General features: G+C 60.3%; 48 protein-coding genes, 1 tRNA gene, 2 rRNA genes, 1 other RNA gene and 1 riboswitch (2 of these 53 cut by a window edge). Of the genes, 18 read left to right on the forward strand and 34 right to left on the reverse strand.

Going from position 1 to position 56,591, the window contains the following annotated elements; translation table 11 throughout:
- The 3 genes from ACZ1HH_RS00695 to ACZ1HH_RS00705 all read left to right on the forward strand — a co-directional run.
- Positions 1 to 2,550 (forward strand): 23S ribosomal RNA (locus ACZ1HH_RS00695) (it extends 283 nt beyond the left edge of the window).
- A gap of 153 nt (positions 2,551 to 2,703) precedes the next feature.
- Positions 2,704 to 2,818: ribosomal RNA gene (gene rrf / locus ACZ1HH_RS00700) — 5S ribosomal RNA — on the forward strand.
- A gap of 51 nt (positions 2,819 to 2,869) precedes the next feature.
- A tRNA-Met gene (locus ACZ1HH_RS00705) sits at positions 2,870 to 2,946 on the forward strand.
- Positions 2,947 to 3,028: 82 nt separating this feature from the next.
- Here the strand turns inward: ACZ1HH_RS00705 and ACZ1HH_RS00710 are convergent.
- The 8 genes from ACZ1HH_RS00710 to ACZ1HH_RS00745 all read right to left on the reverse strand — a co-directional run bounded on the left by ACZ1HH_RS00710 (position 3,029) and on the right by ACZ1HH_RS00745 (position 8,949).
- Positions 3,029 to 3,415, reverse strand: a complete 387-nt coding sequence (locus ACZ1HH_RS00710) for a response regulator (protein ID WP_472637043.1) — start codon at positions 3,413 to 3,415, stop codon at positions 3,029 to 3,031.
- Entirely contained in the window at positions 3,406 to 4,575 is a 1,170-nt protein-coding gene (locus ACZ1HH_RS00715; RefSeq protein ID WP_472637044.1) for a sensor histidine kinase, read from the reverse strand. Before ACZ1HH_RS00715 ends, ACZ1HH_RS00710 begins: the two co-directional genes overlap by 10 nt.
- Positions 4,576 to 4,577: 2 nt before the next feature.
- Positions 4,578 to 5,222 (reverse strand): PP2C family serine/threonine-protein phosphatase, encoded by a 645-nt coding sequence (locus ACZ1HH_RS00720; protein ID WP_472637045.1) that lies wholly within the window; start codon positions 5,220 to 5,222, stop codon positions 4,578 to 4,580.
- Positions 5,207 to 5,629, reverse strand: coding sequence for an anti-sigma regulatory factor (locus ACZ1HH_RS00725; protein WP_011537507.1), 423 nt, complete (start codon positions 5,627 to 5,629; stop codon positions 5,207 to 5,209). Before ACZ1HH_RS00725 ends, ACZ1HH_RS00720 begins: the two co-directional genes overlap by 16 nt.
- The gene (locus ACZ1HH_RS00730) at positions 5,626 to 5,982 is read right to left on the reverse strand and encodes an STAS domain-containing protein (RefSeq protein WP_011537508.1); all 357 of its coding nucleotides are present in this window, start codon (positions 5,980 to 5,982) and stop codon (positions 5,626 to 5,628) included. Before ACZ1HH_RS00730 ends, ACZ1HH_RS00725 begins: the two co-directional genes overlap by 4 nt.
- 2 nt (positions 5,983 to 5,984) lie before the next feature.
- Positions 5,985 to 6,881 (reverse strand): protoglobin domain-containing protein, encoded by an 897-nt coding sequence (locus ACZ1HH_RS00735; protein WP_472637046.1) that lies wholly within the window; start codon positions 6,879 to 6,881, stop codon positions 5,985 to 5,987.
- Positions 6,882 to 7,112: 231 nt separating this feature from the next.
- Positions 7,113 to 8,537, reverse strand: a complete 1,425-nt coding sequence (locus tag ACZ1HH_RS00740; RefSeq protein WP_472637047.1) for a DUF6880 family protein — start codon at positions 8,535 to 8,537, stop codon at positions 7,113 to 7,115.
- A gap of 100 nt (positions 8,538 to 8,637) precedes the next feature.
- Positions 8,638 to 8,949 carry an ETC complex I subunit gene (locus ACZ1HH_RS00745; protein WP_011537511.1) on the reverse strand — a complete coding sequence of 104 codons (312 nt, stop codon included), beginning with the start codon at positions 8,947 to 8,949 and terminating at the stop codon, positions 8,638 to 8,640.
- Positions 8,950 to 9,145: 196 nt separating this feature from the next.
- On the opposite strand from ACZ1HH_RS00745, the gene uvrB reads away from it, so the two are divergent.
- Positions 9,146 to 11,338, forward strand: a complete 2,193-nt coding sequence (gene uvrB / locus ACZ1HH_RS00750; protein WP_011537512.1) for an excinuclease ABC subunit UvrB — start codon at positions 9,146 to 9,148, stop codon at positions 11,336 to 11,338.
- A gap of 21 nt (positions 11,339 to 11,359) precedes the next feature.
- Here the strand turns inward: uvrB and dgt are convergent, their stop codons facing one another.
- Both dgt and ACZ1HH_RS00760 read right to left on the reverse strand, forming a co-directional pair.
- Positions 11,360 to 12,727, reverse strand: a complete 1,368-nt coding sequence (gene dgt / locus ACZ1HH_RS00755) for a dGTP triphosphohydrolase (RefSeq protein WP_472637048.1) — start codon at positions 12,725 to 12,727, stop codon at positions 11,360 to 11,362.
- Between the two features lie 75 nt (positions 12,728 to 12,802).
- Positions 12,803 to 13,843 (reverse strand): NAD(P)/FAD-dependent oxidoreductase, encoded by a 1,041-nt coding sequence (locus ACZ1HH_RS00760; RefSeq protein WP_472637049.1) that lies wholly within the window; start codon positions 13,841 to 13,843, stop codon positions 12,803 to 12,805.
- 58 nt (positions 13,844 to 13,901) lie between these two features.
- Here ACZ1HH_RS00760 and mnmC2 point away from each other — a divergent pair, with 58 nt between their 5' ends.
- Positions 13,902 to 14,585 carry a tRNA (5-methylaminomethyl-2-thiouridine)(34)-methyltransferase MnmC2 gene (gene mnmC2 / locus ACZ1HH_RS00765; protein WP_472637050.1) on the forward strand — a complete coding sequence of 228 codons (684 nt, stop codon included), beginning with the start codon at positions 13,902 to 13,904 and terminating at the stop codon, positions 14,583 to 14,585.
- Between the two features lie 3 nt (positions 14,586 to 14,588).
- A complete protein-coding gene (locus ACZ1HH_RS00770) occupies positions 14,589 to 15,476 on the forward strand; it encodes a DMT family transporter (protein WP_472637051.1) in 888 nt (295 codons plus the stop codon).
- Here the strand turns inward: ACZ1HH_RS00770 and ACZ1HH_RS00775 are convergent.
- On the reverse strand, positions 15,432 to 17,399 hold the full coding sequence (locus ACZ1HH_RS00775; RefSeq protein WP_472637052.1) for a lytic transglycosylase domain-containing protein: 1,968 nt from the start codon (positions 17,397 to 17,399) through the stop codon (positions 15,432 to 15,434). The genes ACZ1HH_RS00770 and ACZ1HH_RS00775 overlap by 45 nt on opposite strands.
- Before the next feature lie 138 nt (positions 17,400 to 17,537).
- Between ACZ1HH_RS00775 and dapA the strand changes: the two genes are divergently transcribed.
- Positions 17,538 to 18,410, forward strand: a complete 873-nt coding sequence (gene dapA, locus ACZ1HH_RS00780; RefSeq protein WP_472637334.1) for a 4-hydroxy-tetrahydrodipicolinate synthase — start codon at positions 17,538 to 17,540, stop codon at positions 18,408 to 18,410.
- A gap of 100 nt (positions 18,411 to 18,510) precedes the next feature.
- Here dapA and ACZ1HH_RS00785 read toward each other — a convergent pair whose 3' ends face one another.
- The 6 genes from ACZ1HH_RS00785 to pdxR form a co-directional block, all read right to left on the reverse strand.
- Positions 18,511 to 19,389, reverse strand: coding sequence for a sigma-70 family RNA polymerase sigma factor (locus ACZ1HH_RS00785; RefSeq protein WP_011537519.1), 879 nt, complete (start codon positions 19,387 to 19,389; stop codon positions 18,511 to 18,513).
- On the reverse strand, positions 19,386 to 19,847 hold the full coding sequence (locus ACZ1HH_RS00790; protein ID WP_011537520.1) for a carboxymuconolactone decarboxylase family protein: 462 nt from the start codon (positions 19,845 to 19,847) through the stop codon (positions 19,386 to 19,388). The genes ACZ1HH_RS00785 and ACZ1HH_RS00790 overlap by 4 nt, the downstream gene beginning before the upstream one ends.
- 94 nt (positions 19,848 to 19,941) lie before the next feature.
- The gene (locus ACZ1HH_RS00795) at positions 19,942 to 20,979 is read right to left on the reverse strand and encodes a YeiH family protein (RefSeq protein ID WP_472637053.1); all 1,038 of its coding nucleotides are present in this window, start codon (positions 20,977 to 20,979) and stop codon (positions 19,942 to 19,944) included.
- Positions 20,980 to 21,153: 174 nt separating this feature from the next.
- A complete protein-coding gene (locus ACZ1HH_RS00800) occupies positions 21,154 to 21,906 on the reverse strand; it encodes a TSUP family transporter (protein WP_487320439.1) in 753 nt (250 codons plus the stop codon).
- A gap of 11 nt (positions 21,907 to 21,917) precedes the next feature.
- Positions 21,918 to 23,696: a sulfoacetaldehyde acetyltransferase gene (xsc, locus tag ACZ1HH_RS00805; RefSeq protein ID WP_472637055.1), complete on the reverse strand. Its 1,779-nt coding sequence runs from the start codon at positions 23,694 to 23,696 to the stop codon at positions 21,918 to 21,920.
- A gap of 157 nt (positions 23,697 to 23,853) precedes the next feature.
- A complete protein-coding gene (gene pdxR, locus ACZ1HH_RS00810) occupies positions 23,854 to 25,320 on the reverse strand; it encodes a MocR-like pyridoxine biosynthesis transcription factor PdxR (protein ID WP_416367747.1) in 1,467 nt (488 codons plus the stop codon).
- 141 nt (positions 25,321 to 25,461) lie between these two features.
- On the opposite strand from pdxR, the gene ACZ1HH_RS00815 reads away from it, so the two are divergent.
- Complete coding sequence (locus ACZ1HH_RS00815) at positions 25,462 to 25,785, forward strand: ArsR/SmtB family transcription factor (protein ID WP_472637056.1); 324 nt, start codon at positions 25,462 to 25,464, stop codon at positions 25,783 to 25,785.
- On the forward strand, positions 25,778 to 26,809 hold the full coding sequence (locus tag ACZ1HH_RS00820; protein ID WP_487320331.1) for a permease: 1,032 nt from the start codon (positions 25,778 to 25,780) through the stop codon (positions 26,807 to 26,809). Before ACZ1HH_RS00815 ends, ACZ1HH_RS00820 begins: the two co-directional genes overlap by 8 nt.
- A gap of 325 nt (positions 26,810 to 27,134) precedes the next feature.
- Here the strand turns inward: ACZ1HH_RS00820 and ACZ1HH_RS00825 are convergent, their stop codons facing one another.
- Complete coding sequence (locus ACZ1HH_RS00825) at positions 27,135 to 28,535, reverse strand: aminotransferase family protein (RefSeq protein ID WP_472637057.1); 1,401 nt, start codon at positions 28,533 to 28,535, stop codon at positions 27,135 to 27,137.
- 284 nt (positions 28,536 to 28,819) lie between these two features.
- On the opposite strand from ACZ1HH_RS00825, the gene ACZ1HH_RS00830 reads away from it, so the two are divergent.
- The 3 genes from ACZ1HH_RS00830 to ltaE all read left to right on the forward strand — a co-directional run bounded on the left by ACZ1HH_RS00830 (position 28,820) and on the right by ltaE (position 32,154).
- The gene (locus ACZ1HH_RS00830; RefSeq protein ID WP_472637058.1) at positions 28,820 to 29,632 is read left to right on the forward strand and encodes a beta-keto acid cleavage family enzyme; all 813 of its coding nucleotides are present in this window, start codon (positions 28,820 to 28,822) and stop codon (positions 29,630 to 29,632) included.
- Positions 29,629 to 30,957: an aspartate aminotransferase family protein gene (locus ACZ1HH_RS00835; protein ID WP_472637059.1), complete on the forward strand. Its 1,329-nt coding sequence runs from the start codon at positions 29,629 to 29,631 to the stop codon at positions 30,955 to 30,957. The genes ACZ1HH_RS00830 and ACZ1HH_RS00835 overlap by 4 nt, the downstream gene beginning before the upstream one ends.
- Before the next feature lie 147 nt (positions 30,958 to 31,104).
- Entirely contained in the window at positions 31,105 to 32,154 is a 1,050-nt protein-coding gene (gene ltaE / locus ACZ1HH_RS00840; protein ID WP_472637060.1) for a low-specificity L-threonine aldolase, read from the forward strand.
- A gap of 94 nt (positions 32,155 to 32,248) precedes the next feature.
- On the opposite strand, the gene ACZ1HH_RS00845 is transcribed toward ltaE, so the two are convergent.
- The 4 genes from ACZ1HH_RS00845 to ACZ1HH_RS00860 form a co-directional block, all read right to left on the reverse strand.
- Positions 32,249 to 33,010 carry an isocitrate lyase/PEP mutase family protein gene (locus ACZ1HH_RS00845; RefSeq protein WP_472637061.1) on the reverse strand — a complete coding sequence of 254 codons (762 nt, stop codon included), beginning with the start codon at positions 33,008 to 33,010 and terminating at the stop codon, positions 32,249 to 32,251.
- Between the two features lie 195 nt (positions 33,011 to 33,205).
- The gene (recR, locus tag ACZ1HH_RS00850; protein WP_011537532.1) at positions 33,206 to 33,805 is read right to left on the reverse strand and encodes a recombination mediator RecR; all 600 of its coding nucleotides are present in this window, start codon (positions 33,803 to 33,805) and stop codon (positions 33,206 to 33,208) included.
- A 144-nt stretch (positions 33,806 to 33,949) separates the two neighbouring features.
- Positions 33,950 to 34,294, reverse strand: a complete 345-nt coding sequence (locus ACZ1HH_RS00855) for a YbaB/EbfC family nucleoid-associated protein (RefSeq protein ID WP_011537533.1) — start codon at positions 34,292 to 34,294, stop codon at positions 33,950 to 33,952.
- Between the two features lie 98 nt (positions 34,295 to 34,392).
- Positions 34,393 to 36,219 (reverse strand): DNA polymerase III subunit gamma/tau, encoded by a 1,827-nt coding sequence (locus tag ACZ1HH_RS00860; RefSeq protein ID WP_472637062.1) that lies wholly within the window; start codon positions 36,217 to 36,219, stop codon positions 34,393 to 34,395.
- A 223-nt stretch (positions 36,220 to 36,442) separates the two neighbouring features.
- Between ACZ1HH_RS00860 and ACZ1HH_RS00865 the strand changes: the two genes are divergently transcribed.
- Positions 36,443 to 36,982: a protein-tyrosine phosphatase family protein gene (locus ACZ1HH_RS00865; protein WP_011537535.1), complete on the forward strand. Its 540-nt coding sequence runs from the start codon at positions 36,443 to 36,445 to the stop codon at positions 36,980 to 36,982.
- Between the two features lie 10 nt (positions 36,983 to 36,992).
- Here the strand turns inward: ACZ1HH_RS00865 and ACZ1HH_RS00870 are convergent, their stop codons facing one another.
- From ACZ1HH_RS00870 to ACZ1HH_RS00880, 3 genes are all read right to left on the reverse strand, one after another.
- Positions 36,993 to 37,439 carry a hypothetical protein gene (locus ACZ1HH_RS00870; protein WP_254658848.1) on the reverse strand — a complete coding sequence of 149 codons (447 nt, stop codon included), beginning with the start codon at positions 37,437 to 37,439 and terminating at the stop codon, positions 36,993 to 36,995.
- Positions 37,440 to 37,563: 124 nt separating this feature from the next.
- A riboswitch (cobalamin riboswitch) is annotated at positions 37,564 to 37,797 on the reverse strand.
- A gap of 160 nt (positions 37,798 to 37,957) precedes the next feature.
- Positions 37,958 to 38,056, reverse strand: an RNA gene (gene ffs / locus ACZ1HH_RS00875) — signal recognition particle sRNA small type.
- A 70-nt stretch (positions 38,057 to 38,126) separates the two neighbouring features.
- On the reverse strand, positions 38,127 to 40,025 hold the full coding sequence (locus ACZ1HH_RS00880; RefSeq protein WP_011537537.1) for a 5'-nucleotidase C-terminal domain-containing protein: 1,899 nt from the start codon (positions 40,023 to 40,025) through the stop codon (positions 38,127 to 38,129).
- A 260-nt stretch (positions 40,026 to 40,285) separates the two neighbouring features.
- Between ACZ1HH_RS00880 and nudC the strand changes: the two genes are divergently transcribed.
- The 3 genes from nudC (at position 40,286) to ACZ1HH_RS00895 (ending at position 44,054) form a co-directional block, all read left to right on the forward strand.
- Positions 40,286 to 41,269 carry an NAD(+) diphosphatase gene (gene nudC, locus ACZ1HH_RS00885; protein ID WP_487320332.1) on the forward strand — a complete coding sequence of 328 codons (984 nt, stop codon included), beginning with the start codon at positions 40,286 to 40,288 and terminating at the stop codon, positions 41,267 to 41,269.
- An 85-nt stretch (positions 41,270 to 41,354) separates the two neighbouring features.
- Positions 41,355 to 41,822 carry an SRPBCC family protein gene (locus ACZ1HH_RS00890; RefSeq protein ID WP_011537539.1) on the forward strand — a complete coding sequence of 156 codons (468 nt, stop codon included), beginning with the start codon at positions 41,355 to 41,357 and terminating at the stop codon, positions 41,820 to 41,822.
- Between the two features lie 174 nt (positions 41,823 to 41,996).
- Positions 41,997 to 44,054 carry a putative bifunctional diguanylate cyclase/phosphodiesterase gene (locus ACZ1HH_RS00895; RefSeq protein ID WP_011537540.1) on the forward strand — a complete coding sequence of 686 codons (2,058 nt, stop codon included), beginning with the start codon at positions 41,997 to 41,999 and terminating at the stop codon, positions 44,052 to 44,054.
- Between the two features lie 12 nt (positions 44,055 to 44,066).
- On the opposite strand, the gene ACZ1HH_RS00900 is transcribed toward ACZ1HH_RS00895, so the two are convergent.
- The 8 genes from ACZ1HH_RS00900 to fabA all read right to left on the reverse strand — a co-directional run bounded on the left by ACZ1HH_RS00900 (position 44,067) and on the right by fabA (position 53,530).
- Positions 44,067 to 47,447 carry an error-prone DNA polymerase gene (locus tag ACZ1HH_RS00900; RefSeq protein ID WP_472637063.1) on the reverse strand — a complete coding sequence of 1,127 codons (3,381 nt, stop codon included), beginning with the start codon at positions 47,445 to 47,447 and terminating at the stop codon, positions 44,067 to 44,069.
- Positions 47,447 to 48,925, reverse strand: coding sequence for a Y-family DNA polymerase (locus ACZ1HH_RS00905; protein WP_487320333.1), 1,479 nt, complete (start codon positions 48,923 to 48,925; stop codon positions 47,447 to 47,449). Before ACZ1HH_RS00905 ends, ACZ1HH_RS00900 begins: the two co-directional genes overlap by 1 nt.
- The gene (locus tag ACZ1HH_RS00910) at positions 48,867 to 49,454 is read right to left on the reverse strand and encodes an ImuA family protein (protein ID WP_487320334.1); all 588 of its coding nucleotides are present in this window, start codon (positions 49,452 to 49,454) and stop codon (positions 48,867 to 48,869) included. The genes ACZ1HH_RS00905 and ACZ1HH_RS00910 overlap by 59 nt, the downstream gene beginning before the upstream one ends.
- 74 nt (positions 49,455 to 49,528) lie before the next feature.
- The gene (locus ACZ1HH_RS00915) at positions 49,529 to 50,140 is read right to left on the reverse strand and encodes a TetR/AcrR family transcriptional regulator (RefSeq protein ID WP_416367761.1); all 612 of its coding nucleotides are present in this window, start codon (positions 50,138 to 50,140) and stop codon (positions 49,529 to 49,531) included.
- Complete coding sequence (locus tag ACZ1HH_RS00920; protein ID WP_011537547.1) at positions 50,137 to 50,769, reverse strand: HD domain-containing protein; 633 nt, start codon at positions 50,767 to 50,769, stop codon at positions 50,137 to 50,139. Before ACZ1HH_RS00920 ends, ACZ1HH_RS00915 begins: the two co-directional genes overlap by 4 nt.
- Before the next feature lie 139 nt (positions 50,770 to 50,908).
- The gene (locus tag ACZ1HH_RS00925; RefSeq protein WP_416367763.1) at positions 50,909 to 51,703 is read right to left on the reverse strand and encodes an enoyl-ACP reductase FabI; all 795 of its coding nucleotides are present in this window, start codon (positions 51,701 to 51,703) and stop codon (positions 50,909 to 50,911) included.
- A 5-nt stretch (positions 51,704 to 51,708) separates the two neighbouring features.
- Positions 51,709 to 52,938, reverse strand: a complete 1,230-nt coding sequence (gene fabB, locus ACZ1HH_RS00930; RefSeq protein ID WP_416367764.1) for a beta-ketoacyl-ACP synthase I — start codon at positions 52,936 to 52,938, stop codon at positions 51,709 to 51,711.
- Between the two features lie 82 nt (positions 52,939 to 53,020).
- Complete coding sequence (fabA, locus tag ACZ1HH_RS00935; protein WP_011537550.1) at positions 53,021 to 53,530, reverse strand: bifunctional 3-hydroxydecanoyl-ACP dehydratase/trans-2-decenoyl-ACP isomerase; 510 nt, start codon at positions 53,528 to 53,530, stop codon at positions 53,021 to 53,023.
- 227 nt (positions 53,531 to 53,757) lie between these two features.
- Here fabA and irrA point away from each other — a divergent pair, with 227 nt between their 5' ends.
- A complete protein-coding gene (gene irrA, locus ACZ1HH_RS00940) occupies positions 53,758 to 54,186 on the forward strand; it encodes an iron response transcriptional regulator IrrA (protein ID WP_011537551.1) in 429 nt (142 codons plus the stop codon).
- A 147-nt stretch (positions 54,187 to 54,333) separates the two neighbouring features.
- Here irrA and ACZ1HH_RS00945 read toward each other — a convergent pair whose 3' ends face one another.
- Positions 54,334 to 55,203: a glycosyltransferase family protein gene (locus ACZ1HH_RS00945; protein WP_472637064.1), complete on the reverse strand. Its 870-nt coding sequence runs from the start codon at positions 55,201 to 55,203 to the stop codon at positions 54,334 to 54,336.
- A gap of 164 nt (positions 55,204 to 55,367) precedes the next feature.
- Between ACZ1HH_RS00945 and miaB the strand changes: the two genes are divergently transcribed.
- Positions 55,368 to 56,591 carry the 5' portion of a tRNA (N6-isopentenyl adenosine(37)-C2)-methylthiotransferase MiaB gene (gene miaB, locus ACZ1HH_RS00950; RefSeq protein WP_472637065.1) on the forward strand. It continues 99 nt past the right edge of the window, so only the first 1,224 of its 1,323 coding nucleotides appear in the window; its start codon is at positions 55,368 to 55,370; its stop codon lies beyond the right edge, outside the window.

The raw sequence follows: 56,591 nt of genomic DNA on the forward strand, positions 1-56,591 counted from the left end.
AGTAGCGGCGAGCGAACGGGAACCAGCCGAGCCTGATGAGTGACTAGAATGTGTTGGGAAGCACAGCCATAGCGGGTGACAGCCCCGTATAGGAAGCTCTGAGGGACGTATTAAGTAGGGCGGGACACGTGAAATCCTGTCTGAAGATCGGAGGACCACCTCCGAAGGCTAAGTACTCCTTACTGACCGATAGCGAACCAGTACCGTGAGGGAAAGGTGAAAAGCACCCCGACGAGGGGAGTGAAACAGTACCTGAAACCGAACGCCTACAATCAGTTGGAGGCTCCTTGCGAGCTGACAGCGTACCTTTTGTATAATGGGTCATCGACTTGGTCTTACGAGCAAGCTTAAGCCGTTAGGTGTAGGCGCAGCGAAAGCGAGTCTTAATAGGGCGCATGAGTTCGTGGGATCAGACCCGAAACCGAGTGATCTAGGCATGACCAGGATGAAGGTGCGGTAACACGCACTGGAGGTCCGAACCCACACCTGTTGAAAAAGGTCGGGATGAGTTGTGCCTAGGGGTGAAAGGCCAATCAAACTCGGAGATAGCTGGTTCTCTGCGAAATCTATTTAGGTAGAGCGTCATCCGAATACCCCGGGGGGTAGAGCACTGGATGGGTAATGGGGCCCCACAGGCTTACTGATCCTAACCAAACTCCGAATACCCGGGAGTACTAGATGGCAGACACACTGCGGATGCTAACGTCCGTAGTGGAGAGGGAAACAACCCTGACCTCCGGCTAAGGCCCCTAATTCATGGCTAAGTGGGAAAGCAGGTGGGATGTCCAAAACAACCAGGAGGTTGGCTTAGAAGCAGCCATCCTTTAAAGATAGCGTAACAGCTCACTGGTCTAAATAAGACGTCCTGCGGCGAAGATGTAACGGGGCTCAAGCCATGAGCCGAAGCCGAGGATGCACATAGTGCATGGTAGCAGAGCGTAGTGTGACATAGAACAGCTCCTCCTTAGACCCCTCGGGGTCATTGGAGGAACAGTTCTTTCGATGAAGCGGGCGCGTGAGCGATCCCGTGGAGAGATCACTAGCGAGAATGATGACATGAGTAGCGACAAAGAGTGTGAGAGACACTCTCGCCGAAAGTCCAAGGGTTCCTGCTTAAAGCTAATCTGAGCAGGGTAAGCCGGCCCCTAAGCCGAGGCCGAAAGGCGTAGGCGATGGGAACCAGGTTAATATTCCTGGGCCAGGAGGATGTGACGGATCATGAAGGTTGTTCGCCCTTATCGGATTGGGCGGGCCGCTGATTGGTCCCTGGAAATAGCCCTCCATCAGACCGTACCCTAAACCGACACAGGTGGACTGGTAGAGAATACCAAGGCGCTTGAGAGAACGATGTTGAAGGAACTCGGCAAAATACCTCCGTAAGTTCGCGAGAAGGAGGCCCGGGTCCTACGCAAGTGGAATCCGGGGGCACAAACCAGGGGGTGGCGACTGTTTATTAAAAACACAGGGCTCTGCGAAGTCGCAAGACGACGTATAGGGTCTGACGCCTGCCCGGTGCCTGAAGGTTAAAAGGAGGGGTGAGAGCTCCGAATTGAAGCCCAGGTAAACGGCGGCCGTAACTATAACGGTCCTAAGGTAGCGAAATTCCTTGTCGGGTAAGTTCCGACCTGCACGAATGGCGTAACGACTTCCCCGCTGTCTCCAACATCGACTCAGCGAAATTGAATTGCCTGTCAAGATGCAGGCTTCCCGCGGTTAGACGGAAAGACCCCGTGCACCTTTACTACAGCTTCGCACTGGCATCAGGATTGTGATGTGCAGGATAGGTGGTAGGCATCGAAGCAGGAACGCTAGTTCCTGTGGAGCCATCCTTGAGATACCACCCTTCGCACTCTTGATGTCTAACCGCGGTCCCTTACCGGGATCCGGGACCCTGCGTGGCGGGTAGTTTGACTGGGGCGGTCGCCTCCTAAAGCGTAACGGAGGCGCGCGAAGGTGGGCTCAGAGCGGTCGGAAATCGCTCGTTGAGTGCAATGGCAAAAGCCTGCCTGACTGCGAGACTGACAAGTCGAGCAGAGACGAAAGTCGGCCATAGTGATCCGGTGGTCCCGAGTGGAAGGGCCATCGCTCAACGGATAAAAGGTACGCCGGGGATAACAGGCTGATACTGCCCAAGAGTCCATATCGACGGCAGTGTTTGGCACCTCGATGTCGGCTCATCTCATCCTGGGGCTGGAGCAGGTCCCAAGGGTACGGCTGTTCGCCGTTTAAAGAGGTACGTGAGCTGGGTTTAGAACGTCGTGAGACAGTTCGGTCCCTATCTGCCGTGGGTGTAGGATACTTGAGAGGAGTTGCCCCTAGTACGAGAGGACCGGGGTGAACGATCCACTGGTGGACCTGTTATCGTGCCAACGGTAGTGCAGGGTAGCTATGATCGGAAAGGATAACCGCTGAAGGCATCTAAGCGGGAAGCCCCCCTCAAAACAAGGTATCCCTGAGGGCCGTGGAAGACCACCACGTCAATAGGCCGGAGATGTAAGCGCAGCAATGCGTTCAGTTGACCGGTACTAATCGCCCGATTGGCTTGATCTGATCCAGTAAAAGACAGCCAAAAACCAAAAAGCAAAAACAAAACTTGGACAACCCGTTGACCCTCATAAAAGGGTCAACACGTTGATCTCCTGAAAAAAAGGACGATCAATACGTTGATACCCTGAGCAAAAACTCAGTTGGGTTCTTATTCGGTTTGGTGGCCAAAGCACAAGCGAAACACCCGGTCCCTTCCCGAACCCGGAAGTTAAGCGCTGTTGCGCCGATGGTACTGCATCTTAAGGTGTGGGAGAGTAGGGCACCGCCAAACCTAATAAGAACCCAAATAAATCCTCTCTAAACAAAAAAACAAAACAAACAACGCGGGATGGAGCAGCCAGGTAGCTCGTCAGGCTCATAACCTGAAGGTCGTAGGTTCAAATCCTACTCCCGCAACCAAATCAAAACAAATATCATCACGTCAAAGCCGCCCAACGGGCGGCTTCTCGCGTTCAAAAAACCGAAAAACAACGCACAATGGTCACGAGAGCTCGGAAACAAGTTGGTCCAGCATATCTCGTCCCAAGGGCTTCGACAGAAACCAGCCGACAGACGCAAATGACTCAGCCTTGCGTGCATCCGCGGGATTGCTTGACGTCGTCAAAAGAGCAACTTTTACTGGCGGTTGCGCCTGGCTCAACTTCTCATCGACAATCTCCAGGAACTCAAAGCCGTTCATTCGGGGCATGTTGATGTCCAGAAGAATAAGCTCCGGTAGCCTGTCACACCGCTCAAGCTCCTCAATCGCCGACTCGGCATAAGAGTAGAGTTCGAGCGAATTGACCTTGCCAGAGCGCTCGACCACACGCTGCAGCATCTTGCGGTCCAACATGTCGTCGTCGATTGCATAGATCTTGGTTAATGCCATGTATCAACCTCCTCGCTTTCGAGAGAGAAGCTGAATATAGTCCCTTGCCCCTCGACGGATTCGACTTCGATGTCACTGTTATGATTATTTGCCACGCGTTTACATAATGCTAACCCAATGCCGGATCCTTCAAAATCGCTGTAAGTGTGAAGCCTTGTGAACAGGTTAAAAATCCGGGCATGGCAGTCTGGTGGCATGCCGATGCCGTTGTCGGCAATCGAAATCAAAACCCGGCCAGTCTCTGCGGTGGGTCCCGCTGAGATCTCGACCCTTAAGGGGCGAGAGGCATCGCGGTAGGTCAGTGCGTTTGATAGGAAATTTCGCAGCATGATAGCCAGTTGAAACGCGCTTCCGCGCACGACCGGGAGATGGGAGCATGAGATATCGGCTTGTGCTTCGTCGATCGCGTGGCGCATATCAGACAGGGCGTCGTGGCACAGTTGGTTCATGTCGACCAATTCCCGTTCAAGCGTGTCTCCAACGACTTGCGAGTATTGCAATACATCATCGATCAGACGCTTCATGCGCTCTGCTGTCAGCGATGCATCCGATACGAGGTCTGCGCATTCGGATTCGCTGTCTGGTGGCAGTTCCTCTCGGATAGCATCGAGAAGCATGCCTATCGTGTTGATCGGAGATTTGAGGTCATGAGACAGCGCGTAGGAAAACTCTGATGTTTCCTTGTTGGTCTGGAGGAGCAAGCGATTGGACTGCTCCAGCTCCTCCGCCCTCTCTCGCAACTCTGCGGTGCGTTGGCGAACTTGAATGTCGAGGTCGCTGCGTTGTCGAGACAGCTCAAAGGTGGCGGCGCGCAGATCTTCCTCTATGCGCCGTCGCTCCGTGACTTCTTCTTTGAGGCGCGCAACATTGTTTTGGTACCCATGGATGGCCATATCAAACACTGAGACCCCTTCGAGATAAAAGTCCAATGCGCGTTCATAAAGGTTGCTCCCCGGACCGGATTGCTCGAGAAGCTTGAAAAATGCTGCATGATGGAGACACCCAAAATCTGCGAGGGACATGCTGGCAGCAAGACCTTCCCGGGCAAAGGCATATGCTTCGATCAAAGCCTCCTCGGAGCCGGTGTTGCAATATGTCACAAAGGCGGTTTCGTATTGTTCGGCCCAGGCCTCTGTGACCTCACTCTCGAGCATCGACATTGTCATGTCCCCTCCTGTGTCCAGGAGAAGGTCGCCAACGTCCGATCATCATTGTCACGGCCGAAGTCATTGAAGCAGCTATCGGCAAACTCACGCGGGGCTTGGTCATTGGGGTGTCTTTCACGAAAACTGCGAGAAACGCCATCCGTACAAAGTGCGAGCATGGACGTGGGCGGCCATGCATGTTGTTGCGGTGTGATTCCGGTGAAATAGTGACCGAGAGTGCCACCCCGCTGCATCATGCTGATCGTACGACTGCTGGTGGGTTCAGTGGGATAGATACAGCCCTCAATGTCGCCGACAGCAGCCCATTCCAGAAAACCCTGGCCCAAGAAAAACTTGACCAGGCCCAGAGCAGCGCCGCGCGTACTGGTAAGCTGCGTGTGACAAGTTTCAAACAATGACGGCAAATCCATGTCATCCGACGCGGCAAGGATCCGGAGGCATGCGCTGGAGGCGTCATGCGCCAACTGACCACTCCCAACGCCATCGGCCAACGCAAAGAGCAGCGTGTCCTCGTCGCGTTTCAACAGGTAGCCGTCCCCATTCAATGCGCCATCGGTTTTGGTGGCCTGCGCGATGCACCAATGCAAAGACGCAGCCCTGGTCGTGGCATGAATCACGCCATCGGTCAGATGCGAAGCCATTTTACCGCCGTCACCGTAACACCGTCTCCGGGCGCGGATTGCAGCTGAAATTCGTCGACAATCCGCTTTGTCCCCGGCAAGCCCAAGCCGAGACTATTACCCGTAGAAAAGCCATCAATCATGGCGGACTCTATGTCCGCAATACCCGGTCCCTCGTCATGAGCCACAACCTGAATGCCCACGTACCCTGGCTTTTGAAGTTTTCCGAGCTCGATCCCTCCCTTTCCGGCATAGTTTACGATGTTGCGCGCCAACTCGGATATCGCGGTGGCGATGAGCGCCTGATCGGGGCGCGAAAACCCCATCTCAGCCGCCATCTTGCGCCCATTGCTGCGCGCGGTGACCACGTCGCGATCATCCTCGATCTCCAACTGAACCAGGTCAGTTTCGGTGAGAATGGCGTTCATGGTCTGGCTTTCAGAAGTTCGATGCCATGGTCGAGATCAAGTGCTGTTGGCACGCCTTCCAGCGACAGGCCCAGGAGAACCATGGCCATGGCCACTTCGGGCTGAATGCCAACAATGACCATTTGGGCTCCTCTCAAGCGGACCGCTGCCGCGATTTCGGACAGTGTTCTTGTTCCAAAGCTATCGAGGACGTCAAGCAAGCTGACATCGACGATAACGTTTCGCGCCTTCTTGGCGGCGACCTCATCCAGAATACGGGCCTGCAGATCAAGGATCTCACTATCTGACAACTCCTCCTGGATCGAGGCGATGAGCAACTCTCCTTGACTGAGGATCGGGACACGCAATGCCATCTTTAGCCGTCCAAAAGCGCTTCTGCCGTTTCGATCCCACGCTGAAGGTCGCCGGCTGGGTTCAGGGTTTCACCGGTGACGCCGAGCTTCACGAGGGATTGAGCGACATCCGAACTTATGCCCGTCAGGACAGAATGTGCGCCCATCAGGCGGGCAGCGCCCATGGATTGAATCAGGTGGTTTGCAACAGCGCTGTCGACGGCGGGGACGCCCGTTATGTCAAGCACCACCGCGCGAGCGCCGACCTTGCTGATTTCGTCCAGCATGCGAGACGTCAGTAGTCTGGCACGGTGGCTGTCGAGGGTACCGACGACCGGCACCAGAAGAAGGCCCTCGCGCATCTTGAGCACCGGTACCGGCAGTTCGCTGATTTCCCGTTCCCGATCCTCAATGGTCTGTTCCCGAGCCTTGGCAAAGGCCTCAATTGTCAAAGACTTGTGGCACGCTGCAATCCTGTGAAGCGACAAAAAGATCTCAATCGCTTCATCTTTGTTTTTTGCTTCCCTTTTTACGATGTCACAAATTCTATCGTAAAAATAGGAATAAGCGCCCATGTAAAAACTTGGGGAAACGCCAAATCGCTCGTTGAAAATGCCAGCATTCTTTCGCGTTTGGAAATAATCTTCGCCCAATCCGGCGTCCACAAGCTCAAGGAAGTGCCTTTTTTGCTCTTCTTTTATGAGCTCAAGGCTGTTTTTGTCCTGTATTTTCGACGCCGAATGATCAAAGCCGCCAGCGCGTTCATAAAAGTCGTTGATAATCTCATCAATATTATCGCGCACGAGAGGTTCGAGCGCAGATACGCGGGTGCGATCTTCAGCCGATACATCAAACCAGCCAAATGCATCATTCATTCCAGTGGTGTCTTCGGAAATCGTGGACGAAATAATCTGTGACATACAGCGACCTCATATCGTTGCCCCAATATTATGAAGTGTTCCTTATATTTGAGTAAACGACTCTTGAGGATGCTATTCAATCAATAGTTGTTTGATGCAGCGTGGATTTTCTGAATGAGCTTTTGGAGAGACTGTTTTTAAATGGCAGACTGTACCGCGATGACACTGCCCTGACGCATGCGGCGGGCAGTGGGGCGCGGCATGCATAACCTTCTATGAGGCTGGGCGTATCTAACTCAGCCGCCCCCAAAAGCCCGATTTGCGCGCATGTGCTTTTTGCAAGTCGCGCAGATACGCGCCATGGGGCGGGTGGCCCCTGTAATCTGAAATCTGGGCGTCCTCCGTTTCACAGGCGGTCAGTTGACGCGCCGCATGGCGATAGCGCGCAGTGCGCGCCTCGGTGAGCGTGTCATCAATCATCGCGCGCCACAGAAGCACCGCCGGCAGGGGGAACTCCGCACGAAGCGCTTCGGCAAGCGGCGCAAGGCACGTAAAGGTCTCGCCATCGATCTCAGGATGGCGTGCCAGGATCAGTTCTGAGGCCAAGCTGAGATCGGGGGCATCAAGGCAATAGCCCAGGGCGACTTCGATGGGAGCAAAGGTGAGTACATGTTGACGTGCCTGCTCTGCGGCTTCGATGTCGTCAAAATCTGGCAGGCGCTTCAGGTATTGCCGCAACGCGCGGGGGCAGAGCCGTCTCTCGAACCGGGCCCAAAGGGCAGACCTCAGATCCTCCTGCCGCCCCAGCGCCTCAAGGCAGGCAAAATGCGCGTCGTCCAGATCCGCTTTGTCGTGCCAGAGATCCCCATTTGGCAAAGCCTGTTCGATGAGAGCCAGTGCTTCCTCCGCACGCCCCGCATCGAGCAATCGCGCGCTTGCTTCGGGTGCGATCGCATCATGCGTGAGCTCCTCGGGTGCATAATGCGAGAGCCAGGCGTCCACATCGCCTCTCAGGTCAGCAATATCCAGCAAAAGCATCTCGCTGGCACGGTCGCGCGCGTTGCGCGCGCGGTCTTCGCGCTGTTGCGGATCGGTGATATAATCAAACAACAAGAGATCCGCGTCCGACAGAGGGGCTTCTCGTGCGCGCTCGGCGAGGGTCTCCAACCGCGCCAGTCCACTTCCTCCCAAAGCTTCTGCAAGCGCCTCTACGGTTGTATCAAACACGCCGTATGAATCTGTTGAGACAGCCTCGAAAATATCATCAGCCAAGGCAACAGGGTCACGGGTAAGCGACGACGAGAGACGCGTGACTGCCGCCATTGCCTCCTGCATGACGTTGGCAATCACGCCCTGACTATCGTCGGTGCGATCAAGGATATCATTCGCCAAGTGTAGCTGCGCCCAAAGAAGATCAAACGCGAGGTCCGGCGCGTGCGGTGCAATCCTGGCTTCGATCAGTTGGGTGTGGTTCGCAAGTTCCTTGGCGAGGGTCTTTTGTGTCTTGCGCGAGATAAAACTGCGCGCCCGCCGGATCGAGGCAAAGCGTTTGCGCACATCGGCGGCAACCGTTTCGGGACCTTGATTGGCGGCGAGGGCCATCCGCACGCGCCTCTGCCGCGCTGCGTCTCCTTTGACGCTCTCTAGCAGAAGATCTGCGAGCGTCTCGGCTCCCAGTGCTACAAGGTTGTTTTTATTCAACGCTTTGCCAGCCATATGGACCCCACCTCCAGATATGGAAAAAGCGCCCGTGGGGCGCTTTGTTGTTTGGATCTGACGGCACATCAAGAATGAGCGTGCTCTGTCTATGAGGGACTTAGTGCGTCCAAGGGCCGCGTCTATTGGTGGCGAAGTTTTCTCCGTAACCACCTGCCCGCAGATTGGGCTTGCGGGTCTTGGGCTCGTGTACTTCGACTTCGATGCCGTGGTCATCGGCGTATTCCAGTGCCTCTTCCTTGGTATCGAATTTGAGACGCACCTGGCTCTGGGTGTCGGAGGACGACGTCCAGCCCATCAGCGGATCAACCTCGCGCGCATCCGCAGGGGCGTATTCCAGCACCCATTTCCGCGTCTTGGCCATACCAGAGGTCATGGCGTTTCGAGCTGGCCGGTAAATCCGCGCACGCATGGCTGTCTCCTCAAGAAGATTCCTTTGCATCTATATGCGACGGATGATGGGGCGCGGCAAGGTCGCAAATATCGCTCATTCAACAGAGGTTGTATGTCGGCCACCCTGCCGGGAGGAGCGGGGATGTTTGACTTGTCCCTTGAAGTGGAACAAAAACGGACCAAACTCTGTCTGCGTGCCCGACAAGGAGTCGCCGATGCCTTACGCTCATTCCGACAAGACCCTGCCGATGATGGCCGATCGCGCCCCGGAGCGGCGCGAGAAGCTTGAAGGTGGGAAGAAATTCGTCATGCAGACGGCCTTTTCTCCGGCAGGCGACCAGCCCACCGCAATTGCCGAATTGAGCCAGGGTGTGCTCGATGGAGAACGCGATCAGGTGCTGCTTGGGGCGACTGGCACCGGCAAGACCTTCACCATGGCCAAGGTGATTGAGGAAACCCAGCGCCCCGCCATCATCCTTGCGCCCAACAAAACGCTGGCAGCGCAGCTTTACGGTGAGTTCAAAGGGTTCTTTCCTGACAACGCGGTCGAGTATTTCGTCTCATTCTACGATTACTATCAGCCCGAGGCCTATGTGCCACGTTCGGACACCTACATCGAGAAAGAAAGCCAGATCAACGAGCAGATCGACCGGATGCGCCATTCGGCCACGCGGGCCCTGCTGGAGCGCGACGATGTTATCATCATCGCCTCGGTGTCCTGTATCTACGGTATCGGTTCGGTGGAGACCTATTCCGCGATGACGCAGGATCTGATTGTCGGGCAGGACTATGACCAGCGCCAGATCATGGCGGATCTGGTGGCGCAGCAGTACAAACGCAACGATCAGGCGTTTCAACGTGGCGCGTTCCGGGTGCGCGGCGACACGCTGGAGATTTTCCCCGCTCACCTTGAGGACCGGGCTTGGAAGCTGTCGTTTTTTGGCGAGGAACTGGAATCGATCACCGAGTTTGACCCGCTCACCGGCGAGCGTACCGGGAGCTTTGAGAAAATCCGCGTCTACGCGAATTCGCACTATGTGACGCCAAAGCCGACGCTCAATCAGGCGGTGATTTCGATCAAGAATGAGCTGCGCCAGCGGCTCGACAATCTGGTGAGCGAAGGCAAGCTTCTGGAAGCGCAGCGGCTGGAGCAGAGGACCAATTTCGACATCGAGATGCTGGAGGCCACCGGGCATTGCAATGGGATCGAGAACTACTCGCGCTATCTGACGGGACGCGCGCCGGGAGAGCCACCGCCAACCCTGTTTGAATTCATCCCCGACAACGCCATCGTGTTTGCGGACGAGAGCCACGTCTCCGTGCCGCAGATTGGCGGCATGTACAAAGGCGACCACCGCCGCAAGATGACGCTGGCGGAACATGGTTTCCGTTTGCCGTCCTGCATGGACAACCGGCCTTTGAAGTTCGAAGAATGGGACGCGATGCGCCCGCAGTCGGTCTTTGTATCGGCCACGCCTGCGGCATGGGAAATGGAGCAATCCGGCGGCGTGTTTGCGGAGCAAGTCATCCGACCAACCGGCCTACTCGATCCAGAGGTCGAGATCCGTCCGGTGGGGATGCAGGTGGATGACCTCCTCGATGAAATCCGCGATGTCACCGCGCGGGGATACCGGACGCTGGCCACAGTTTTGACCAAACGCATGGCAGAAGATCTCACAGAGTATCTGCACGAACAGGGTATCAAGGTGCGCTATATGCACTCGGATATCGACACCATCGAGCGCATCGAGATCCTGCGCGATCTCCGACTTGGGGCCTTTGACGTTCTTGTGGGGATCAACCTGCTGCGCGAGGGGCTCGATATTCCCGAGTGTGGATTGGTGGCCATTCTGGATGCGGACAAGGAGGGCTTCCTGCGCTCTGAAACCTCGCTCATCCAGACCATCGGTCGGGCGGCGCGAAACTCCGAGGGCAAGGTCATCATGTACGCGGATCGTATCACCGGCTCGATGGAGCGCGCGATCGCTGAAACCAACCGCCGTCGTGAAAAGCAGATCGCCTACAACGAAGAACACGGTATCACGCCGGAGACGGTGAAGAAGAATGTCGATGACGTTCTGGCCGGGCTCTATGAGGGCGACACGGACATGTCCCGCGTCACCGCCACCATCGACAAACCCTTGCATGGTGCCAATTTCGAGGCTCATCTTGATGGTCTGCGCGAGCAGATGCGTAAGGCGGCAGAGAACCTCGAATTCGAGGAAGCCGCACGCCTGCGCGATGAGGTCAAGCGTTTGGAGGCGGTGGATCTGGCGATTGCGGACGACCCGCTGGCGCGCCAGTCTGCTGTCGAAGCCGCCGCCGAAGAAGCGACCCGCACGCGCGGTCGCTCCACCGCGGGCAAGGCCGGACAGCGTGGCGGCAACGTGAAGCGCAGGGGGCGGTAACTCCCCCGCAGGCCCGTTGGATCAGCTTGGCACCTGACCGGTGATCATATCGCGCACGCGGATCGCGTAGCGGTCGGTCATGCCGGATACAAAATCCGTCAGCGCATGGGCAGCCGTGTAGTCGTCGGTCACGCCGCGCAGGTCGAGATCCACAGCGCGCACCAGCTGGGTCCAGTAGCCATGTTCCTTGAGCAAGCGCTCCGCATCCCAGTCGCAGGCCTTTAGGGCCACAAACAACGCGTGGAACTCGTCGAGGATCGTGAAGATCACTTTGCGTCCCACCACTTCGAGCGCAGTTTTACGTTGGGCGGTGAAAATGCGCGCGTTTGAGATCTCTTTCAGCCGGGCAAAGGTGGCAGCCTTGCTCGACACTTCCATCAGCCCATCATTGAAGGTGCCGTCCATGATGGCATCGTAGTGTTCAAGAAACGCCTCAACCGCGCTGTCGATTGCAGCGCCAATCGCCATCGCGCGCTGCATGCCGGTGCGTTCGCGCAGGGTCATTTCTGGCTCGGGCGCGCGGTTGGGCTTGCCGGTGATCTCTTCGAGGATTTCAGAAACCACCTCGCTCCCGAGGTCTCCCACGGTCGCCGCGTCTTCGAGGTCGAGAATGCGATAGCATATGTCATCTGCCGCCTCGACCAAGAACGCCAGCGGGTGACGGCGCCACCACCGCTCGCCAGAAGGGGTGCGTTCCTGGGGCAGGCCAAGGGCGCTTGCGACTTCGGCGAAAAGCGCTTCTTCGCCGGCAAAGCAGCCAAACTTCTTTAGGCCCACATAGCTGTCCTGCGCATCGGCGGCGGCACTGGCCGTGCAGGGATATTTCGCAAATGCGCCGAGCGTTGCATATGAGAGCCGCATGCCTCCCTCGCGCCGCGCCATCTCCAGCCGGGACACGATCCGAAAGCCCTGCGCGTTGCCTTCAAAGGCTTCAAACTCAGCGCGGTGCTCGGGCGCGATGCCCGCAGCGATGCCGGTCCCTGTACCATTGTTGGCGGCAAATTGCTGCTCAAACCACGCACCGATGCTGGCTTCGCCGGAATGCCCAAAGGGCGGATTGCCAATGTCATGCACCAGACAGGCCGCCTGCACAGTGCCCGCCATTACATGCTGCAGCCCGTCCTCGAGCCGACTATCGGCCACCAGCGCCTCACCGACCTGAATTCCAAGGGAGCGCCCGACCGAGGAGGTCTCCATCGAGTGGATCATCCGGTGGTGGACGTGATCATGGTCATAGAGAGGATGGACCTGCGTTTTCTGCGCCAGACGGCGGAACGGCTCTGAGAACAAGATGCGGTCGTAGTCCTGCAGATAGGCGGGACGGTTGGGTTTGTCGGCGTAGTCCGGACGACACAGCCGTCTTGGGTTCAGCAGTTGTGTCCATTCCATCCGTGATCTCTCCTGCGCCGTGGGTTTGGGTCTAGAAACCCACATGTGGGGGAAATTGCAACCGATCCCGTGGGATCAGAAATTGTCCGAAACGCGAAAGCCCTCGGGGATGGTGTCATTTCCATCAAGGAGCAGGTCCGCCATGACCTCGGCGACCTTTGGCGCCATCCCAAAACCGATCTTGAAGCCGCCATTGGCAATGAAATGACCGTCACGGCCCGGGTATTCGCCCAGCATCGGGGCGCGCGTGCGGGCGCGGGGACGTACCCCGGCCCAGCGTTCCAGCACTTTGGCTCCCGCCAGTTGCGGCATGGCAGCAATCGCCCGAGAGATCACCTGATCTAGCTGTGCGTCTGGCTCGTCGGGGTGGAGGAACTCGCGCTCGCTGGTTGATCCAATGGCAAGGGTTCCATCCGCATGTGGGATGATATGCAACCCGTCGGCATAAAGCTGGGGCACGTCGCCCGCGTCATAGGCCAAAAGCGCGGCCTGGCCCTTGACGCCTGTGCCCACAAGGCGCGGCGACAGGGCATTCAGATCCAGTAGCCCCTGATAGCCGGTGGCATGGACAACCTGTCCCTCGTCGCGCCCATCGCCTTCGACCTCTATGCCGCCTGCACGCAGAGCCGCGACCAATGCGGCGCAGGCACGGCGGGGATGCATGCGCGCAGAAAGCGTGTCGTGGATAACCATGCCGGTCGGGCTTGGCGGGCACCATGCAGCAAAATCCGTCGCGGGGCGCACCTCCCAGATGGCGTTGTCCTGCCAGAGCTCGGCAGCGGTTTCACGGCGTGCATGAGCCAGTTCTAGCGCGCGGTCATCGCTGATCGGTTGCAATCGGCCCAGTCGCCCATACCCGGCAGAGATGCCGCCCGTCGCTTCAACTTCAGCCCAGAACCCTCCGGCCATCAACAGACTATCAAGCTGAAAGGCTTTCTTCGGGTTCCAGTTTTCCGGCACATGCGGCGCGAGGGCTCCAACGAGTCCGCCGCTCGAGCCTGCACCGGGGCCCGCAGGGTCGATCACCTGCACCCGTGCGCCACGCCGGTGGCAGGCCCAAGCAATCGAGAGCCCAAAGATCCCAGCGCCGCGCACGGTGATTTCAGCAGTTGCCATTTCCATGACCTTTCGTCAGGTTCGCCCTCGTGTCATGTCCCACCTAAAGGAATTCGCGATGGCAGACCAGCAGGCACGGCTGAGCTGGCGAGAAGGCGATCTGCCTGTCTCCGATCAGTTCGACGATCCTTATTTCTCGCTGCAAAACGGACTTCTGGAGACAGAGCACGTCTTTCTGGCGGGCAATGACCTGCCCGCACGCTTCGGGCCGGGGTTTCATATCGCGGAACTTGGCTTTGGCACCGGGCTCAATATGCTGGCTGCCTGGCGCGCCTGGGAAGAAAGCGGACAAGACACGCCGCTGCACTTCACCAGCTTTGAGGCCTTCCCGATGACGCCAAGCGATATGGCGCGCGCGCTCGAGGCTTTTCCTGCCGTATCCCCCTGGGCAGACCGGTTTTTGGCAAAATGGTCCGGCGGCGGGCGTTGTGATCTGGGCAGTTTGCAGCTCAACGTGATCCTCGGAGATGCCCGCCAAACGCTGCCAGCATGGTCAGGTGCGGCGCATGCCTGGTTTCTGGACGGGTTTTCGCCCGCCAAGAACCCGGAGCTCTGGCAAGAGGATCTGATGCAGGCTGTTGCCGACCACACCGCGGCGGGTGGGACCGCTGCAACCTATACTGCCGCAGGGTTCGTCCGTCGCGGCTTGGAGACGGCAGGTTTCACGGTTGAGCGCAGCCCCGGTTTTGGCCGCAAGCGGCATATGACACGCGCGGTACTGACCCCCGCAGCAGAGGACTGACCCATGGATCAACTCATGGCCAAGAACGATACCAGAATGGGCATTCTACTGATGGTCGGCGCGACGATCATTTTTGCCCTGCAGGACGGGATCTCGCGCCACCTGGCCAGCGAGTACAACGTCTTTATGGTCATCACCATCCGCTACTGGTTCTTTGCGGCCTTTGTGATCACGCTGGCGCTGCGCCAGACCGGGAGCATCCGCGCGGCAGCGCAGACCAGCCAGAGGTGGGTGCAGATCTTTCGTGCCTTTGTACTGGTCGCGGAGATATGCGTGATGGTGCTGGCCTTTACGGTGCTCGGTCTTGTGGAAAGCCATGCGGTGTTCGTCTGTTACCCGCTTCTGATTGCCGCGCTGTCTGGTCCCATCCTGGGCGAGCAGGTGGGCTGGCGGCGCTGGGCAGCGATCGGTGTGGGCTTCATCGGGGTTCTGATAATCCTGCAACCGGGCTCGGGTGTGTTCCAGATTGCCGCGCTTATTCCGCTTTTGGCGGCCTTGATGTTTGCCCTTTATGGCTTGCTCACCCGCTATGTGGCGCGCCGGGACACCACTGCGACAAGCTTCTTTTACACGGGCGTCTACGGCATGCTTTTTGTAACGCCCCTGGGGGTGTGGTGGTGGGAGCCGATGACGGCTGCGGACTGGGGCTGGATGGCGACACTCTGTGTGACCGGAGCGCTCGGGCATTGGCTCTTGATCAAATGCTACGAGGTGGCAGAGGCCAGCGCTGTGCAACCTTTCGCATATATGCAGCTCCCTTGGGCTGCGATGATCGGGCTGTTGGTCTTTGGCGAGGATATGCGCACCAATGTGATCATCGGTGCTGCCATCGTCGTCGCCGCAGGTCTATTCACCTTTTGGCGCGAAAGCCTGAAGCGTGCGGCCCGATAGTTCGCGTGAGAAGGGCACGGGCAGAGGCGCTTCTCCAAGCCGCGCTCGATAAACCGGCAGGCTCTCGGTCACGCGCATGACGTAATTGCGGGTTTCATTAAAGGGGATGTGCTCGATCCAGTCGATCACATCGACCTTTGGATCACGGGGATCACCATAGCGTTCCATCCAGGCGATCGGACGGTGCGGCCCCGCGTTGTAGCCCGCCGCCATCAGGACCACGTTGCCGTCGAATTCCTTGGCCAGCGCCGCAAGGTAGGTGGCGCCCAGCTTTGCGTTATATTGCCAGTCCGAGGTGAGGCGCGCGACCGCGTGCTCCTCCAGAATGCCGAGGCCCTTGGCGACCAGTTCTGCGGTGCCGGGCATCACTTGCATCAACCCGCGCGCGCCCGCATGGCTTACGACCACAGGGTCAAATTCGCTCTCGCGGCGGGCAATCGCCAGAACCATCTCGGGCGCCATGGGGAGGTCGAGGTCGGTAACCGGATGCAGCGGGTAATAGGCACCCGCAAGCTCCAATCCGTCCTGAGCAGCTCGCTTGGAGATCATCACGGCCAGATGCGGCAGTTTCATGTCGACAGCCATCTGCCCCAGTTGCAACGCCTGATCCGGGGGGAGGCTTTCCACGAGATGAGTGAGGAACCGCTCTGCAAGCGACACCTCACCGGCCTCCAGCAAGGCAATGCCTGCGGCATAGACTGAGGACTGCAAAAACGTGGCGTTGCGCCAGCTCGGGGCCTCCGGACGGGTCAGGCGCGGATCGAAACTGCGCCCAAGCGCCTGGGCGGACAACAGCCCGTAATAGGAACTTTGATATTTCGCCCCCAGCCGATAGGCCGCGTGAGCCTTGTCGATCTCACCGAGCTGCGCATAGGCCCGCCCGAGCCAATATCCGGCACGGCCCACGGAGATCGGGCTTTCAACCGCGGCAAGGAAACGCGTGAAATGATAGACGGCAAGTTCCGCATCGTCGAGCTTGCGCAACGCGACATAGCCCGCAATCCATTCGTTGTCGGCGTAGCCATAGCCAGCATCGGGCGTGGCAAAGTGATAGGCCGCGAGCTTATAGGCGCGGGTATTGTCATTGTCGCGCATCAGCTGACGCGCGAAATCCGCACGTCTGCGCAGCCATTTTGCCGGCTCCCCCAGCGCCTCGGCAGAGGTGGAGCGTTCAAACATCATGGCAATCGCATCATCCTGGCGTCGCTTTGCATCGCGCCAGGCAAAACGGTCATAGGCCAGCCCTGCATCGTCCTTGAGCGCATCCGGCACTGCAGCAATTGCCGCGTCTACGCCGTTGGCCTGCTCCTGCAAGGCAATGCGCGCTTCCGCCAGTTTGCGCGCACCATCGCTCACAAGCTCCAGCATCCGACGCGAGGACACTTTGTGCCCGTCCCAAAGCAAACGGTTGAGGCGCGCCTCGTGGTGTGCGGCCAAAAGGGTTTTGTGACGCGCTAGATAGGCGTCGTGGACCTCCTGCGGCATCGCCATGCTACGCCAAGCGCGCACGATTTCAGCCTGGCCTTCGCCTGTGCGCCCGGCCTCGATCAGCGCTTCCCCGAGGCTGAGCGCGCCTTCGGCGGTCTGGGCCGAGGGCATATCGCGATAAAAGGCGAGGATGGCGGAGTGTCCGGCCTTGGCAACAGTCTCTTCGCTCTGGCGGCGCAGATAGTCCATGCCGGGCCAGTCGGGACGGCGGTCGATGAAGGACAATACATCGCGTGCCGTGCCTTTGCCCGCGCGCAGGCGATGCCACTCGATGATGTCACGCTGGATCGAGCCCTCGCTTCCTGCATCGATCAGCGCTTCCTGCCATTGTCCGTCGCGCATCAGGGGCAGGGCGGTGTCCAGCCCGCGCGCTAGGGCGGGCGCGCCAAAAAGGGTCGCGCAAATCAGCAATGAGCAGGCGAGTCTGCGTGTCATCTCTTGCATTTTCCAGCAATCCGGGGATAGAGGCTGTGACGATAGTGCGAATGTCGCGGGGTGCAACTCAATTTCCCGCCAGCGCGCGCGTCCGGGCAAGGAATTGCCCGCATGAAAACCACTAACTGGAGCGTTCCCATGTTCAAAGGCTCTATGCCAGCCCTCGTCACCCCGTTTCGCAATGGTGAGTTGGATCTGGACACGCTCAAACACTTGGTGGAATGGCATATTGCGGAGGGGTCGACCGGTCTGGTGCCGGTTGGAACCACCGGTGAAAGCCCGACCCTGACCCACGAAGAGCACGAACTGGTCATCAAAGTGGTGGTCGAAACCGCCGCAGGCCGCGTGCCCGTGATTGCGGGCGCCGGGTCCAACAACACCGTCGAGGCGATTCGCTTTGTGGAGTATGCGCACCGCGTGGGGGCAGATGCCGCCCTTGTTGTGACGCCTTATTACAACAAGCCCACGCAGCGGGGTATGATCGCCCATTTCAGCGCGCTGCACGACTGCGCCGACATCCCGATCATCATCTACAACATCCCGCCGCGATCGGTTGTCGACATGTCCCCTGCCACGATGGGTGAGCTGGCCAAGCTGCCGCGCATCATCGGCGTGAAGGACGCAACCGGCAAGCTCGAGCGTGTGAGCCAACAACGGGCGTCCTGTGGCGCTGACTTCATCCAGCTCTCGGGCGAAGATGCAACCGCACTCGGCTTTAACGCGCACGGCGGCGTCGGCTGCATCTCGGTGACAGCCAACGTTGCTCCCAAGCTCTGCGCCGAGTTCCAGGCGGCGACGCTTGCGGGTGACTACAAAAAGGCTCTGGACTACCAGGACCGCTTGATGCCGCTGCATGAGGCGATCTTTATCGAGCCGGGTCTTGTGGGTGCAAAATACGGCATGTCCAAACTGGGTCTCTGCACCGAAGAGGTGCGCTCTCCGCTCACCGAACTCGAAGACAGCACCAAGGCCAAGATCGACGCAGCCATGGCCCACGCAGGCCTGCTCTGACGACACTGGTCAGTTTTTGATTGCAGCAGCCCCGGTTCTTCCGGGGCTGTTTTGTTTTGCGGATGAGTTTTGCCGGGAGCGCCGCCCGGAACGCATCTGATTACAGCACGGCGGCCAGATGCGCGGTCTTTTCTGGGTTGCGGATCACATAGACCTTGGCGATCCGCCCGTCGCGGATTTCCAGTGCGGTCGCTTGAACCAGCCCTTCTGGCTCTTGGCTGAGGATCGCGGGCAGGCCGTTCAGCATCGCAAACCGCCAGCGCGGCGGCAGATGTGCGCCGTATTTGCGTGCAAGCCCTTCGGCAAGGCGCATCACCTTGTCGCGTCCGTAAATCGGGTTGAGCGCCGCCATGGCCTTGCCGCCCCCGTCACTGACCAATTCCACATCCTGCGCCAGAAGCTGCGTCAACGCCGCCATGTCGCCGGTCTTTGAGGCACGAAAGAAGGCCTCGGTCAGGGCCCGGCTCTCTTCGGGGGCAACCTGGCTGCGCGGGCGTTCGGATTGCACATGACGTCTTGCGCGCGATACCAGTTGGCGGCACGCAGATGGGCTGCGGTCGAGGGCACTCGCTACCTCGTCATGGCTGTTGCCAAAGACGTCATGCAGCAAGAACGCGGCCCGTTCGAGCGGGGTCAGACGTTCAAGCGCCAGCAAAAGCGCCACCGAGACATCATGATCGATCAGCTCTGCGGGATCTTCGGTCAGCAGCGGTTCGGGCAGCCAGGCCCCCGTGTAAGTCTCGCGTTTGACACGCGCCGATTTCAACTGGTCGAGACAGAGCCGTGTGACCACCCGCACGAGATAGCCGGTTGGGTCGCGCACCTCGCCTCGTGGTGCCGATTGCCAGCGCAAATACGCGTCCTGCAGGATGTCTTCTGCATCGGCGACACTGCCCAACATGCGATAGGCGACCGCGAAAAGACGCGGCCGCACCGAAAGGAACGCATCGGTTCCGGTATTCTCTGTGCCGTGGTTCACGCAGCAGAGGCCTCCTTGGCGGCAGGGTGGGGGGTGCGAAAACCAATGGCAATGCGGTTCCAGGCATTGATCGCCCCAATCAAGAGCGTCAGTGCGACCTGCTCACGGGGGCTGAACGCCTTGGCGACCAGTTCATAGTCGGCGTCAGGGGCGGCCGTATCGGCAACCAGAGTTAGTGCCTCGGTCCAGGCCAGGGCTGCGCGTTCGCGAGGGGTATAGAGCGTGCTTTCACGCCATGCAGGCAACAGATGCATCCGGTCCTCGCTTTCACCCGCGTTGCGCGCGTCATGGGTGTGCATGTGGATGCAGAACGCGCACGCGTTGATTTGCGAGGCGCGCAGTTTCACCAGCTCGATCAGGCTGAACTCGAGGCCCGAGGTCTTCAGCAGCTCTTCTTGCTGCATCATCGGCTTGAAGAGATCGCCAGCGGCGGCGAATTGGTCGAGACGTTGTGTCATGGTCCAGTTCCTTTTCTGTCTTGGGGACTGACAACAGGACGCACGAGGGGGATGATCTGTGACAGGGGAGTGCAATTTTTTGCAAAAAATCTGATCAGGTCAGCAACAGGATGCCCAGAAGGATCAGCCCGGCAATGAATACCGTTTCGGTCACCAAGAGCCCGATGGCTGCGCCGCCCACCGAGAGCACCTGTTTGAGGTTGCTTTTCATGCCGACGGCGGCAATCGCAATCAGCAAGAGCCACCGCGAACAGGCGCTTAGAAAATCTGCAACAACAGGCGGGATCAGCGCCAGCGAATTGAGTGCCGCGAGCGCGATGAAGCCGATGACAAATCCCGGCAGGAGCGGAGGTTGGCGCCCTTCGGCGGGGGCCTCGATACGGGCGCGGATGAAGAGCGAGGCCACAAGCACCACAGGCGCGAGCATGGAGACGCGGATCAGTTTTACCAATGTTGCGGTGTCTCCGGTTTCCTCCGAGATGGAAAAACCGGCCCCGACCACTTGGGCTACGTCATGAATGGTCCCGCCGAGGAAGACCCCGGCCTGAATGTGGTCAAACTGCAGGCTGCCCGCAAGGATCGGATAGAGGATCATGGCGATGGTCGACAGGACTGTGACCCCCATCACGGTGAAAATCAGCCGCTGCTCCGAGGATTTATCGCGCGGTAGGATCGCAGCAATTGCCATTGCCGCAGAGGCACCACAGATCGCAACCGAGCCCGCCGTCAGGAGTGCAAACCGCCACTCCTGACCGAAGAAGCGCGCAACCCAGAGGCCAAAGAAGATGGTCGCGACCACGCCGCCCGCGGTGAGAAAGATCAAGGGTACTCCCAGTCCGGCGAGCACCATCATCGAGACCCGCACGCCCAAAAGCGCGACCCCAAGGCGCAGGAGGGTCCGCGCAGAAAACGCGACTCCCGGCACCGTGCGCCCCTCTTCGCCCAGAAAACTGACGGCAATCCCGAGGAGCAGCGCCATAAGCATTGCAGGCGTTGCGTAGTGTTCGGCCAAAAACTGCGCCGTGGCGGCAACGATAAAAGAGACGGCAATGCCCGGAAACAAGACCTTTGCCCTGCTGCGCAGGCGCGCAATCGAGAGAGGCAGGCGAGGGGACGGGGAGGTTTCAGGCACGGCGACCTCATCAGCTTGGGTGGTCAGGGACAGATGGTGCGGAGGCGATCCAGGCCCTGCTGCGCGCCGTGACAGGACCATAGCGCCCAATGTCCCTGCAGGAGTGGTACGCCTGTTCCTGCAACTTGGAAAGAGAGGAACATTTGTTTTTTGCGGGTCAGAGCACGGGCCGTGTCAGAACATCGCCCGGATCAGGCTGATGGTTGCAAGCGTCGCCAGAAGGATCACGACTTTCTGGCGAAAACCATCTGGTCGCGCACGGGCAAAGCCCCTGCTGCCGCACCACACGCCCAGCGCGAGTATGGGAAAGGCCATGATGGCGGCCCACGCGGTTTCGGAGGTCACAAGCCCATGTGCCGACATCGTCGGCAGAGCCATGAGGTCAATTCCCGTCAGGAAGACGATCATGGTCGCTCGAAAAGCGGCCGGCGGCATGGCTTGCGCGGATAAAAAGGCGGCTGTCGGCAGACCACCAACGCCTGCGGCATTGGCGGTCCCAGAAAGAATACCGACCCCAGCGTGCCCGAGGGCACCAATGGGGCGACGCAGTTGCCAGCCGCTCAGCAAGATGAGGCTCAGGAGCAAAATGAGCGCCGAGACCACCATCCGCGCATGCGTGGGCTCGATCCGGGCCATCAAAGCAACAGCCGGGATCACCGCAATTGCGGCCCCCACCAGCAACGCAATCGCGCGGTGCCAGTCGATAAGCGCCCGGATGCCACGCGCCTGAAACGCGGTCATGGCGATCTCGCAGGTGAAGACCACCGGAATGAGCGGCAGTGGATTGGTGACCATCGAGGCGATCACGATAAAGATCGCCGAGAAGCCAAAGCCCGAATAGCCGCGAATGACGGCCGCGAAAAACAGGGCAGCTGCCAGAAACAGCCCCTGCATCGCCGTGAGCGCAAAGGGCAAATCCACCTGCATCTCCGGCCCCATCAGGCGCGCGCCTGTGGACGCATGTCTGCGGCCGAGATCCCGGCAATCGCCACCGGCTTTTTCATGGCGTCGCGGCGAAAGGGCTCTCCCAGCTCCTGATTGATCAGGGCTTCGATCAGCGTGGTGATGCCTCGGCCCTGATCCTCGATCGCGTGGCGCAACGCCGCGGTCAGCTCTTCCATGGTGCGCGCGACAACGCCTTTCAGTCCGCAGGCTTGTGCAATCCCTGCATAAGAGACCTTGGTGTCGAGTTCTGTGCCCACGAAATTGTCGTCAAACCAGAGCGTCGAGTTGCGTTTTTCGGCACCCCATTGGTAGTTGCGAAACACCACCTGCGTAATTGCGGGCCACTCTGCGCGTCCAATAGCGGTCAGCTCGTTTACCGAGATGCCAAACGCACCGTCTCCGGCAAAGCCCACGACCGGGGTCTCGGGGCAGCCGATCTTGGCGCCCATGATCGCTGGCAAACCATACCCGCATGGGCCAAACAGCCCCGGGGCAAGATATTTGCGGCCTGCTTCGAAGGTGGGATAGGCGTTGCCGATGGCGCAGTTGTTACCAATGTCGGACGAAATGATGGCGTCTGAGGGGAGTGCGGACTGTATCGCGCGCCAGGCCATGCGTGGGCTCATCCAGTCGGGTTTTGCGGACCGCGCGCGGGCGTTCCAGGTGGTGCCGGGGTCGTCGTCTTCATGGTCCATCGCGGCAAGCTGCTGCGCCCAGCGGGATTTTGTTGCTGCGATATGGGCCTTGCGTGCGGAGCGCCCGGCATCTCCGGCGTCCTCTGAGAGCTGTTGCAGAATGCCATCGGCCACTTTGGCCGCGTCCCCCACAATCCCCACACGCACCGGTTTCGTCAGCCCGATCCGATCTGGGTTGATGTCCACCTGAATGATATCGGCTTCCTTTGGCCAATAGTCGATCCCATAGCCGGGCAGAGTGGAAAAAGGGTTGAGTCGGGTGCCGAGGCAAAGCACGACATCGGCATCGCGGATCAGCTCCATCGCCGCTTTTGAGCCATTGTACCCCAAGGGACCCACAAAAAGAGGATGCGTGCCGGGAAAGGCGTCATTGTGCTGATAGCCAACGCATACCGGCGCATCGAGCCGCTCCGCCAGCGCCATGGAGGCGGCGATACCCCCGCCAGAGAGCACCACGCCCGCACCATTGAGGATCACCGGATTTTGGGCCTCAGAGAGGAGCGAGGCGGCTTCTGAGACGGCCTGCGCCCCTCCTGCAGGACGTTCGAACGTGAGGATTTCGGGGAGGGCGATATCGATGACCTGAGTCCACATGTCGCGAGGAATGTTGATCTGCGCCGGGGCCGAGGCGCGTTTCGCGTTGCAGATCACGCGATTCAGAACTTCCGCAACGCGGCTCGGGTCGCGAACCTCTTCTTGATAGGCCACCATATCCTCGAACAGTTTCATCTGTTCGACCTCCTGAAAGCCCCCTTGGCCGATGGTCTTGTTGGCAGCCTGTGGCGTCACCAGCAGCAGTGGCGTGTGGTTCCAATAGGCGGTTTTTACGGCGGTGACGAAGTTGGTGATGCCCGGGCCGTTCTGCGCAATCATCATTGACATGTTGCCCGTCACCCGCGTGTAGCCATCGGCCATCATCCCGGCGGAGCCCTCATGCGCGCAGTCCCAGAACGTGATCCCAGCCTTGGGAAACAGATCGGAAATCGGCATCATCGCGGAACCGATAATGCCAAACGCATGCTCGATACCATGCATTTGCAGTGTTTTTACAAAGGCTTCTTCGGTGGTCATGCGCATGGTTGGCTCTCCCGATTGCGGCGTGGCGAGACGCGCATTCGCGGCGCGCCATGCCTTGGTTTATGCAGGCTTGCGCGAAGGGGTTAGGGCCAGTTGTATGGTGCGGTAGTGCCAGAATCGGTAGATGCTAGTCGGACCACCTTGTATGGCTCGCGCATCAGGACTGGCTATCCCGGATCGCCTCGGCCACATGTGCGATGCCTTGCGGGATGCGCTCTGAGGCGATCGACGAATATCCGAGCCGGTAGAAGTTGTGCCGCCGAGTGTCTCGCGCAAAAAAGGGCGCGCCGGGTTCGATCAATACACCTTTTTCGCGCAGCTTCAGGCCCACCTGCCCCATGTTGACATGATCAGGGGCCTGCATCCAGAGAGAGGATCCCCCATATAGGCTGCGATTGGCGGGGCACAGCCCTTCGGCCTCGACTGCGCGCTCCAGCACGGCACGGCGCTCTTGCAGGACTTTGGCGGTGCGCCGGATCTGCGCGTCGTAGTGACCAAGAGACAGGAAATAGGCAACGGTGCGCTGCACATGGCCCGGCGGATGGCGCAAGACATTGGCCCTGAGTGCGCGCGCCTGTCGGATGAAGGGCTCCGACCCCACCAGATACCCCAGCCGCAACCCCGGAAAGAGCGATTTGGAAAAGCTGCCCAGATAGATCACCCGCCCATCGCGGTCGATGGATTTGAGCGCAGGCGAGGGCTGATTGCGAAAGGACATCTCGAATTCATAGTCGTCCTCCACCACCACCGCACCGATTTCAGTGGCGCGCGACAACAGCGCCTTGCGGCGCGCCATCGGCATTGTTGCGGTGGTCGGACTCTGATGGCTCGGAGTGGTGAAAATCACATCGGTGTTGGTTGCGATCTGTGCTGGCGGCAACCCGTCCTCATCCACCGCGATCACATCCAGATCGCAGCCTGTATGACTGAGTTGGTCACGCAGCGTGTAATAGCTCGGGTCTTCAATGGCGGCCTTGCGGCCGGGCTGCAACAACAGCTGCACCACGGTCCAGAGCGCGTTTTGTGCACCCAGCGTGATCAGGATTTCCTCGGGCCGGGCAATCACCCCTCGGCGCGGCAGCGTGTTGCGGGCGATATATTCGATCAAGAGCGGGTCATCCTGATCAAAGTAATCGCCGGTCATCGCAGCAAAGTCCTTTTGCCCGAGCGCCCGGAGCGCGCAGAGGCGCCAGTTGGCGTGATCAAACAGGGTGGCATCCGCCTGCCCGTAGATGAAGGGATAGCGATAGTTGCGCCAGTCACGCGGTTTGGGGGGGCTGTCGCCGCCGGTGAAATCCTGAGTGATGGCGCGGTTCCAATCGACGCTGTCCGCTTCTTTTTGAATAGGCGAGAAAGAGGGCGGCACCGGCGCGGTCTGGGAGACGAAATATCCCGACCGTCCGCGAGCGCTCAGATAGTCATTTGCCACAAGTTCCGTATAGGCCAGCGTCACGGTGATGCGGCTCACCCCGAGATGCTGCGCCAATTTGCGTGATGAGGGCAGTTTTTCACCCGCGCGAAACCGCCCCGAGAGAATGCCAGCGGCAATCATCTCCTGGATCTGGGCCTGTAACGTGCCCTGCGCATCGGTATTGAGAAAAAACGTTTCGACGGAAATGGCCATGCCGCGACCCTAGTCTGGACTTAGGGCCGGGGCAATCTGGACTGTTTGATGGGTTTGATTATGCAGGGTTTGGAATTTGGACTTGCGGGATCGATATTAAACTACAAAACTAGATATATAGAATCATGTTGGAGATCAGCTATGGATGAGGCTGTTGCCGCGCAGGGCTTTGCTGCGATGGGATCTGAGGCTCGCCTTGAAGTGCTGCGCGTCCTGGTACGCGCAGGAGAAACAGGGGTGAGCGTTGGCGATATTCGCGAGCGCACCGGGATCGCAGCGTCGACTCTGGCGCATCACTTGAAATTCCTGGCTGCCGCCGGCGTGGTCTCGCAGGAGAAAGTTGGCCGGAGCACGATCTGTCGTGCCGATCTGGCGCATCTGGAGCGTCTTGCGGGGTATATCCTGAGCGAATGCTGTCTAGATGAAAAACTGGGGCAGGTTGCAAGCGTGGCAAACGATGGCTGATACTTCTCTTTCCCTGCGGCCGATGCGGGCCGCTCTTGAAGGGATGCAGAGTCCGTGGACCCTCGGCGCGCTTATTCTGGCTGTTGTCGCTTTGGTGGATGGCGCAAATTTCTGGCCGGTTCTGAGTTTTGCAGCGCAGGCCTTGTTGTCGACATCCAAGTACATCCTTTTTGCGGTGACTCTCTTGGCCTATCTCAAGGCCACTGGCGCAGAGGCGATGGTGGCGCGAGCCTTTGTGGGGCGCGAGACACGGATGATCTTCTTTGCAGCGCTTCTGGGGGGGCTTGCTCCGTTCTGTTCTTGCGAGGTGATCCCATTCATCGCCGGGCTATTGGCGCTGGGCGCGCCGCTTTCGGCAGTGATGGCGTTCTGGCTGTCGTCGCCGCTGATCGACCCGCCGACATTGTTGATCACTGCGGCGGCGCTTGGCTGGCCCCTTGCGCTGGCAAAGGCGGTGAGCGCGGTGGCGCTTGGTCTATTTGGCGGCTTTGTCGTCAAGGCATTGCGTCGTGGCGGGCTTTTTGCGGAGCCTCTGAAACGCGCCCCTGTCAAAAGCTGCTGCGGATGCGCAGCGCCTGCCACCGATGCACGGCCCAATTGGCGTTTCTGGCAAGACGCAGAGCGCCGCGAGATATTCCGCATTCAGTTTGTGGAGAACGCTCTGTTCCTGTTGAAGTGGCTTGCGTTTGCCTATGTGCTTGAGGCGCTTCTGGTGACCTATGTGCGTCCAGAGTGGATTGCCGCGATCGTGGGAGGAGAAGGTGTTGTCCCGATTGCAATCGCTGCGGTGGTTGGAATGCCCGCCTATCTCAACTCCTATGTGGCGCCGCCGCTGTTGGCTGGATTGATGAGCCAGGGAATGAGCGCGGGTGCGGCGCTTGCCTTTATGATCGCTGGTGCCGTGAGCTCGATCCCGGCAATGGCGGCGGTGTGGTCGCTCGTGAAACCGAGGGTCTTTGCCACCTATCTCGGGCTTGGTGTTTCGGGGGCGATCCTGTCGGGCGTCGTCTTCCAGATGATCTGAGGGCCTTTTGGGGGCGTGCTCCCGCCGACTCACGCTCCCATGCTGGTGCATGCGAGATGAGTCGTTGGGCCGCGCGCCTTCGGCGCGGGTTGCGCACTAAGGGCTCTGAGGAGCAGGTTTGCCCGTCAAAGCCTGTGTCCATTCTGACAAGAGAGGCGGGTCAAGGACTGGCGGCCCCGAGGGGCGGGGCCTGCGGCCTCCTTGACCCGCAAGAGGCCTCCCGCATGCCGCAAGTGGATCTAAGTGCCGCATGTCAGACGATGTAAAAAGGCGGCCCCGAGGTGGGAGCCGCCTTTTTCAATGGGCGTGGGACCTATTGGTCAGGTTAGCCAAAGACCGTGGTCAACGCCTTGTCGACCGCATCGGTGATCTTGTCGATGTCATCCGCAGTGGCGATGAGCGCGGGCGAGAAACACAATGTGTTGTTGCGTCCGGGCACCGAGCGGTTGGTGACACCGATGATGACCCCGTGATTTCCACATTCGGCGACGACCTTCTGTGCCAAGGCTTCTTCCACGGGTTCCTTGGTGTCGCGGTCCGTCACCAGCTCGGCGCCAAGAAACAGCCCCTTGCCGCGCACATCGCCGATCACAGCGTGTTTTTCCTGCAGGGCGCGCAGGTTCGAGATCATCCGTTCGCCCATCTTGGTGCAGTTTTCCAGAAGGCCCTCGTCCTCGATGATGCGCATGTTTTCCAGCGCGGCCGCAGGACCGGCGGTGCAGCCACCAAAGGTCGAGATGTCACGGAAATAGTTGAGCTTGTCGGAGGCGTCGTCCTTGAACAGCTCAAAGACCTCTTCGGTTGTGACCATACAGGCGATGGCCGCATAGCCGGAGGCAACGCCTTTCGCCATGGTCACGAAGTCAGGCTTGATGCCGTAGTGCTGGTAGCCAAACCAATGGGTGCCTGTGCGCCCGATGCCGCAGACGACCTCATCGATATGCAAGAGCACATCATAGGTCTTGCAGATCTCCTGCACGCGCGGCCAGTAGCCCTCTGGCGCTTCGATGACGCCACCACCTGCGGTGACGGGCTCAAGGCAGAGTGCGCCGACGGTCTCTGGGCCTTCGCGCAGGATGACTTCTTCGATCAGGTTGGCCGCCGCGATGCCGAATTCCTCGCCAGAGAGGTGCTCAAGGCCAAGCTCATGCTTGCGGTATTCCATGCAATGCGGAACGCGGACGAAATCGGGGGCGAAGGGGCCGTATTGCGCGTTGCGCTCGTCCTGACCGCCCGCAGACATCGCCGCCAGCGTGGAGCCATGATAATCGCGGTCGCGGTAAAGGATCTTGGTTTTCTTGCCGCCGTATTTCTTGTGCGCGATCTGACGCACCATCTTAAAGGCCTTCTCGTTGGCCTCGGAACCGGAGTTGCAGTAGTAGACGCGGGACATACCCGGCATTTTCTCAATAAGCTTTTCGGCATAGAGCGCGCCTGGAACAGACCCGGCCGCCTGCGCAAAATAGCACATCTTCATCATCTGGTCGTAGACGGCCTTGCAGATGCTTTCGCGTCCATAGCCGACGTTGACGGTCCAGACCGCACCGGACACCGCGTCGAGCCATTCCTTGCCGTTCTGGTCCCAGACGCGCATGCCTTTTCCCTCGACGATAATCCGCGGATCGGAGGTTTCAAACGGCTTGTGCTGGACCAGGTGATGCCAGACGTGGGCCTTGTCGGCCTCGATCACATGGCTGAGGTCATTGTCGGTGAACGTGCCGTGCATGACATGTTCCTTTCATGGCTTGTTCGAAGAAGAGCAGGGGCGTGCTGAATGCGCCCTGTGTCAGGCGCCAGAAAATGACACTTTGCAGATGTGGAATAGGTCCAGGTGGGTGCAATGTTTAGGTCCAAAAGCAAAAAGCACATATGTTCGCAAATGTCTGCATTGGGGACATATGTGTTTGATGGCAATCTGAGCACGACGAATCCGACCGGCGGACTCCTCTGGGGCCATGTGTGCAGCCGAGGACCCGTATATGGTCGCGCAACGGGGGAAGGAGCACGGCGTTGACGGAATTCACACTGATGGTGGCGCCGAATGGCGCGCGCCGCGGTAAGGCAGACCATCCGGCCCTGCCGATGACGGCGCCGGAACTTGCCGAGACCGCACTGGCATGTCATCGCGTGGGGGCGCAGGCGTTGCACTTGCATGTGCGCGATGCCGAGGGTGTCCATTCGCTGGACGCCGGGCGCTATCGCGAGGCCATGGCACTGGTGACTGAGGCTGTGCCCACGATGGGCATTCAGATCACCACCGAGAGCGCCGGTCTCTTTGATGTGGGTGCACAGCTGGCTTGCCTTGAGGCGCTGCGCCCGGCGGCGGCCTCTGTTTCGGTGCGTGAGATGGCGCGAGACAAGAGTTTGGCAGCGCGGGCCTATGCGCTTTGTTCGGAGGCAGGCACACAGGTGCAGCATATTCTTTACACGCCCGAATGTGTGGAACAGCTTGAGGCGTGGTATGCGGATGGAACGGTCCCTGACGAGATGCGGGACGTGATCCTTGTGCTCGGGCAGTATGCCACCGGACAGCCTGCGCGGTCCGCGATGTTGCCACCGTTTCTGGCGCTGATCGCGCCGTTGGACCTTCGCTGGTCGCTCTGTGCCTTCGGGCCCGAGGAACACGCCTGTTTGCTTGCCGCGGTAGAGGCCGGTGGCCAGGTGCGTATCGGATTTGAAAACAGCCTTGGCCCAATGGGCGGTCCTGCCTGGGCCGACAACGCTGCCTCTGTTGAGGCGTTTTTGAACCTGACCGTCGCGCGCGGTCACACCCTTGACCCGCATCAGAACATGCCGGGCGCAAATCTGCGAGAGCTGACATGAGCCACGTTTTTCCCCGTCACACAAAATCCGACCTGCCCACCGCTGTTGGTGGGGATGGCTGCTATCTGATTGATGCAAATGGAAAACGATACTTCGACGGTTCAGGCGGGGCGGCGGTTTCTTGTCTCGGGCATTCCGATGCGGCCGTGATCAAGGCCGTGCAGGAGCAGGTTGAAAAGCTGGCCTTTGCGCATACTGGTTTCATGACGTCCGAGCCTGCCGAGGCTCTGGCGGACCTGCTGATCTCAAAGGCGCCGGGCACTCTCGATCGCGTCTATTTTGTCTCTGGCGGGTCTGAGGCCACCGAGGCCGCGATCAAGCTGGCGCGGCAGTATCACCTCGAACGCGGTGAGCCGCAGCGGCGTCACCTGATTGCCCGGCGACAGAGCTATCACGGCAACACACTGGGTGCCCTTGCAGCTGGAGGCAATGCTTGGCGGCGCCAGCAGTTCGACCCGCTTTTGATCGGCGTGTCGCATATTGCGCCTTGCTATGAATACGTGGATCGCAGCGACGGAGAGAGCAGCTTTGACTATGGCCAGCGGGTCGCAAATGAGCTCGAAGCTGAAATCCTGCGTCTTGGTCCCGACACGGTCATGGCCTTTATGGCCGAGCCCGTGGTTGGAGCAACCCTGGGGGCTGTGCCTGCGGTCGAGGGCTACTTCAAGCGGATCCGCGAGATCTGTGATACCTATGGTGTGTTGCTGATCCTCGACGAGGTGATGTGCGGCATGGGGCGTACCGGACATCTTTTTGCCTGCGACGCAGATGGGGTGGCGCCTGACATCCTTTGCATCGCCAAGGGGCTCGGCGCGGGCTATCAGCCGATTGGAGCGATGCTCTGCTCCAGCGCGATCTATGATGCGATTGCGCAGGGCACGGGGTTCTTTCAGCACGGGCATACCTATCTCGGGCATCCGGTTGCCACAGCGGCAGGGCTTGCAGTGGTCAATCAGATGCTGGAACGCGACCTGGTTTCGCGCGTGGCGGAGAAGGGCACGCAGTTGCAAGCGGCGCTGATGGAGCGATTTGCGCAACACCCCAATGTGGGTGACATCCGCGGGCGCGGTTTGTTTCGCGGTCTCGAATTGGTGCAGGACCGCGACAGCAAAGCCCCGTTTGATCCGGCACATGGTCTTGCCGCGCGGATCAAGCGGGCCGCGTTGGAGGCGGGGCTGATCTGTTATCCGATGTCGGGCACGCGCGATGGCCGGATGGGCGATCATATCCTGCTGGCACCGCCTTTCATCCTGAGTGAGACGCAGATCGAAGAGATCTGCGACAAGCTGGCGATTGCAATCGAAGAGGGGCTCGCCGCGATCTGATCCTACACTTGCTTTCTGCCAGGTCGCTTAGGGCGGCTGGATTGTACTTGCCACGCTGCCGCCCATTGCACTGTGCTCTGGGATGGTTTCAATATGCCGCGACATCGAGACGACACAGCGCCCCGGCGGCAGAAAAGGACAGCGATCATGAGCCAGTACACTCAGACACCCGGAGCTCGGCCGCAGCAGGTGCTATGCGATCTGCGCAGCGATACCGTCACGCGTCCTGATGCCGGCATGCGCGCCGTGATGGCCGACGCGGAGGTCGGGGATGATGTCTATGGCGAAGATCCAAGCATCAACCGCCTCGAGTCCGCCTTGGCGGAGCGCGCAGGAAAAGAGGCGGCTCTGTTTCTGCCCACTGGCACCCAGAGCAATCTTGTCGCCATGCTGGCCCATTGTGGTCGCGGCGAGGAGGTGATCACCGGGCGGGACTACCACGTCTACAAATACGAGGCGGGCGGCGCCTCGGCACTGGGCGGCGTTGTTCTGGACGCTCTGCGCGTCTCAGAGGATGGCGGATTGGAGCCTGCAGAGATTGCAGCCGCCATCAAGGAAGATGACTCGCACCACCCGATCTCGCGGCTGCTGTCACTGGAGAATACCCACAACGGTAAGGTCGTGTCGCTGGCGCGATTGGACAAGAGCATCGCGGTCGCGCGCGACGCCGGGCTCGCAGTGCATCTGGATGGGGCGCGGGTTTTCAACGCTGTGACTGCGCTGGGCTGCGAGTTGACCGACATTGCTGGGCGCTTTGACAGCGTCTCGATATGTCTCTCAAAAGGGCTTGGCGCGCCGGTTGGCTCTGTTCTGGTTGGCCCCACAGAAATCATCGCGCGGGCGCGACGTCTGCGCAAGATGGTAGGCGGCGGCATGCGTCAGGCCGGTGTTCTCGCGGCAGCGGGGCTCTATGCGCTGGAGCATAACGTGGCGCGGCTCGCAGAAGATCATGCTCGGGCAGCCGAGCTTGCTGAGACATTGCGCGGGCTCGGGGCCGGCACGGTCGCGCACAACACCAATATGGTGTTTTTCACACCCGAAGCGGGGAATAACGCGGCGCTCGGTGCAGCGCTGGCCGAAGCTGGAGTGGTCATCTCCGCCGGTGGCACCGGCGCCATTCGGATGGTGCTCCACAAGGATGTTACCAGTGAGGGGTTCGAAGCGACATTGGCGGCTTTGCGATCCCATTACGGATAAGCCTAGAGAGCTGAGGGCGCAGGGGGTAGTTCCCGCCCCCGGCGCCGCGCCAGCGGCGCGGCGGGACTGCACAACACAGGGTGATGCGCAAACTCTAGGCGCGCAGTCCGGCCTCCGCAGCTTTGAGGTCGGTCAGGAACTTGAAGAACGGTCCCGGACCGTAACTGACCCGCGCGACATTCAAAGCCGCAATTTCTTTGAGGGACTGCGCCTGCGCACGCATCATTGCGTTTACCGGCAGTTGCGTATGCTCCACACAGTGCGCGATGAGGTCGAGCTCTGTAAGCCCCGGCACAAAGAAACCGCAGGCTCCGGCCTCTGAATAGGCGGCTGCCCGCTCGAGCGCCTCTGGCAGCTGGTCTCGATGCGTCTCGGGGGCGCGTCCAAGGAACAGATCGGTCCGGGCGTTGATAAACAGCGGCACGCCTTCTTCTGCCGCGACCGTTTTTATGGCGTGAATGCGGTCGACCTGTACGGAAACCGGATGCAATCCCGAGCCGCCCACAACGCGGTCTTCGAAATTGATCCCGACAGCGCCCGCGCGCAGGATCTTGCGAACGTTCTCGCCAATTTCGGCAGGCGCGGTTGCATAGCCGCCTTCAAAATCGACCGTGACAGGGACAGAAACCGTTTCACAGATCCGCGCTACGATGCGCAGGACAAAATCAAGGGGTATGCTCTCACCGTCTGCGTAGCCATGTGCTGCCGCCATCGACAAGCTTCCCGTCGCGACCGCAGGCGCACCGTTTTCAGCCAGCGCTTTTGCGCCTGCTGCATCCCAGATGTTGTAGAGCACCACTGGATCGCCTTTTTGGTGGAGCGCGGCAAAACGCGTGGCTTTTTCAATCTGCGACATGGGGAAATCCTCTCTTCAAATCCTCTGCGCCGCTCAGTACGGGCAGTGCGGCCCGGTATGGCAGGTGCCTTGAAATAACACAGACAGAATATCGCGCCGCTTGAGATCGGGCGCCGATCTCAGGATTTCAAATCTGCGCGCGGAAGGCCGCAAATCCCTGTTTGCAAAGGGGGCAAGCGTCGCGTCGGCTCGAGCTCAGATTTCCTTGCGGGCGCGCAGTGCAGCCGAGATCGTGCCATCATCAAGATAGTCCAGCTCGCCGCCGATGGGCACACCCTGCGCCAGTGACGTGAGCTTGACACGTCCAGACAGTTGATCTGCGATGTAATGCGCCGTGGTCTGGCCATCGATCGTCGCGTTGAGTGCGAGGATCACCTCACTTACCCCTTCGGTGGAGACCCGATCCACGAGGCGAGGGATGCGCAGATCTTCGGGGCCAATGGCATCAAGTGCTGACAACGTGCCGCCCAGGACGTGATAGCGTCCCTTGAACACACCAGCGCGCTCCATCGCCCAGAGGTCCGCCACATCCTCGACCACGCAGAGTTCTCCATTGGCGCGCGTCTCATCCTCGCAGAGCGCGCAGATGTCGCTCGTGCCCACGTTGCCGCAGTTGAGACACTCGCGCGCGGTCTCTGCAACACGGCTCATGGCATCGGCGAGCGGGGTCAGGACAAGCGCACGCTTGCGGATCAGGTGCAACACAGCACGGCGCGCGGAGCGGGGGCCAAGCCCCGGCAGCTTGGCCATCAATGCAATCAATGCCTCGATATCGCTGTTGTCCTGCGCAGCCATTCCTCTGCTCCGTTCTGCTTCTGTTCAACTAGGCCGCATTGCGCGGTGAAGTGCAAGCCCTGCTGGCATTTGCAGTGTGAGCCTGCGCGCGGGCATGAAAAAAGGCGACCCTTGGGGCCGCCTGATTTTCGCATGTCACTGGCGTCAGAACGGCAGTTTCATGTCCTTGGGAAGGCCCAGACCTTCGGTGAGTTTGGTCATTTCGTCCTGCGCACGCTCGGCCGCTTTGGTCTGCGCGTCCTTGACGGCGGCGAGGATCAGATCTTCGACCACTTCCTTGTCGTCCCCGTTGAAGATCGACGGGTCGATATCCAGCGACTTCAGATCGCCCTTGGCGCTCGCGGTCGCCTTGACCAGCCCGGCACCGGCTTCGCCGACAACCATGATATTGTGCAGCTCTTCCTGCATTTCGCCCATTTTGGACTGCATCTCTTGGGCTTTTTTCATCATCCCGGCCATATCGCCGAGGCCGGAAAGGCCTTTAAACATATCCTATCACTCCTGATGTCAGGTTTGCCCCGTTAGATATGTGAGCGGCTGCGTGCAGGCAAGGGCAAAGCCTCTGGTGCTGCGCGCCGGCGCTTGGGTCACTCCTCGAAGGGGTCCCATTCGTCTTCGACCTCGGGCAGGGCTTCGGCCTGAACCTCGGCGGCCAACTCCTCTTGGGTACGGATCTTGGTGATCTTTGCCTTGGGAAAATTCTGAAGGACCGCCTGAACAAGCGGATGTGCCGAAGCCTCGGCCCGCAGAGCGTTCTGCGCCGCATCGCGCAGCTCTGCGATTGTGGGCGCGTCGCCATCCGGGGCGATCGAGACGACCCAGCGGCTGCCGGTCCAGTTCTGGAGCGCAGTGCCGATCCGGGCCGCGAGATCCTGCGGGGCATTGGCGGCCGGGGTGAATTCGATCCGACCCGGCTGATAGGACACGAGCCGCACGCCTGTTTCGACCTCCACCAGCAGTTTGACATCGCGGTGATGGCGGATCAATTCGATCACATGTTCGAAGCTGGGATAGCGCGCGAGCGCGCTGTCGGCGCGCGGTGCGAGTGCTACGCTCTGTCCGTTGGCAGTCGACATCGTATGGCCTCCGCGCGGGTCACCACTGGGGGCGCCTTGCGGCGGGGCGGAGGCGTAAGCCGGAGCCCCGCCTCCCCCGCCCGCCGCAGGCGATCCCATGCCCTGCATGGGGTGTCCGCCGCCCGGCCCACCTGGATGTGGCGGCGGCGGTGTGTCCTGCAGTTTGCGCAGCAATTCTTCTGGCGAGGGCAGATCGGCCACATGGGTCAGGCGGATTACCGCCATTTCGGCCGCCATCATCGCATTGGGGGCGGCGGCGACTTCTTCGAGCGCCTTGAGCAGCATCTGCCACATCCGCGTCAGCACTCGCATCGGCAGGCGCGCGGCCATATCCTGTCCACGGGCTCGCTCATCAGGGCTGATGGTAGGGTCCTCGGCGGCATCCGGCGTGATCTTCACCACCGAAACCCAGTGGGTGATCTCGGCCAGATCGCGCAGCACCGCCATCGGATCGGCGCCTTCGGCGTATTGTGCGGACAATTCTGTCAGCGCAGCAGCGGCGTCGCCGCGCAGGATCATATCCATCAGATCCAGCACCCGGCCCCGATCGGCCAGGCCAAGCATTGCACGGACCTGATCGGCCGTAGTCTCTCCGGCGCCATGGCTGATTGCCTGGTCCAAGAGCGATGTCGCATCCCGCGCCGAACCTTCTGCGGCGCGGGTGATCAGCGCCAGCGCATCGTCGGCAATCTCGGCCTGCTCGCTGCTCGCAATCCGGCGCAAGAGGTTGATCATCACCTCCGGTTCGATCCTGCGCAGATCAAAGCGCTGACAGCGCGAGAGCACCGTCACGGGCACCTTGCGGATCTCGGTGGTGGCAAAAATGAACTTCACATGCGCGGGCGGCTCTTCCAGCGTTTTCAGCAACGCATTGAAGGCCGACGTCGACAGCATGTGAACCTCGTCGATGATATAGATCTTGTAGCGCGCCGAGGCCGCACGGTAGGCCACGCTGTCGATTATCTCGCGAATGTCGCCCACGCCGGTGCGCGATGCGGCATCCATCTCCATCACGTCGACGTGGCGGCCTTCCATGATTGCGGTGCAGTGCTCGCACTTGCCGCAAGGCTCAGTAGTGGGGCCACCTTGGCCATCCTCGCCAATACAGTTCATGCCCTTGGCAATGATCCGCGCGGTGGTGGTTTTGCCCGTGCCGCGGATGCCCGTCATGATGAAGGCCTGCGCAATGCGATCCGCGGCAAAGGCGTTCTTGAGCGTGCGCACCATAGCGTCTTGCCCGACGAGATCGGCAAAGGTTTCGGGCCGGTACTTGCGTGCCAGAACCTGATATTGTCCGCTCTGTACTGTGTCAGAGATCTCGGGGCTGTGCTCGCTCATGAGGGCCTTTCGAATGGTCTTTGGGGGCGCAGGCCGGATTCGACCCCAGCGCCAAGTGTTCCGTGCAAACTAAGCTCCGACGACAGCTTCGTCCACCGCTGTTGGGGATGATCGTGCAGAATGGCGAGGTGACAGAAAAGACTACCTGTAGGACGCTTTGGCAGGCTAAGGTGACAAGACGGTATCGCGGATATGGGTCCGCGGCTCCCGGGGGGGAGAGTAAATGGTAAGTGCTACGAAATTGCAGCCGCAGCAGGCTGAACCAACTTTGTCGCTACATGCGCTTTCGGTGGGCGATGGGATCCTCGCCCTGAGCCGGGCGCCCGGTGCAGGGGGCGATTATGCCGCCGATCTGCGCCTGATCCACGAATGGCGCCCGTCTATGGTGATCTCGATGACCACGCGCGTCGAGCATGTTATCCTTGGCGTAGAGACTCTGGGCACGGACATTCAGGGGCTTGGCAGCCGCTGGTTTCATATGCCGGTTGAGGATTACCAGACCCCGACAAAGGATCTTGAGGATCATTGGCATCAGGTCAGCGCGCTCGCGCGGCAGGCTTTGTCGGGTGGAGGGCGTGTCCTTGTGCATTGCCGTGGCGGCTGCGGTCGATCCGGCATGGCAGTGCTCCGGCTGATGATCGAAAGCGGCGAGCCGCCGGATGCAGCTCTTGCACGGCTCAGGGCCCTGAGGCCCTGTGCGGTGGAAACGGATGCGCAGATGGCTTGGGCCTATGGCCGCCGTCGCCAAGCGCCGCCAGCATAGGCCGAGCAGCTTAGCTCATCAGACGTGGTCTCTGTGCCCCCTGCGGGTGGCGAATTGAGGGCGCTTGCACGGGCGGACGCGCTGGGCGGGCTTCGCCAAACGCGCGGGGCATGTCTGCGCTGGAGGTGCCATGCGCGCTGCCCCCGTCTGCCGACAACATTGCATCCGCAAATCGGTCCAGCGTCTCTGTTTTGGTCGTGGCCTGCACATCGCAAAACACCCGAATACGGGCATGACTTGCGGCAAATCGCGCCGGGCAGGCTTTCTCACAGCCATCGAGGCGGCTTTCACCACTGATTTCGAAATCGTCTTTCGTAAGCCCGCGGGCGCTGTCGAGCGCTTTTGCCAGCGCCGCCAGCATCCGCTGCGCCGCTGGGCAGGGGCGCCCGAGGTGCAAACATGTTGTTGATACAAACTCATGCGTGCCCGCGTCACGCGTCTCTGTGTGGTCCGTCATTCTCGTGCCCTCCGCACTCGGATCAAGGGGCCGGAGGGATGAGCGGGACATCGGACGGGATCAGGCCCTTCGGGCGCGGAGTGATCAGCCATCAGACCTCCTCCGAGACACCCCGCCCGGCTTCAGGTTTACATTGCCGATGGCAGGTCTCCTGACTTGCGGGTCATCGCGAACCGGCCCTTCCCGACCCTTTTTTGCCGGTTACGACGTTGGGGTCAGTGGCTTTGCCGGGGAACTCGCCGCTCACAGTTGCGGGGGCAGTCACGGACTTGGCGGGACCCAATGGTCCAAAGCCTCACCGTATTCCCTTTTCATCCCACCCCAAACAGAGGCAGGAACCATCTGTCTGGATGCTACGCAGCGGTAAGTCGCCTCGTCAACTGGGATCTTTCTGCGAGCGCGAAATAGGTCAGCGGCGCGGCACAAGACACATGGGATGCGCAAGACAATACGAGGATGTGCAGGTAGGGAACAGGCTCATCAAACACAAAACCCCGCCTAGGGCGGGGTCGTGTGACAAGTGAGAGGCTGGACATCGACCCAAGCGGGGCTCGTTGTGGCTGCTTCCTTCCGGACCTGACCAGGTTGGCGAGGCGCTTGCCCGCGCCAACCTCTCGAATCCCGATATAGGGAAGCCGCGGAAAGATGACAACCCGCTGCCGGTTTGAATACTCGTGTGTCGCGCGCTCAGAGGCGCAGCTTCAGCGCCAGAAACCCAGTGTCGAGCTCTGTTGCGGAGCGGGCCACATTCTCGGGCAATTCATGGAGGTGGCGCCTGGCACCCGGGCCCGTGAGGGCAATCGCATCCACACCCAAGTCCGGGCTGAAGCGCCAGGGCGCCGGAAAGACGGCGGAAAGGTCATGTGCAGAGGCCACATAGGCGCCGACCACATCCCGGATCATCTGCGGCGGCAGGGGCAGACCGGGCGCATCCATAAGCATTCGAAAATTGCCACCGCCGCTGCTGCGGTAGCTGTTGAAGGCGACTGCAAACTGCTGGTCCCCGTGCATGGGGCGGCCATTCCACTGCAGGTTCCTGATCCGCCCCGGCCCTTCATGGAGCCTGCGTCCTTCGGCATCAAACCGCGCGTGCTCTCGAGGGTCGATTTCATACTGCAGGCCGAAAATGACATCAAAGTTGTGCCCCGGACGCGCAGGATCTGCCAGCAGGCGCGCGTCTGCATCAGGCTCCAGCTGATTAAAGAGCCCTGCGGACATCTCGAGCCAGTCTCGCACTTGATGGCCGTTGACGATGATGCAGCGCAACTCGTTGGGGTAACTGTAAATATCTGCGACATGACGGCGTGAGATCTCTCCCGGTGGGACGTCCGTGTAATTGAGCGGCCCGGCGCGCCCGCCAAATTTGGCCGGCGCCACGGCAGACAAAAGTGGCAGGTCCGCATACTCTGATTTCAGCAGCATCGGCTGCACCGCGGCAGCCTGTGCCGTCGCAATGAGTGCGAGGGCGCGATCTTCAGCAAAATAGGTGAAATAGGAATGATGTGCCTCGGACAATGTGCCGACTTTTGCCGCCATCTCGGCACGCGTCTGTTCGTGGACATCCCGTAGCGCCAGAACGAGATCTGGTGCCTCAGAAACAACCGGGCGCAGACCGTCGCGGGTTTGATGCGCTACGGCGCGTAGCGCCGCGCTGCCGCCTTCAACGCGCCAGCCCTGTGGCGTCTGACGCAGGCCGAGATCTATCACCCCGAGATGAGACCCGCCGGACCCGGGCATGACGACCGGAATCTCCCAGTCACGTCCCGAGCCGTCGGGCGGTGGGAGCAACAAATGCGTATGCCCTCCGATGGCTGCGTCGAGACCGGGCAGACGCGACAGGGGGCGAAGCGCGTTTTCCATTCCGTCCCGCGCAGTGTCATCGCCTTCTCCTGTGTGGGCGAGGGCAATCACCACATCCGCACCGGACGCCCGCAGGTCTGAAATCGCAGCCTTTGCGCTGCGCAGCATGTCATCCACATGCAAGCGTCCGGCCAGATGGTCCGCGTCCCAGAGCATGGTTTGAGGGGGCAGCACCGACAGCAGGCCAATCTTGACCTCCGCCACACCATCCTGGCCACCTGTCGCCCTTCGAAAGTGCCGCGTCAGGATCAGATGTTTGTGAACTGGCAAGGTGTCATCTGCTGAAAGCGGTGTGATGTTGCTGCTCACCGCAGGGCAGGGGAGCGCTGAGAGAACCCGGGACAAGGCGGATAGGCCGTAGTTGAACTCGTGATTGCCGAGGCCGACGGCATCATACCCGAGGACCTCAAATGCATGGATAGCAGGTGCCAAGGCGCTGTCCGTTGCCAGAGCCGGTTCTGCAAGCGGCGAACCTTGGAGCCAGTCGCCATTGTCCAAGAGTACCGCAATATCACCAGCTTCGGCTGCCTCTTTCCGGGCCTCTGCGATCAACTGAGCCGTGCGGCTGAGGCCGATGCCGGGGTGCTCTTGATCGGCGTAATAATCAAAGCCGAGAAGGTGACTGTGGACATCAGATGTCGCAAGCACGCGCAACCGCCCCGTCACGCCAGGTTGGTCGCCCGCCTCTTCTTGCGTTCCCGTGGCATCTTGATCGTCTTGGGTCATTCTATGCCATTCACCATCGCTCACAGGCGCCGTTCCGATTTGGAACGCACCCGGTGCTAGATCTGTTTGTTAACGATTAGAAGAACAGAGACATGGGCCTCTGAGAAACCCCTGCGATGGGCTTTTTTTGAGTTTTTGAAAAGCGTGGCATTTTTGCTTGTGTGTGTGACTCGATCACGGCATCACGCCTATCGCGGGCTGGCCAGTCATCGCCTATATAGGACGGTGACTTGAAATAAATTTCGGAAAGTGAGGCGGTTATGAAGCGAGCGGAGCAGGTGACCTTTGGTGGCAGCGGTCTCGATCGCGCCGCGCATTTGCGTGCAGATGGCGGTGCGCTTCAGACGCTTTGGGACGCCGCAGATGTCCAGATCATGCTTTTGTGGCGTGGCAAACCCTTGTGCGTTTTTGCGCCGGATCATGCCGAAATCGAGGGGCTGGCGTTTTTGAACGCGCGCGATCCGCTTGTCTCTGGGCGCCGTGCGGAGGCGCTTTTTCTGGGCCGGAGCGCAGAGGGGGCGGGGTATTTTGCCGTGAGCCTCGAGGACTGGGAGCCTGAGGGGCTTGATACAACCACGCTAGACAGTTTTCTCGATCCCAGCGAACAGCGTCATCCGGACCTACCGGATTCATATGCTTTTTTGGAATTGCGGCGGGTCATGACGCATCTCTCGGCCCGTGACGCAGAGCTGGCGGCAACAGCCAAGGCAATGCTCAGTTGGCACGCGAGCCATGGGTTCTGTGCCTGCTGCGGTGAGCCCAGCCGGGTGGAGCAAGCTGGCTGGCAACGCCGCTGCCCGAGCTGCAACGCGCCGCATTTTCCACGCACCGACCCGGTGGTCATCATGCTAATCACACGCGGGGATCGCGTTCTGATGGGACGGTCGCCCGGATGGCCCGAGGGTATGTATTCGCTGCTTGCGGGATTTGTGGAACCCGGAGAGACGCTTGAGGCGGCTGTGCGGCGCGAAGTACTGGAAGAATCCGGAGTGAAGGTTGGCGAGGTCGGCTACCTTGCCAGTCAGCCCTGGGCCTTTCCCATGTCGTTGATGTTTGGGTGTTCCGGCGTTGCCCTGAGTGAAGACATCACCCTTGATCCACAAGAGCTAGAAGACGCATTCTGGATGACACGCCAAGAGGCGATGGACGCAATCGCGGGTCATCATCCCACGGTGCGTGCCCCGCGAAAAGGTGCGATTGCGGGTTTTCTTTTGGAAAACTGGGTTGCAGATACACTTGAGTAACCAACATAAGTTATCTTGAAGCCAGAACACCCGGTGAAATACAGTTTTGCCGACCCAACCCGTGACCAAACGACAGGTCTGAGATATGCACTTCGAAACCAAAGAAGATACCGACAGCCCCATCGACGAGGTGTTCGCGGCGGTCACGGACTTTGAAAGCTTCGAGCGATCTGCAATCCGACGTGGCGTTGAAGTGCGCCGAAACGGCGACAGTGATGCGGCGCCCGAAGACCTATCTTGGGATGTGGTCTTTATGTTCCGTGGGTCTGAGCGCAAAATGCGGGTAGAGGTCGCCGAATGCGACCGGCCCAACACGGTTGTTTTTGCGGCCACCGGAAGCGGCATGACCGGTCTGTTGCGGGTGGATCTGATGGCCTTGTCTCCGCGACGGACGCGGATGACCGTGCGTCTGGAAATGAAGCCCAAAACTCTGGCGGCGCGACTGTTGGTGCAATCCCTGAAACTGGCACGCAACAAGCTCAATCGCCGCTATCGCAAGCGCGTAGCCGAGTTTGTCGACCTGCTCGAAAACCGGCAGTCTCAGACCGCATAGTTGCGAGCACCTCCTGCGGCCACGCCTTCCCCACAGCCAAATTCCTTCGCAAGGACTGACCTCGTGTGCATTGCATTTAATGCATTTTGAGTCTGATTGTTCTTTGTTTTTCCAAAGTTGTTAATCGCCTTGTGTCAGGATGCAGATCGAACTGCAGGACTCAAGGAATAGTGAATGTACCGCTTGCTGGATTGCATCACGCAAGAACATGATTACGCGTTTGTCGCGGTTGCGGCTCTGATCTGCGTGATCGGGTCGCTTTTGTCGGTTCATATGTCCGGGCGGCTGACTGAATGGACCGGCAAGCGAAAGATCGTGCAGCTCCCCCTGGCTGGCCTGGTGACGGGCGCGACGATCTGGTCCACGCATTTCATTGCTATGACAGCCTATGACCCGGGGTATGAACATGGCTATGAGCCTGTGTTGACGGCCACATCGCTCTTTGTGGGGGTGATCGGCTCTTTTGCGGCGAATGCGAGTCTGGCCTTTGTACCCGGTCGCGGGGCGCCGGTGCTGGCGGGCGGCCTGTTTGGGCTGACGGTATCGGCCATGCATTACACCGGAATGCAGGCCTATCTGGTGCCGGGTACGCTGTATTGGAATACCGGTGCGGTTGCGGCCTCGGTGCTTTTGGGCGTCGGGCTTGGCGCGTTGAGCTATGTGCTGATGGCGCGCCCGATGCGGGGCATTGTGGGGCGACTGGGACCGGCGCTGGTAATGGTGTTGGCGATTTGCCTCATGCATTTCACCGGTATGAGCGCGATTGAGGTCCTGTTTGATGTCGCGGTGGATGTACCGCCCAAGACCATTTCCGACAACGCCATGGCCTTGCTGGTTTTTGCAGTGACGGCAATCATTTTGCTGATTGCCATGGCCTCTGCGAGCATCGAGGTGAACATGGAGGATGATGCCCGCGATCAGCTCAACCACGCCGCCACCCACGACCCGCTGACAGGCATGCCCAACCGCATGTGGCTCACCCGGAAGCTCGACGCGCTGAAGATCCGGCTCGACGAGAACGAGACCAGGCGCTGCGCGATCATGACCATCGATCTCAACCTCTTTAAGGAGGTGAACGATGTGTACGGACACAGTGCCGGCGATGCCGTTTTGCGGTGTGTGGCGTTGCGGATGATGCAGCATGAGGGCGAGGGCGAATGTGTCACGCGCGTAGGCGGGGACGAGTTTGTGGCGATCAAAGAGGGTTTTCGTCGGATGGAGGAGGTGCTGAGCTTTGCCGAGCGTCTCCACGCAGCCATTGTCGAGCCGGTCGACTTGGAGGATGTCTCTCTGCGGGTGGGTGCTTCGATCGGGATTGCGACAACCATGGATGACGGCCGCGACCCTGCGGATCTGCTCCACAAGTCGGATGTGGCGATGTATCGCGCCAAGTCGGATCCAGACACGCCGATTTGTCGGTTCAATGCGGAGATGGACCGCCGCAGTCGTGAAAAGACCCAGATTGTGCATGACCTGCGTCTGGCGGTGGACAACGACGAGTTCGAGCTGGTGTATCAGCTGCAAAATGCGCTCGACACGATGGAGCCGGTTGGATTTGAGGTGCTGTTGCGCTGGAACCATCCAAAACGCGGGCGGGTGTCGCCGGATGTTTTTATTCCGATCGCCGAGGAAACAGGCCTGATTCGAGACATCGGTCATTGGGTCTTGCGCGAAGCCTGCCGAGAAGCCTCACTCTGGCGCCGTCCTTTCAGTGTGGCGATCAACGTGGCACCGCAACAGCTGGTTCAGCCCTCGTTTGTCGAGGATGTGATGGACATCCTGATGGAAACGGGCCTGGATCCCGCCCGTCTTGAACTCGAAGTCACCGAAGCCAGCATCATCGACGATCAGGCCCATACCTTGAAGGTGATGCATAAGCTGAAATCGATCGGCATTCGTATTGCGATGGATGATTTCGGCACGGGTTACTCTTCGCTTGCGACGCTTCAGGCGTTCCCGTTTGACAAGATCAAGATCGACCGCAGTTTTGTGCAGGATGTTCACAAGGACGCGCAGCGTGCTGCGATTGTGCGCTCGACACTGCTCTTGGGCGCGGCGTTGGATATTCCGGTGCTGGCTGAAGGGGTCGAAGTGGAGGACGAGTTGCGCTTTCTGCGCGCGGAGAGCTGCTCTTCGGTTCAGGGCTTTTATTTTGGCAAACCGATGCCACGCGATGATATGCGCGCGATCGCCTGCCGGGATGATGGTGAGGCGGACGTCGGTGTCGCCTGATGGGCTGGCTACCTAGTGAAAATCTCGGCTTGGAAACAGGCGCTTGGCCTGTTCACGTGGATGGCGCGCGCTTGTGGTGGCCTGTCTGGGGCGGGGGGCGTCATCGGCCTGCGGTTGGGTGATCCCCACGGCCTCGTCCAGCGGGTGCCCAAGATCGGAGAGCCGGTGCGACATATCGGTGATCTCCTGGGCGATCAGATGCACGACGATCCCTTCGCGTTGCAGATATCCGCGCACCTGCAGCAGCCGCCCTCCCATGACGATGCGGCGATATTGTTCATAAATCTTGGGCCAGACGACCACATTGCTGACCCCGGTTTCATCCTCCAGCGTCAGAAAGATGACACCCGATGCCGTGCCGGGGCGCTGGCGTGTGATCACCAGCCCGCAGACCGTGTGCCGCCCCAATGGCGCGTCCAGAAGCGCGGCATGCGGGGTGAGGCCCGGCAGCGCGGGGCGCAGCAATTCCATCGGATGTGCGCGCAGTGTCAGCCGGGTGGAGATGTAATCCTCCACGACCTCTTCGCCCAGATGCATGACGGGCAGGTCTACGGCAGGCTCTGAAATGCTCTCGCCATCAATCGGGTCGTCAAACAGAGGCAATGGCTTGGCGCTGCGGATTGCCTTGACCTGCCACAGGGCGTCGCGGCGTGTAAGCCCCATGTCGGAAAACGCATCCGCCTCGGCGAGCCGGGTCAGGACATCCGGGCGCAGGCCAGCGCGCAGCCACAGCGATTCTGGGTCGGGATAGCCATTGCCGCGCGCGGCGGTGATCCAGCCTGCGTCCTCCTCGCGAAACCCTTTGATTTGGCGAAACCCCAGTCGCAGGGCCAGCGCCCCATCCGGGCGACGCTCCAGCTGGTTATCCCAATCCGACGCATTGACGCAGATCGGCCTGATCTCGACGCCGTGTTCGCGCGCATCGCGTACGATCTGGGCCGGGGCATAGAACCCCATCGGCTGTGAGTTCAAAAGCGCGCAGGCAAAGACCGCCGGATGGTGGCATTTGAGCCAGGCCGAAACATAGGCCAGCATGGCAAAGGCGGCTGCGTGACTTTCGGGAAAGCCATAATCGGCAAAGCCCTCGATCTGAGAAAAGCAGCGCGCGGCGACCTCCTGGCTGTAGCCTTTGTCGAGCATGCCGTTGATGAACTTGTCGCGAAAGGTGCCAATGGTGCCCATGCGCCGAAAGGACGCCAGCGAACGACGCAGGTGGTCGGCTTCTTCGGGGGTGAAGCCCGCACCGACCACGGCAATCTGCATGGCCTGTTCCTGAAACAGAGGCACGCCCAAGGTGCGTTTGGTGACCTGTTCAAGCTCCGGGCCAAAGGGTTCGGGCTCCTCGAGACCATTGCGGCGGCGGATATAGGGCTGGACCATATCGCCCTGAATGGGGCCGGGGCGTACGATCGCCACCTCGATCACCAGATCATAAAACTCGCGCGGCTGCATGCGGGGCAGAAAGTTCATCTGTGCCCGGCTCTCCACCTGAAAGACCCCGACCGCATCCGCGCGGCAGAGCATGGCATAGGTCTTGGCATCCTCCTGGGGAACGGTGCCGATAGAAAGGGTCTCACCCTCATGCGCCTTGAGCAGGGCAAAGGATTTTTGCAGGCAGGTGAGCATGCCAAGCGACAGCACGTCGACTTTCAGGATGCCAAGCGCGTCGATGTCGTCCTTGTCCCACTCGATCACGGTGCGGTCTTCCATCGCGGCGTTTTCAATCACGGCCAGCTCATCCAGGCGGCCCTTGGTGATGACAAAACCGCCGACGTGCTGGGACAGATGCCGGGGAAAGCCGATGATCTCTCCGATCAACCGGATGGTCTGCATCAGGCGGCGGTCCTGAATGTCGAGGCCAAGCTCTTCGATGCGTTTGAGATCAACGCCGCCGTTGCTCATGCCCCAGATCTGGCCCGACAGGCCTGCAGTGACGTCCTGAGAGAGACCCATGACCTTGCCCACCTCGCGGATGGCGGCGCGCGAGCGGAAATGGATCACGGTGGCACAAAGCCCCGCCCGGTCGCGGCCGTACTTCTGGTAGATCCATTGGATCACCTCCTCGCGGCGTTCATGTTCGAAATCCACATCGATGTCCGGCGGCTCGCCCCGGTATCGCGAGACAAAGCGTTCAAACACCATGGTGATCATGTCGGGGCTGACGTCGGTGATGCCAAGCAGGTAACACAGGATCGAATTCGCTGCTGAGCCACGCCCCTGGCAGAGGATGTTCTGCGATTTGGCGTATTGCACGATGTCATGCACGGTCAGGAAATAGGCGGCAAAGCCCAGTTCCGCGACGAGTTTCAGTTCCTTGTCCATGAGGGCGACGGCTTTTTGCGTGGGGCCGTCGGGATAGCGCCACCTGAGCCCCTCTGCCGCCAGCCGCTCAAGCCGCGCCTGCGGCGTCTCACCATCGACGATCTCATGCGGGTAGTCATAGGACAGCTCGCCGAGATCGAAGCTGCATTTATCCGCGATCTCCAGCGTGCGGCGCAGGGCGGCGGGGTGGGCCTGAAAGAGCCGGGCCATGTCTGCGCCCGCCTTGAGGCGGCGTTCAGAGTTCGGCAGGGCGCGGCTGCCGATTTCATCAATGGTGATATGTTCGCGCATGCAGGTCAGCACATCCGCCAGCGGTCTGCGGCTGGCGCGGTGCATCAGCACATCCCCGACCGCCACCATTGGTGCGCTTGTGATCTGCGCGGCATGAGCGCAGGCCGCCAGATAGGCCTGATCGCTGCCATCGTACCGGGGCGCTGCGCCTAGAAACACATGATGCGGAAAACATTGCTGCATCCGGCGGATCTCGGGAATGGCGGTTTTCAGATCCGCTTGTGGCAGCGCAATCAGACTCATGCCTCGGCAGGCCGCCATCAGATCTCTGGCGTCCAGATGACATTCGCCCTTGGGTGCGCGTCGTTTGCCAAGCGTCAAAAGGCGGGTCAGGCGCGCGTAGGCAGCCCGGTCGCGGGGCAGGGCAATCCAGTCGGTCTGGCTGTCGCGCAGCACCAGACGACAGCCGACAATCAGCTTGGGCAGGGTCGGGGCCGCAGGCGGCTCAAGCGGCGCGGAGGTGTCGATCTTCTGGCGCGAGGAGGGATCAACGCGCTGGTGCGAGCGGATCTGGATACCCGCCTCTGCCTCACGCCGCAGCTCTTTCAGGGCGCTCCAGGCGCGCACCACCCCGGCCAATGAGTTGCGATCCGTTATGGCGATAGCGGCAAGCCCGAGTTCCGCGGCTCGGGTCACCAGTTCCTCGGGATGAGAAGCCCCGGTCAGAAAGGTGAAGTTGCTGGTCACGCAGAGCTCGGCATAGCCGGGCCCCGCGTGCGGGGGGCTCAGGCGCGCGGTGCTGAAGGTCTCGACCGGGCGGTGGGTTCGGTTGGGCTCCATCAGGCGAACTCCCCCTGCACGAACCAGCTTGGGGCTTGGGGCGTGAAAAACAGCCAGAGCCTGCGCCCTTCTTGGGTCTCCACCCGCCAATAGTCGCGCAGCCCGCTGCGCCAGGCCTCGTCCTCCATCCACCACTCTGGGCAGATCCGTTCGGGACCGATGGCGCGACCGGTGGTCAACGCCATGCGTCGCCAGCGAAACCGTTGCGGGGGGCGCGGGGTGCGTCCGGCGATGGGTTCGGGGGCAAACAGCAGCAGCGGGCGCGGGCGCGGCAGGGTCCAATGAGGTGCGGGGTCTGAGTAGGCGGCGGGCGAGATGATAAAGCTGCGCTCCGGGATGTGGCTGTCGGCGGGCAGGAACCGCTGGATGTTCTCTAGCCCCACCCGTGTGCCAAGGCGCGAGATCAGGTCTTCGAGCTTGTCCTTGCGCGCCGCCGAGACGTGATTGAGCTGGCGCGCAGGCAGGGGTTCCACCACGGTGGCCTCAAGGCGCAAACGTTCGATGCCGAAACCGGCGTCCAGATCCTTTAGCCCGCGCTCGAACAGCGGCAGGATGCGATGGGCGTCATGCAAGGGGCGTGCGAGGCGCAGCTCGATCTGCTGGCTGTCGCGGTCCACGCGCCCCAGTGTCACGCAGAGCCGGCGCGCGCCGACCTCCTGCGCCTGTAGCTTTGGGCAGAGCTGCTCCAGCAGACGCCGGATGCCCGCCATGACATCCCCGACCAGCCCGATGGGCTCGGGCAGGGTCAGGCGCACGCCGTAATGGGGCGGCTCGGCTTGCGGGCTGATCTCCTCGGGCTGATTTCCAAGGGCCTGATCCAGTCGCATCAGCGCCGTGGGGCCAAAGCGGCGCGTGAGCGGCGCGCGCGGCGTGGTGGCCAGCTCGCGGATCGTGCGGATCCCCAGACGCTGCAGGGCAACCGAGGTGTTGGTGTCCAGTCGCAGCGCCGCCACGGGCAAGGGGGCGAGCGCCTCCAGCATGTCACCAGCAGGGGCGATCCCCTCGCCGTAATGAGCCAGTGCCCAGGCCGCCCCACGGGTATCGCCCAACCCGATCCGCACTGTCATTCCGGCGCGTGCCAGCCGCCGACGCATCTGCGTCAGCATCGCCTCTTCGCCGCCGAACAGATGCGTGGAACCGGTGACATCGAGCACCAACCCGTCATCGCCCTCAAGCCCCACCCAGGGGCAATAGCGCGTGGCCCAGCGGCGCAGTCCCTGCAAGAATCGCTGGTCCTCTGGGGGGTGCGCCACCTGGCTGCGCAGATCCGGGCAAAAGGCGCGCGCATCAGAATAGGTCATCCCTTTATGAAGTCCCTGTGCCTCGGCGGTGGCGTTGAGGCAATGAATCCGGTTGGCATTGTTTTCCTTGAGGGTCAGGACAAAGGGGCCATCATTTGGATTCAGCCGTAATGCCCGGTCACTTGCCAGCCGGGGAAACCATAGCGATACGACGCGACGCTCTATCCCATCGAACATACCAGACACCCAATGTTCCTGATTTGTTCTTAATAAGCTCCCACCGCTGGAGAGTCGAGTCATCGGGCGAAGGCGAGGGTCGATTTGGCGAGGTCTCGGCGGCGTCAAAATGAGGGCTACAGCGCCAGCGGGTTTCAGCGGCATTGCTGCCCATGCCCTCTGGGATCAGGGCCAGCCCGATGGATTTCCCTTCCTTTGCGGCCAGTTGCAGGCGCCGCCCTTCGGTCAGGCCAAGGGGTTTGGTGAGGCTCACCACAACGAGCGCCACTGCGCCAGAGCGCAGCGCCTCTTCGGTGGCGGCAAGGGCGTCGATCTGGCTGGGCGCATTGCACAAGAGCAGATCGGCTGGGTTGATGAACTCCGCGAATCCATCCGGGTTGACTCGTGCGGCTTCCCAGGTTTCGCGCACCCAGAGCACCTGCCCGCCGCGCGCAGCTGCCAGCGCGAAAGCAAAGCTATAGGCCCCTGCGCCGCAGACCTCATGGGCGCGGCCTTCAACAAGGGGAAAGGGGAGGGGGGCGTTGGCCATGGCGCATATTCAAGGCAAAGAAGGGGACAGGGTCAACACCCATACACTGCCTGCGCCGGATTGTCTCGCGCCTCTTAGGGGGCCAGCCCGGCGGCAATGGAACGGGCCGCGGTTTCAATAAAGCGCCGCACCTCATCCGGCTCGGCGCCTGCCCGTACCCGCAGGCCCAGCGAATGCAGAACCGCCGCTGCCATCTCAGCGGCGGCCTGTCTTGCGGTCTCTGATGCACCCGGGGCGGTGTGGTCAAAAAGGCGGCGAAACTGCGCGTCGGTCTGCACCAGGCGCTGGGCCAGCCGGGCGCGAATCTCCGGGTGCGCGGGGGCCTCTGCGACAGCGGTCGAGAAAACCAGGCAGCCCTTCGCATGCGCCCCGCTATAGATCTCCAGCATGGCGGTGTAGATGATCCGCAACGCGTCTTCGGGCGTCGCGTCGCGGGGCACTTGTCGGTTCAGATCACTCTGCACGCGGATGACAAAATCATCCATCGCGCGCAGGAACATCTCTTCCTTGTTACCAAAGGCCGCATAGAGGCTGGGGCGGACGAGGCCGGTGGCCTTGGACAGGTCATCCAGCGATGTAGCGGCATAGCCCTTCTCCCAGAACACGCTGAGGATGGTCTGGCGCACCACCTGTTCGTCGAACTTGCGCGGACGCCCCCGACCCCGTATTTGCCCCGCCTTGCTCATTCGGGGAAATCCGCCCCATGCAGGACATCGCAAAAATGCGGCGGGTGAAAGTCCGGCACATGACGATGGGCCACGTCGGCACCAAAATTATGCATCGCCGTCATGGGCTTGGCGGCATAGACCTTGATGAGGGCTTGTTCCATGGCCTTTTTGAACCCCAGTCGAGGGTAGGCGTCAAGCACCTGCTCCATCACTTCTGGGGTGATATGGTCATGCGGCATGACGCCCACATCGAGCCCTGCGCCGATTTGCACCAAGGCTGCCTCGGGCGACTTTTTCTGCGGGATCGAAAACGTCGTGTGCAGCGCAATCGCATCCCAGACACGGTCGATGCGGGATTGTTCGACATTTTGCGCCGCGAGGAACTTGGCGGCGGCTTCGGCGGCGTCCACCTCAAAGCGATCTTCCGCCATATAGGTTTCGGTCAGGCCAAGGTCGTGCAGCATTGCGGCGATGTAAAACAGCTCCGGATCATACTGCGTGCCCGTTGCGCGCGCCGCCAGCGCGCCAAAGATATAGGAGCGGCTGACATGGTTGTAGAGGAAGGGATCGCTGGCCATGCGCGCCATCTCTTCTGCGGCGGCGCAGAGGGCTGTGTCGGGCGGGGTCACAAGGTCGGTGAGAAGCATCTGAATTATCCTGTACGCAAAGGTTGCACCTTTATTATGCGATTCGGTATAAAATAAAAGAGCCGGGCTTCAGATCGCTTGTGACAAAAAGAAAAGGCGCCCCGAAGGGCGCCTTAAGACCATGATATTATGAGTAATATCAGAGGTGTTCTTGTTGGGGCATGCCAAGCACATGGAAGCCGCCATCAACGCGGATGATCTCGCCCGTGGTATAGGCGCCCGCGTCGGACGCCAGGTAGACGGCGGTGCCGCCGACGGCCTCAAGCGTGGCGTTCGACCGCAGCGGAGCGTTCTGCTCGGTATGCTTGTAGGTCTTGCGCGCACCACCGATCGCAGCCCCGGCGAGGGTTTTCATCGGGCCGGGGGAAATCGCATTTACGCGGATGCCATCGGGACCAAGGTCATTGGCCAGATAGCGCGTGGCGCTTTCCAATGCGGCCTTGGCCACACCCATTACATTGTAGTTCGGCGTCACGCGATTGGAGCCACCGTAGGTGAGCGTCATCATCGTGCCGCCGCCGTTTTCCTGCATCAGCGGGTAGGCGCGGCGCGCCACCTCGATGAAGGAATAGGCAGAGATATCCATGGAGTTCTTGAAGTTCGCACGACTGGTGTTGATGAACCGGCCGGTAAGCTCGTTTTTGTCCGAATACGCAATCGCGTGGACAAGGAAATCAATCTTTGGCCAGCGGGCGCCCAGTTGTTCGAACGCCGTATCGAGCGAGGCATCATCGGTGACATCCACGTCCACCATGAAGTCGCTGTCTACCGAGGCCGCAAGCGGTTCAAGACGTTTGCCAAAGGCTTCGCCCTGGTAGGTAAAGGCCAGCTCGGCCCCTGCCTCATGCATCGCCTTGGCGATCCCCCAAGCGATCGAGCGTTCGTTTGCAACGCCCATGATCAGGCCCCGTTTGCCGGTCAATACTCCAGTCACGGTCGTTATTCCTTGTACTTACTCAGAACCATGGAGCCGTTGGTGCCGCCAAAGCCGAAGCTGTTGGTCATGACACTGTCGAGCCCTGCGTTTTCAACATATTGTGTGGCCACTTCGCCCTCTTCGATGCCCTCTGCGAGGGTCTCGACGTTGATGGACGGCGTGATGAAATCATTGTCGAGCATCAAGAGGCAGAAGATTGCCTCCAGAGCGCCTGCCGCACCCTGCGCATGGCCGGTCATGGATTTGGTCGAGGAAATTGGCGGCACATTGCCGGCGCCAAAGACACGGCGCGCGGCCTCAACCTCGCCGACATCGCCCACCGGGGTCGAGGTGCCATGGGCGTTGATATAAGACACCTTGCGCCCCTCGGGCAGGGTTTGCAGGGCCAGTCGCATCGCGCGCTCGCCGCCCTCGCCGGACGGTGCGACCATGTCATGCCCGTCGGACGTCGCAGCAAAGCCTGTGACTTCTGCATAGATCTTGGCGCCCCGCGCCAGCGCGTGTTCGAGATCCTCGAGCACCACTATGCCGCCACCGCCCGAGATCACAAAACCATCGCGGTCCTGATCGAACGCGCGGGAGGCTTTTTCGGGGGTGTCGTTGTATTTGGAGGACATCGCGCCCATGGCGTCAAAGAGGCAGGACAGGGTCCAGTCCAGTTCCTCGCCACCACCGGCAAACATCACGTCCTGCTTGCCCATCATGATCTGCTCTGCGGCGTTGCCGATGCAGTGCAGCGATGTGGAGCAGGCCGAGGTGATGGAGTAGTTGATGCCCTTGATCTTGTAGGCTGTCGCAAGGTTGGCCGAGATCGTAGAGGACATGCACTTTGGCACTGCGAAGGGCCCGATGCGCTTGGTTGCGCCGGTTTTCAGCACGGTCTGATGCGCGGTCAGCATTGAGGACGTGGACGGCCCGCCAGAGCCTGCCACCAGACCGGTGCGCTCGTTGACGACCTGATCTTCGGAGAGGCCCGCATCTGCAATCGCCTGGCCCATAGCGATATGGGCATAGGCCGCACCGGGGCCCATGAAGCGCAGGGTGCGCTTGTCCACGTGCTCGGCAGGGTCGATTTTCAGCGTGCCTGCGATCTGGCTGCGAAAGCCATGCTCCGCCATCTCTTCGCTGGCGACAATCCCGGACTTTCCGGCCCGTAGGGAGGCGATGACCTCTTCGGCATTGTTCCCGATCGAGGAGACAATCCCCAAGCCGGTGACGACGACGCGACGCATATTGCGTACTCCTGTAACTGGTGTGAAGGGGGCGCACCCCAATTGGAGGGCTCTGGGGGCCCGAGGCAATCCGACAGGCGGATCAGCTCTCGGACAGAGCCACCTTCATGTCCTTAACCTGATAGATCACTTCTCCATCGGCTTCCACGATCCCGTCTGCGACGCCCATGGTCAAGCGGCGGGTCTGGATTGCCTTGGTGAAATCGACGCGATAGGTCAGCATTTTGCGATCCGGGCGCACCATGCCGGTCAATTTGACCTCCCCAACGCCAAGCGCGTAGCCGCGTCCCTGCCAGCCGCGCCAGCCAAGGTTAAAGCCCGTGAGCTGCCACAGACCATCGAGTCCGAGACAGCCGGGCATGATCGGGTTGCCGGGGAAGTGACAGTCAAAGAACCACAGGTCCGGGGTGATGTCGAATTCGGCGAGGATATGGCCTTTGCCATGCTCGCCCCCATCCGCGCTCACCTCGGTGATGCGGTCCATCATCAGCATCGGCGGAGCAGGCAATTGTGCGTTGCCGGGTCCAAACAGCTCGCCTCTTGCGCATTTAAGCAGGTCTTCTTTGTCAAAGCTGTTGGGGTATTGGGCCATGTGCGGGGCAACTCCTGCCTGTGGGTCTGAATATAGGTTCAACGCCCCCATTAACATCGCGTTCACATGTCCTGCAAGGGGAGCGCGATGCCGCAAGTGCAAAGGTCTTTGGCGGAGTAACGTCCGGCCCGTGCCGCGCGGCGAAGACGTTTTTTGCAAATCCGTTTGAAAAAAGGCAGGATAGTGCGATATAAGCCTGAGGTCGCAATGAATGCTAGGAAGGTGAGATGACACCGACCCATGAAGAGAATGCCAACAAGTGGCTGATGGAGGCGGGCCTGCGCCCGACTCGGCAGCGCGTGACGCTGGCTGCTCTGCTCATCGGCGATGGACAGCACCGCCATGTGACCGCAGAAAGCCTGTTTGACGCCGCCAAAGATGATGGCGCCGCCGTCTCGCTGGCGACGGTCTACAATACTTTGCGCGCTTTTTGCGATGCGGGCGTGCTTCAGGAAATCACGGTGGATGGCTCCAAGAGCTATTTCGACACCAATGTGCATGACCACCCCCATTACTACTGGGAAGGCGAGGGACGTGTGTCCGATGCCCCGTCCGAAGAATTGGTCATTCAATCTTTGCCGGAGCCGCCCGAAGGCATGGAAATCGCTTCTGTGGATGTGGTGATCCGCCTGCGTCACAAGGCCGAGCGCGGCTGAAAAGGCCCCTGGCTTCGGGCGCGTTATTCCTGCGGTACAGAACTCAGACCTGCAAAAAATAGGGGCTCTGCCTCCTCGGTGCTTTTTCACCTCACCCCCGAGGTGTTTTGGAAAAGGTGAAGGAGCAATGCGCCGGATCGCGCAGGCTCAGAACCATTGTCCCGGCTCCATCAACCCAAGATCAAGAAGCTGACGGGAGTGCCACTCAAACGGGGCGGAGTTGTGCCATTTGAAGCTCTGAATGTCGAAGGTCGATCCGGGGTTGCGCTTCAGCGCTTTGGCGGCGCGGAAGGAACAGATCGCGGCCGTCAGATTGTGATGCCACGGACAAGAGTAGGTGTTGTATTCCTGATCGTTGAAGGTGTGATCCGATTGTAGCGTCAGATCAGGTTTGGCCTGAAACAGCGCAATGCGGTCGATTTTACGGCTTGTTTCGGGGATGTGCTCTTCGTGCCGCCAGCGGATACCACCAAAAAAGTCAAGCTGGCGTTCCCGGGGATGCCCTGTTTCGGGGTCTTTGCGCCCCTGCGCGTAATAGCCGGACTTGTCCAGATGCGCGTTTTCGATTGAGACCGCACTGGGGTGGGCCGAGAGGTCGCCTGCGTAGAGGTCGATCACATATGTCAGCATTGCATTGCGGCGCTCTTCGGTGTGGAACGTCAACATTTCGCTGACGGTCCGGGTCTCGCAGAACGGGTAGAAGAGGTATTCGCTGTTGTAGCAGTAGTAGAGCCAGCATCCCGGCGTGGCGGCCGCGATGATCTGGTTCATGGCCATGGTCACCGAATTTGCGCTGCTACAGTCATAGGGCACGCGATGGATCAGGGGCGCGACGTCTTCGGGGATGTCGAAGGCGTCCGGCATCAGCGCCACCACGGCCTTGAAGCCGCAGTTCAGGTGGTGACGCAGGGTCGTGCCGATTTCCACCTCGTCCTCGATAAAGATCAGCGCGACCGGCCCTTTGGAAAGAATGGGTTTGCCTGTCTGAAGAAAATCCCCCAGCGCGCGATAATGCATCGGGCCTGTCCTTATGCTCTGCTCTGGCTTCGCTGCCGAGCGCCTTCTGGTCTTTGACGACAAAATCGGGTAATTGCCCTGCCATTGCAAGCGGCCTAAATCCGCGCTATGCGCAGCCGCTGGTTATTTCGCCTTGGCCCATCCCGAAAAAGGTAGCTCACGTCATGTCCGCGCCCAAGAAACTCTATATCAAGACCTACGGCTGTCAGATGAACGTCTATGACAGCGAACGCATGGCCGAGACTTTGGGCGGGCAGGGGTATGTGGAGACACAGACGCCTGATGATGCGGATATGATCCTGCTCAATACATGCCACATCCGCGAGAAGGCTGCGGAGAAGGTCTATTCCGAACTTGGACGTTTCAAAGGGCTGAAGGCCGAAAAACCTTATCTCAAGATCGGCGTGGCGGGTTGCGTCGCCCAGGCCGAGGGTGAGGAAATCATGCGCCGTCAGCCCCTGGTGGATCTCGTGGTCGGCCCGCAAAGCTACCACCGTCTGCCGGAAATGGAGGCCAAGGCCGGCACCGGGGAGAAGGTGCTCGACACCGATTTCCCCGAGGAAGACAAATTTGAAAAGCTGAAACGCCGCCCCAAGGCCAAGCGTGGACCCACCGCGTTTTTGACTGTGCAGGAAGGCTGCGACAAATTCTGCGCCTTCTGTGTCGTGCCTTATACGCGTGGTGCAGAGGTGTCGCGTCCGGTGGATCGCGTGCTGCGCGAGGCAGAGGATCTGGTCGAGCGCGGCGTGCGCGAGATCACTTTGCTGGGCCAGAACGTCAATGCCTATCACGGCGCTGGGCCCAACGGAGACATGACGCTGGCCCAGTTGATCTGGGAGCTCGACAAGATCGACGGGTTGGAGCGGATCCGGTTTACCACCTCGCACCCCAATGACATGATGGACGACCTCATCGAGGCACATGGCACGTGCAAGAAGCTGATGCCCTATCTGCATCTGCCGGTGCAGGCCGGATCGGACAAGATCCTGAAACGGATGAACCGCAGCCACACCGCCGAAAGCTACATTCGCCTGATCGAACGCATCCGCGCGGCGCGTCCGGACATTCTGATCTCGGGCGATTTTATTGTCGGCTTCCCGGAAGAGACCGAAGAGGATTTCCAGGCCACGCTCGATCTGGTGGAAGAAGTGAAATACGGGACCGCCTATTCCTTCAAATATTCCACCCGCCCGGGCACCCCTGCGGCGGAGCGTGCGCAAGTCGATCCCAAAGAAGCGGATGACCGGCTGCAGCGTCTGCAGGCCGTGCTGACGCGTCAGCAGAGGGAGGTGCAGGACAGCATGGTGGGACGCGAACTGGGCGTGTTGTTTGAAAAGGCCGGGCGCTTTGCAGGGCAGATGGTCGGCAAGTCTGATTATCTGCATGCC

This window comes from Epibacterium sp. HA2-3, from assembly GCF_055693725.2.

Coding starts and splice junctions, on each gene's coding strand:
- ACZ1HH_RS00710 (WP_472637043.1), bottom strand. CDS start 3,415: ATGGCATTAACCAAGATCTATGCAATCGACGACGACATGTTGGACCGC.
- ACZ1HH_RS00715 (WP_472637044.1), bottom strand. CDS start 4,575: ATGTCGATGCTCGAGAGTGAGGTCACAGAGGCCTGGGCCGAACAATAC.
- ACZ1HH_RS00720 (WP_472637045.1), bottom strand. CDS start 5,222: ATGGCTTCGCATCTGACCGATGGCGTGATTCATGCCACGACCAGGGCT.
- ACZ1HH_RS00725 (WP_011537507.1), bottom strand. CDS start 5,629: ATGAACGCCATTCTCACCGAAACTGACCTGGTTCAGTTGGAGATCGAG.
- ACZ1HH_RS00730 (WP_011537508.1), bottom strand. CDS start 5,982: ATGGCATTGCGTGTCCCGATCCTCAGTCAAGGAGAGTTGCTCATCGCC.
- ACZ1HH_RS00735 (WP_472637046.1), bottom strand. CDS start 6,881: ATGTCACAGATTATTTCGTCCACGATTTCCGAAGACACCACTGGAATG.
- ACZ1HH_RS00740 (WP_472637047.1), bottom strand. CDS start 8,537: ATGGCTGGCAAAGCGTTGAATAAAAACAACCTTGTAGCACTGGGAGCC.
- ACZ1HH_RS00745 (WP_011537511.1), bottom strand. CDS start 8,949: ATGCGTGCGCGGATTTACCGGCCAGCTCGAAACGCCATGACCTCTGGT.
- uvrB (WP_011537512.1), top strand. CDS start 9,146: ATGCCTTACGCTCATTCCGACAAGACCCTGCCGATGATGGCCGATCGC.
- dgt (WP_472637048.1), bottom strand. CDS start 12,727: ATGGAATGGACACAACTGCTGAACCCAAGACGGCTGTGTCGTCCGGAC.
- ACZ1HH_RS00760 (WP_472637049.1), bottom strand. CDS start 13,843: ATGGCAACTGCTGAAATCACCGTGCGCGGCGCTGGGATCTTTGGGCTC.
- mnmC2 (WP_472637050.1), top strand. CDS start 13,902: ATGGCAGACCAGCAGGCACGGCTGAGCTGGCGAGAAGGCGATCTGCCT.
- ACZ1HH_RS00770 (WP_472637051.1), top strand. CDS start 14,589: ATGGATCAACTCATGGCCAAGAACGATACCAGAATGGGCATTCTACTG.
- ACZ1HH_RS00775 (WP_472637052.1), bottom strand. CDS start 17,399: ATGACACGCAGACTCGCCTGCTCATTGCTGATTTGCGCGACCCTTTTT.
- dapA (WP_472637334.1), top strand. CDS start 17,538: ATGTTCAAAGGCTCTATGCCAGCCCTCGTCACCCCGTTTCGCAATGGT.
- ACZ1HH_RS00790 (WP_011537520.1), bottom strand. CDS start 19,847: ATGACACAACGTCTCGACCAATTCGCCGCCGCTGGCGATCTCTTCAAG.
- ACZ1HH_RS00800 (WP_487320439.1), bottom strand. CDS start 21,906: ATGCAGGTGGATTTGCCCTTTGCGCTCACGGCGATGCAGGGGCTGTTT.
- xsc (WP_472637055.1), bottom strand. CDS start 23,696: ATGCGCATGACCACCGAAGAAGCCTTTGTAAAAACACTGCAAATGCAT.
- pdxR (WP_416367747.1), bottom strand. CDS start 25,320: ATGGCCATTTCCGTCGAAACGTTTTTTCTCAATACCGATGCGCAGGGC.
- ACZ1HH_RS00815 (WP_472637056.1), top strand. CDS start 25,462: ATGGATGAGGCTGTTGCCGCGCAGGGCTTTGCTGCGATGGGATCTGAG.
- ACZ1HH_RS00820 (WP_487320331.1), top strand. CDS start 25,778: ATGGCTGATACTTCTCTTTCCCTGCGGCCGATGCGGGCCGCTCTTGAA.
- ACZ1HH_RS00825 (WP_472637057.1), bottom strand. CDS start 28,535: ATGCACGGCACGTTCACCGACAATGACCTCAGCCATGTGATCGAGGCC.
- ACZ1HH_RS00835 (WP_472637059.1), top strand. CDS start 29,629: ATGAGCCACGTTTTTCCCCGTCACACAAAATCCGACCTGCCCACCGCT.
- ltaE (WP_472637060.1), top strand. CDS start 31,105: ATGAGCCAGTACACTCAGACACCCGGAGCTCGGCCGCAGCAGGTGCTA.
- ACZ1HH_RS00845 (WP_472637061.1), bottom strand. CDS start 33,010: ATGTCGCAGATTGAAAAAGCCACGCGTTTTGCCGCGCTCCACCAAAAA.
- recR (WP_011537532.1), bottom strand. CDS start 33,805: ATGGCTGCGCAGGACAACAGCGATATCGAGGCATTGATTGCATTGATG.
- ACZ1HH_RS00855 (WP_011537533.1), bottom strand. CDS start 34,294: ATGTTTAAAGGCCTTTCCGGCCTCGGCGATATGGCCGGGATGATGAAA.
- ACZ1HH_RS00860 (WP_472637062.1), bottom strand. CDS start 36,219: ATGAGCGAGCACAGCCCCGAGATCTCTGACACAGTACAGAGCGGACAA.
- ACZ1HH_RS00865 (WP_011537535.1), top strand. CDS start 36,443: ATGGTAAGTGCTACGAAATTGCAGCCGCAGCAGGCTGAACCAACTTTG.
- ACZ1HH_RS00870 (WP_254658848.1), bottom strand. CDS start 37,439: ATGACGGACCACACAGAGACGCGTGACGCGGGCACGCATGAGTTTGTA.
- ACZ1HH_RS00880 (WP_011537537.1), bottom strand. CDS start 40,025: ATGACCCAAGACGATCAAGATGCCACGGGAACGCAAGAAGAGGCGGGC.
- nudC (WP_487320332.1), top strand. CDS start 40,286: ATGAAGCGAGCGGAGCAGGTGACCTTTGGTGGCAGCGGTCTCGATCGC.
- ACZ1HH_RS00890 (WP_011537539.1), top strand. CDS start 41,355: ATGCACTTCGAAACCAAAGAAGATACCGACAGCCCCATCGACGAGGTG.
- ACZ1HH_RS00895 (WP_011537540.1), top strand. CDS start 41,997: ATGTACCGCTTGCTGGATTGCATCACGCAAGAACATGATTACGCGTTT.
- ACZ1HH_RS00900 (WP_472637063.1), bottom strand. CDS start 47,447: ATGGAGCCCAACCGAACCCACCGCCCGGTCGAGACCTTCAGCACCGCG.
- ACZ1HH_RS00905 (WP_487320333.1), bottom strand. CDS start 48,925: ATGTTCGATGGGATAGAGCGTCGCGTCGTATCGCTATGGTTTCCCCGG.
- ACZ1HH_RS00910 (WP_487320334.1), bottom strand. CDS start 49,454: ATGGCCAACGCCCCCCTCCCCTTTCCCCTTGTTGAAGGCCGCGCCCAT.
- ACZ1HH_RS00915 (WP_416367761.1), bottom strand. CDS start 50,140: ATGAGCAAGGCGGGGCAAATACGGGGTCGGGGGCGTCCGCGCAAGTTC.
- ACZ1HH_RS00920 (WP_011537547.1), bottom strand. CDS start 50,769: ATGCTTCTCACCGACCTTGTGACCCCGCCCGACACAGCCCTCTGCGCC.
- fabB (WP_416367764.1), bottom strand. CDS start 52,938: ATGCGTCGCGTCGTCGTCACCGGCTTGGGGATTGTCTCCTCGATCGGG.
- fabA (WP_011537550.1), bottom strand. CDS start 53,530: ATGGCCCAATACCCCAACAGCTTTGACAAAGAAGACCTGCTTAAATGC.
- irrA (WP_011537551.1), top strand. CDS start 53,758: ATGACACCGACCCATGAAGAGAATGCCAACAAGTGGCTGATGGAGGCG.
- ACZ1HH_RS00945 (WP_472637064.1), bottom strand. CDS start 55,203: ATGCATTATCGCGCGCTGGGGGATTTTCTTCAGACAGGCAAACCCATT.